The organism is Variovorax rhizosphaerae (genome assembly GCF_037889975.1).
Classification (GTDB): Bacteria; Pseudomonadota; Gammaproteobacteria; order Burkholderiales; family Burkholderiaceae_C; genus Variovorax; species Variovorax rhizosphaerae.
Map to the genome: position 1 here is coordinate 1 of NZ_JBBKZT010000019.1, position 57,357 is coordinate 57,357.

At 66.1% G+C, this 57,357-nt stretch carries 54 protein-coding genes and 1 other RNA gene (1 of these 55 only partly in view); 27 read left to right on the plus strand and 28 right to left on the minus strand.

Annotated features, from left to right (window positions below; translation table 11 throughout):
- The 21 genes from WKW82_RS30485 to WKW82_RS30585 form a co-directional block, all read right to left on the minus strand.
- A partial coding sequence (locus tag WKW82_RS30485; RefSeq protein ID WP_340346512.1) for a transposase occupies positions 1–320 on the minus strand: 320 nt, incomplete at its 3' end.
- A gap of 107 nt (positions 321–427) precedes the next feature.
- Positions 428–2,383: an acyl CoA:acetate/3-ketoacid CoA transferase gene (locus WKW82_RS30490; protein ID WP_340346513.1), complete on the minus strand. Its 1,956-nt coding sequence runs from the start codon at positions 2,381–2,383 to the stop codon at positions 428–430.
- Positions 2,380–3,351, minus strand: a complete 972-nt coding sequence (locus tag WKW82_RS30495; RefSeq protein ID WP_340346515.1) for an alpha/beta fold hydrolase — start codon at positions 3,349–3,351, stop codon at positions 2,380–2,382. Before WKW82_RS30495 ends, WKW82_RS30490 begins: the two co-directional genes overlap by 4 nt.
- Before the next feature lie 3 nt (positions 3,352–3,354).
- The gene (gene phaC / locus WKW82_RS30500) at positions 3,355–4,461 is read right to left on the minus strand and encodes a class III poly(R)-hydroxyalkanoic acid synthase subunit PhaC (RefSeq protein WP_340346516.1); all 1,107 of its coding nucleotides are present in this window, start codon (positions 4,459–4,461) and stop codon (positions 3,355–3,357) included.
- Between the two features lie 8 nt (positions 4,462–4,469).
- A complete protein-coding gene (locus tag WKW82_RS30505) occupies positions 4,470–5,405 on the minus strand; it encodes a poly(R)-hydroxyalkanoic acid synthase subunit PhaE (RefSeq protein WP_340346517.1) in 936 nt (311 codons plus the stop codon).
- A complete protein-coding gene (locus WKW82_RS30510) occupies positions 5,405–6,532 on the minus strand; it encodes a zinc-dependent alcohol dehydrogenase family protein (RefSeq protein ID WP_340346518.1) in 1,128 nt (375 codons plus the stop codon). Before WKW82_RS30510 ends, WKW82_RS30505 begins: the two co-directional genes overlap by 1 nt.
- A complete protein-coding gene (locus tag WKW82_RS30515; protein ID WP_340346519.1) occupies positions 6,529–8,196 on the minus strand; it encodes an acetolactate synthase large subunit in 1,668 nt (555 codons plus the stop codon). Before WKW82_RS30515 ends, WKW82_RS30510 begins: the two co-directional genes overlap by 4 nt.
- Before the next feature lie 116 nt (positions 8,197–8,312).
- Positions 8,313–9,632, minus strand: a complete 1,320-nt coding sequence (locus tag WKW82_RS30520) for an MFS transporter (protein WP_340346520.1) — start codon at positions 9,630–9,632, stop codon at positions 8,313–8,315.
- A gap of 45 nt (positions 9,633–9,677) precedes the next feature.
- Complete coding sequence (locus WKW82_RS30525) at positions 9,678–10,682, minus strand: NAD(P)-dependent oxidoreductase (RefSeq protein ID WP_340346521.1); 1,005 nt, start codon at positions 10,680–10,682, stop codon at positions 9,678–9,680.
- Positions 10,683–11,050: 368 nt separating this feature from the next.
- On the minus strand, positions 11,051–11,749 hold the full coding sequence (locus tag WKW82_RS30530) for a biliverdin-producing heme oxygenase (RefSeq protein WP_340346522.1): 699 nt from the start codon (positions 11,747–11,749) through the stop codon (positions 11,051–11,053).
- 82 nt (positions 11,750–11,831) lie between these two features.
- Positions 11,832–13,232, minus strand: coding sequence for a photosynthetic reaction center cytochrome PufC (gene pufC, locus WKW82_RS30535; protein WP_340346523.1), 1,401 nt, complete (start codon positions 13,230–13,232; stop codon positions 11,832–11,834).
- On the minus strand, positions 13,229–14,209 hold the full coding sequence (gene pufM / locus WKW82_RS30540; RefSeq protein WP_340346524.1) for a photosynthetic reaction center subunit M: 981 nt from the start codon (positions 14,207–14,209) through the stop codon (positions 13,229–13,231). Before pufM ends, pufC begins: the two co-directional genes overlap by 4 nt.
- Before the next feature lie 29 nt (positions 14,210–14,238).
- A complete protein-coding gene (gene pufL / locus WKW82_RS30545; protein ID WP_340346525.1) occupies positions 14,239–15,063 on the minus strand; it encodes a photosynthetic reaction center subunit L in 825 nt (274 codons plus the stop codon).
- A 116-nt stretch (positions 15,064–15,179) separates the two neighbouring features.
- Positions 15,180–15,383, minus strand: coding sequence for a light-harvesting antenna LH1, alpha subunit (gene pufA, locus WKW82_RS30550; RefSeq protein ID WP_340346526.1), 204 nt, complete (start codon positions 15,381–15,383; stop codon positions 15,180–15,182).
- Between the two features lie 12 nt (positions 15,384–15,395).
- Positions 15,396–15,602, minus strand: a complete 207-nt coding sequence (pufB, locus tag WKW82_RS30555; protein ID WP_340346527.1) for a light-harvesting antenna LH1, beta subunit — start codon at positions 15,600–15,602, stop codon at positions 15,396–15,398.
- Positions 15,603–15,758: 156 nt separating this feature from the next.
- Entirely contained in the window at positions 15,759–17,240 is a 1,482-nt protein-coding gene (bchZ, locus tag WKW82_RS30560) for a chlorophyllide a reductase subunit Z (protein ID WP_340346528.1), read from the minus strand.
- A gap of 166 nt (positions 17,241–17,406) precedes the next feature.
- Complete coding sequence (gene bchY, locus WKW82_RS30565) at positions 17,407–18,930, minus strand: chlorophyllide a reductase subunit Y (RefSeq protein ID WP_340346530.1); 1,524 nt, start codon at positions 18,928–18,930, stop codon at positions 17,407–17,409.
- 134 nt (positions 18,931–19,064) lie between these two features.
- Positions 19,065–20,084 carry a chlorophyllide a reductase iron protein subunit X gene (locus tag WKW82_RS30570; RefSeq protein ID WP_340346532.1) on the minus strand — a complete coding sequence of 340 codons (1,020 nt, stop codon included), beginning with the start codon at positions 20,082–20,084 and terminating at the stop codon, positions 19,065–19,067.
- Positions 20,081–21,019 carry a chlorophyll synthesis pathway protein BchC gene (gene bchC, locus WKW82_RS30575; RefSeq protein WP_340346534.1) on the minus strand — a complete coding sequence of 313 codons (939 nt, stop codon included), beginning with the start codon at positions 21,017–21,019 and terminating at the stop codon, positions 20,081–20,083. The genes WKW82_RS30570 and bchC overlap by 4 nt, the downstream gene beginning before the upstream one ends.
- Positions 21,020–21,123: 104 nt before the next feature.
- Positions 21,124–22,254 (minus strand): methyltransferase, encoded by a 1,131-nt coding sequence (locus WKW82_RS30580; RefSeq protein ID WP_340346535.1) that lies wholly within the window; start codon positions 22,252–22,254, stop codon positions 21,124–21,126.
- Positions 22,255–22,348: 94 nt separating this feature from the next.
- A complete protein-coding gene (locus WKW82_RS30585) occupies positions 22,349–23,233 on the minus strand; it encodes a polyprenyl synthetase family protein (RefSeq protein WP_340346536.1) in 885 nt (294 codons plus the stop codon).
- A gap of 65 nt (positions 23,234–23,298) precedes the next feature.
- On the opposite strand from WKW82_RS30585, the gene crtD reads away from it, so the two are divergent.
- Complete coding sequence (gene crtD / locus WKW82_RS30590; RefSeq protein WP_340346537.1) at positions 23,299–24,858, plus strand: 1-hydroxycarotenoid 3,4-desaturase CrtD; 1,560 nt, start codon at positions 23,299–23,301, stop codon at positions 24,856–24,858.
- On the plus strand, positions 24,816–25,739 hold the full coding sequence (locus tag WKW82_RS30595) for a carotenoid 1,2-hydratase (protein WP_340346538.1): 924 nt from the start codon (positions 24,816–24,818) through the stop codon (positions 25,737–25,739). The genes crtD and WKW82_RS30595 overlap by 43 nt, the downstream gene beginning before the upstream one ends.
- Positions 25,740–25,959: 220 nt before the next feature.
- On the opposite strand, the gene WKW82_RS30600 is transcribed toward WKW82_RS30595, so the two are convergent.
- The 3 genes from WKW82_RS30600 to WKW82_RS30610 are packed head-to-tail and all read right to left on the minus strand — an operon-like array spanning position 25,960 to position 28,718.
- A complete protein-coding gene (locus tag WKW82_RS30600) occupies positions 25,960–26,082 on the minus strand; it encodes a hypothetical protein (protein WP_340346540.1) in 123 nt (40 codons plus the stop codon).
- A 13-nt stretch (positions 26,083–26,095) separates the two neighbouring features.
- Positions 26,096–27,187, minus strand: a complete 1,092-nt coding sequence (locus WKW82_RS30605) for a phytoene/squalene synthase family protein (protein WP_340346542.1) — start codon at positions 27,185–27,187, stop codon at positions 26,096–26,098.
- The gene (locus WKW82_RS30610; protein ID WP_340346544.1) at positions 27,153–28,718 is read right to left on the minus strand and encodes a phytoene desaturase; all 1,566 of its coding nucleotides are present in this window, start codon (positions 28,716–28,718) and stop codon (positions 27,153–27,155) included. The genes WKW82_RS30605 and WKW82_RS30610 overlap by 35 nt, the downstream gene beginning before the upstream one ends.
- 37 nt (positions 28,719–28,755) lie before the next feature.
- On the opposite strand from WKW82_RS30610, the gene ccmA reads away from it, so the two are divergent.
- From ccmA to ccmI, 9 genes are all read left to right on the plus strand, one after another.
- On the plus strand, positions 28,756–29,388 hold the full coding sequence (gene ccmA / locus WKW82_RS30615; RefSeq protein ID WP_340346545.1) for a cytochrome c biogenesis heme-transporting ATPase CcmA: 633 nt from the start codon (positions 28,756–28,758) through the stop codon (positions 29,386–29,388).
- A gap of 86 nt (positions 29,389–29,474) precedes the next feature.
- Complete coding sequence (gene ccmB / locus WKW82_RS30620) at positions 29,475–30,143, plus strand: heme exporter protein CcmB (protein WP_479694183.1); 669 nt, start codon at positions 29,475–29,477, stop codon at positions 30,141–30,143.
- 16 nt (positions 30,144–30,159) lie between these two features.
- Entirely contained in the window at positions 30,160–30,936 is a 777-nt protein-coding gene (gene ccmC / locus WKW82_RS30625) for a heme ABC transporter permease CcmC (protein WP_340346547.1), read from the plus strand.
- On the plus strand, positions 30,933–31,082 hold the full coding sequence (gene ccmD, locus WKW82_RS30630) for a heme exporter protein CcmD (protein ID WP_340346548.1): 150 nt from the start codon (positions 30,933–30,935) through the stop codon (positions 31,080–31,082). Before ccmC ends, ccmD begins: the two co-directional genes overlap by 4 nt.
- Positions 31,079–31,528 (plus strand): cytochrome c maturation protein CcmE, encoded by a 450-nt coding sequence (gene ccmE, locus WKW82_RS30635; protein WP_340346549.1) that lies wholly within the window; start codon positions 31,079–31,081, stop codon positions 31,526–31,528. The genes ccmD and ccmE overlap by 4 nt, the downstream gene beginning before the upstream one ends.
- Positions 31,525–33,552 (plus strand): heme lyase CcmF/NrfE family subunit, encoded by a 2,028-nt coding sequence (locus WKW82_RS30640; protein WP_340346550.1) that lies wholly within the window; start codon positions 31,525–31,527, stop codon positions 33,550–33,552. The genes ccmE and WKW82_RS30640 overlap by 4 nt, the downstream gene beginning before the upstream one ends.
- Entirely contained in the window at positions 33,549–34,073 is a 525-nt protein-coding gene (locus WKW82_RS30645) for a DsbE family thiol:disulfide interchange protein (protein WP_340346551.1), read from the plus strand. The genes WKW82_RS30640 and WKW82_RS30645 overlap by 4 nt, the downstream gene beginning before the upstream one ends.
- Positions 34,066–34,617 carry a cytochrome c-type biogenesis protein gene (locus WKW82_RS30650; protein WP_340346552.1) on the plus strand — a complete coding sequence of 184 codons (552 nt, stop codon included), beginning with the start codon at positions 34,066–34,068 and terminating at the stop codon, positions 34,615–34,617. The genes WKW82_RS30645 and WKW82_RS30650 overlap by 8 nt, the downstream gene beginning before the upstream one ends.
- Positions 34,614–35,606, plus strand: a complete 993-nt coding sequence (ccmI, locus tag WKW82_RS30655; RefSeq protein ID WP_340346553.1) for a c-type cytochrome biogenesis protein CcmI — start codon at positions 34,614–34,616, stop codon at positions 35,604–35,606. Before WKW82_RS30650 ends, ccmI begins: the two co-directional genes overlap by 4 nt.
- 280 nt (positions 35,607–35,886) lie before the next feature.
- Here the strand turns inward: ccmI and ssrA are convergent.
- The 4 genes from ssrA to ompA form a co-directional block, all read right to left on the minus strand.
- Positions 35,887–36,273: a transfer-messenger RNA gene (gene ssrA / locus WKW82_RS30660) on the minus strand.
- A gap of 12 nt (positions 36,274–36,285) precedes the next feature.
- Complete coding sequence (locus tag WKW82_RS30665; protein ID WP_340346554.1) at positions 36,286–36,954, minus strand: HAD-IA family hydrolase; 669 nt, start codon at positions 36,952–36,954, stop codon at positions 36,286–36,288.
- Positions 36,954–37,673 (minus strand): bifunctional 2-polyprenyl-6-hydroxyphenol methylase/3-demethylubiquinol 3-O-methyltransferase UbiG, encoded by a 720-nt coding sequence (ubiG, locus tag WKW82_RS30670; RefSeq protein ID WP_340346555.1) that lies wholly within the window; start codon positions 37,671–37,673, stop codon positions 36,954–36,956. The genes WKW82_RS30665 and ubiG overlap by 1 nt, the downstream gene beginning before the upstream one ends.
- A gap of 69 nt (positions 37,674–37,742) precedes the next feature.
- A complete protein-coding gene (gene ompA, locus WKW82_RS30675) occupies positions 37,743–38,390 on the minus strand; it encodes an outer membrane protein OmpA (RefSeq protein ID WP_340346556.1) in 648 nt (215 codons plus the stop codon).
- A 224-nt stretch (positions 38,391–38,614) separates the two neighbouring features.
- On the opposite strand from ompA, the gene gyrA reads away from it, so the two are divergent.
- From gyrA to WKW82_RS30755, 16 genes are all read left to right on the plus strand, one after another.
- Complete coding sequence (gene gyrA, locus WKW82_RS30680; protein WP_340346557.1) at positions 38,615–41,245, plus strand: DNA gyrase subunit A; 2,631 nt, start codon at positions 38,615–38,617, stop codon at positions 41,243–41,245.
- A gap of 14 nt (positions 41,246–41,259) precedes the next feature.
- Positions 41,260–41,835 (plus strand): DUF2059 domain-containing protein, encoded by a 576-nt coding sequence (locus tag WKW82_RS30685; protein ID WP_340346558.1) that lies wholly within the window; start codon positions 41,260–41,262, stop codon positions 41,833–41,835.
- On the plus strand, positions 41,835–42,953 hold the full coding sequence (gene serC, locus WKW82_RS30690) for a 3-phosphoserine/phosphohydroxythreonine transaminase (RefSeq protein WP_340346666.1): 1,119 nt from the start codon (positions 41,835–41,837) through the stop codon (positions 42,951–42,953). The genes WKW82_RS30685 and serC overlap by 1 nt, the downstream gene beginning before the upstream one ends.
- Positions 42,946–44,070, plus strand: a complete 1,125-nt coding sequence (pheA, locus tag WKW82_RS30695) for a prephenate dehydratase (protein ID WP_340346559.1) — start codon at positions 42,946–42,948, stop codon at positions 44,068–44,070. The genes serC and pheA overlap by 8 nt, the downstream gene beginning before the upstream one ends.
- 13 nt (positions 44,071–44,083) lie before the next feature.
- Positions 44,084–44,962, plus strand: a complete 879-nt coding sequence (locus tag WKW82_RS30700) for a prephenate dehydrogenase (protein WP_340346560.1) — start codon at positions 44,084–44,086, stop codon at positions 44,960–44,962.
- Between the two features lie 2 nt (positions 44,963–44,964).
- A complete protein-coding gene (locus tag WKW82_RS30705; RefSeq protein ID WP_340346561.1) occupies positions 44,965–46,974 on the plus strand; it encodes a bifunctional 3-phosphoshikimate 1-carboxyvinyltransferase/cytidylate kinase in 2,010 nt (669 codons plus the stop codon).
- 189 nt (positions 46,975–47,163) lie between these two features.
- Positions 47,164–48,852: a 30S ribosomal protein S1 gene (rpsA, locus tag WKW82_RS30710; RefSeq protein WP_340346562.1), complete on the plus strand. Its 1,689-nt coding sequence runs from the start codon at positions 47,164–47,166 to the stop codon at positions 48,850–48,852.
- A gap of 214 nt (positions 48,853–49,066) precedes the next feature.
- Positions 49,067–49,387, plus strand: a complete 321-nt coding sequence (locus tag WKW82_RS30715) for an integration host factor subunit beta (RefSeq protein WP_340346563.1) — start codon at positions 49,067–49,069, stop codon at positions 49,385–49,387.
- A 50-nt stretch (positions 49,388–49,437) separates the two neighbouring features.
- Complete coding sequence (locus tag WKW82_RS30720) at positions 49,438–49,782, plus strand: LapA family protein (protein WP_340346564.1); 345 nt, start codon at positions 49,438–49,440, stop codon at positions 49,780–49,782.
- Entirely contained in the window at positions 49,772–50,950 is a 1,179-nt protein-coding gene (gene lapB, locus WKW82_RS30725) for a lipopolysaccharide assembly protein LapB (protein ID WP_340346565.1), read from the plus strand. Before WKW82_RS30720 ends, lapB begins: the two co-directional genes overlap by 11 nt.
- 114 nt (positions 50,951–51,064) lie before the next feature.
- A complete protein-coding gene (locus WKW82_RS30730; protein WP_340346566.1) occupies positions 51,065–51,580 on the plus strand; it encodes a ComEA family DNA-binding protein in 516 nt (171 codons plus the stop codon).
- A gap of 176 nt (positions 51,581–51,756) precedes the next feature.
- The gene (locus WKW82_RS30735) at positions 51,757–52,725 is read left to right on the plus strand and encodes a TRAP transporter substrate-binding protein (RefSeq protein WP_340346567.1); all 969 of its coding nucleotides are present in this window, start codon (positions 51,757–51,759) and stop codon (positions 52,723–52,725) included.
- 86 nt (positions 52,726–52,811) lie between these two features.
- Entirely contained in the window at positions 52,812–53,345 is a 534-nt protein-coding gene (locus WKW82_RS30740) for a TRAP transporter small permease (protein WP_340346568.1), read from the plus strand.
- A 10-nt stretch (positions 53,346–53,355) separates the two neighbouring features.
- Positions 53,356–54,669 carry a TRAP transporter large permease gene (locus WKW82_RS30745; protein WP_340346569.1) on the plus strand — a complete coding sequence of 438 codons (1,314 nt, stop codon included), beginning with the start codon at positions 53,356–53,358 and terminating at the stop codon, positions 54,667–54,669.
- A gap of 9 nt (positions 54,670–54,678) precedes the next feature.
- Positions 54,679–55,056, plus strand: a complete 378-nt coding sequence (gene crcB / locus WKW82_RS30750; RefSeq protein WP_340346570.1) for a fluoride efflux transporter CrcB — start codon at positions 54,679–54,681, stop codon at positions 55,054–55,056.
- Positions 55,057–55,112: 56 nt separating this feature from the next.
- Positions 55,113–57,357, plus strand: partial view of a monovalent cation/H+ antiporter subunit A gene (locus WKW82_RS30755; RefSeq protein ID WP_340346571.1) — the 5' portion only. It continues 713 nt past the right edge of the window; 2,245 of the gene's 2,958 nt are visible here — the first part of the coding sequence; the start codon lies at positions 55,113–55,115; the stop codon falls past the right edge of the window.

Genomic DNA, 57,357 nt, shown 5'->3' on the forward strand with positions numbered 1-57,357 from the left:
TTCCACACCGCATCCTCTATGGCCAAGCCGACGAACCAGCGAAACAGCAGGTTGTAGGTGATCTGCTCCACGAGCTGCCGCTCGCTGCGCACGCTGTAGAGCACTTGCAGCAGCATGGCGCGCATGAGCTTCTCCGGCGCGATGCTCGGGCGGCCGCCCTTGATGTCGGCCTCATACATCGCGGAGAACTTGTCGTCCATCTTCGACAGCGCATCGTTGACCCAATCTCGAATCGGTCGCAACGGGTGATTGGCGGGAACGAAGGACTCAAGCCTCACCGTAGTGAACAGGCTCTCGCTATAGCTGTCGGCTCCTCGCATCGGCGCTTCCCTCTTCATCGATCTGATGAGCTCGATCTTGGCTCAAGGCAATCGGTATTTCAACGGCCTGCTAAGCCTTCGCGATCCCGGTTGCGCGCCCTCCGGGATCAGGCCGTCACGCCGACAGCGTGCGGGCTTCGGTTCAGGAATTCCTTGGCCTCCGCCTGGGTCTCGGAGACTCGCGCTGACAAGTTCCGCCGGGGCAGTGCCGCACCCAGCTTTGCACGCATGAAGGCACTGGTCGTGTAGCGCCGGCCCGTGCTGTAGTACTTCGCCCGCAAGGCAGCCACCATCTCCTCGTAGGCCTCGGCCACCCTGTCGTCGAGCTTGAAGCCGTCGTAGTTCACGATCACGTTCAGCTTGCGCCCGATCTGGCTGCACAGTGCCTCGAACACGCGGCGCACGCTCTCGATGTCTTCCATGCTGTGGATGGCCATGCCCTCGAAGTTGACGAAGAGCGTGTTGCGCTCGCTGTCGTAGCTCAGGCGATCGGAGAGCTGCAGGTCTTGCAGCACGGCGGCCAGGCCCATCGATTTGGGCCGGTAGATGCGCGCATCCATCGTGGCGATGGTGTCCATCAGCGGCCGGAAGGCCATGTGCGCCAGGATGTCGCGCTCGACATCGATGCCGGGTGCGATTTCGATCAGTTGCAGCCCTTGCGGTTGCAGCCTGAAGACGCAGCGCTCGGTCACGTAGTGCACGGACTGGCCCTTGGCCGCGGCCTGCGCGCCACTGAAGGTGATCTGCTCGACCGCGTTCACGAACTTGCGTGTCTTGCCTTCGACATCGATGCGCACCTTGCCGTCCTGGATCGAGACTTCCAGTCCTCCAGCCGTGAAGGTGCCAGCGAACACCAGGCGGCGCGCGTTCTGGCTGATGTTGATGAAGCCGCCCGCCCCCGCCAGCCGCGGCCCGAAGCGGCTCACGTTGACGTTGCCGACCTGGTCGATCTCGGCCATGCCCAGGCACGCGAGATCCAGCCCACCGCCGTCGTAGAAATCGAACTGCTGGTTCTGGTGCAACAAGGCCTGCACGTTGACCGCCGCACCGAAGTCCAGCCCACCTTGCGGCATGCCACCGATCACGCCGGGCTCGGCCGTGAGCGTCAGGTCGTCCAGCACGCGCTCCTCTGCTGCAACGGCGGCGACCACTTCCGGCACGCCGATGCCCAGGTTGATCACGCCACCTAGCGGCAATTCGAAAGCGCAGCGCCGGGCAATCAGCTTTCGTTCGTCCAGGGGTGCAGGCACGATCTTGTCGGTCTGTACCCGGATCTCGCCGGAGAAGGCCGCGCTGTAGTCGGTGCCGTAGGTCTGCACGTGCGAGCCCTGGGGCGCGACCACCACGCAGTCGACCAGCACACCAGGGACGATGACGCTGCGCGCGTCCAGCGACCCGGTCGCGGCGATTCGCTCGACCTGCGCGATGACCAGCCCGTTGGCATTGCGCGCCGCCATCGCTGCGGCCTGCGCGTCCAGCACCAGCGCCTCGCGTTCCATCGTGACATTGCCGGAGGCATCCGCGGTGGTGCCGCGAATCAGCGCCACGTTGATCGGAAAGGTCTTGTAGAAAAGCCATTCCTCGCCGTCGATGTCCATCACCCGCACTAGGTCCTCGGTGGTCCTCGTGTTGATCTTGCCGCCGCCGTTGCGCGGGTCGACGAAGGTGCCCATGCCGACCTTGCTCACGCTGCCCGCACGGTGCGCCGCGATGTCGCGGTACAGGTGCGAGACGACGCCCAGCGGCAGGTTGTAGGCCTCGATGAGGTTGTCGGTGGCCAGCTTCGCGAGCTTGGGTACGAGCGACCAGTGCCCGCCGATGGCGCGCTTGACCAGGCCCGCGTGCGCCAGCCGATTGAGGCCGCGTTCCTTGGCATCGCCCGGCGCCGCCGCAAAGACCAGCGTGAGATCGCGCGGACCCTGCGTGTCGACGAAGCGCCGCTCCAGCGCTTCGATCAGCGCTTCCGGCGTGCCGATGCCGACGAAGCCCGAACAGCTCACCGAATCCCCATCGCGGATCAATGCGACAGCCGCCTCGGCCGTGACGATCTTGTCTTGCTTCATGGTGTGCTCGCAGAGGTGGAACGGCCCGCCCGTGATGCCGCGGCGGACGATCGCGCCCGGCCACCGACACGAGGCTTGCCCGGAAACAGAAAGTCCTGGATGGTCGCGATCTGGCTCGCTTCCATCAGCGCCGGCGCATGCCCGCATTCCGGCACTTCGACGACGCTCACCTGGCCCGCCTTGGCTGCAGGGCCGCGATCGAGCATCGCTTGCGTCGTGGCTTCACTCAGCAGATCGGAGTCCTCGCCGCGCAGGATCAGCACCGGGCATTCGATCCTGTCCCACAGCTGCCACAGCACGACGTCCAGGTAGATCGGGATGCCGAAGCGCATGCCGATGGCCGGATCGAAATGGAAGCGGACGCCCCCGTCCGAATCCGGCGCAGCGCTGTACTGCGCCATGTGACGCCATTGCGCGTCGGTGAGGTTGCCGAAGGGCTCGTGGATCTCGCGCAGATGCGCCTCGAGGTCCTCCACGGATGCAAATCGCCAACGCTTGCCCAGGTAGGCCCCGATGCGCCGCAGCGCCGAGGCGGACACGCGCGCACCGAAGTCGTTGAGCACGAGCTTGCGGATCGGCGACTGATGTTCGGAGGCCATCAGCATGCCGATGTGGCCGCCGAGGGACGTGCCGATCCAGTCCACCGACTCCACGTCAAGGCGTGCGATGAGCGTGGACAACGCGCCCGTGTAGGCCCGGTCCGTGTAGTGCGCCGGCTTGGCCAGCCACTCGCTGCGTCCGCGTCCGGGGAGGTCCGGCGCGACGACCCTGACGCCTTCTGCGGCCAGTGCGGACGCCAGCACGTCGAAGTCCCTGCCCGTGCGCGACACGCCGTGCACGCACAGCACGGTGCGCTCAGCCTTCTCCGGGCCCCATTCGGCATACGCGAGCCTGCGGAACCCGCCGTGACCGATGACCGAGACCTCCTTCAGCCGAGGTTCCGTCGTATTGCCTTGACGCCTGGCCACCGGCTACCGATCGCGCTTCTGGAGCCAGTCGAAGATGCCCTTGCCAAGCACCCCTTGCGACTTGCCGCTGACGAACACGCCGACGTGGCCGCCATCGAGGCCAATCTCCGAATAGTCCCTACTGCCGACGGCCCCGCGCAGGGCCTGCGTGGTCTTCGGCGGAATGATGTGATCGTCCTTCGCAAAGACATTGAGCACCGGCACGCGGATGTCGGCCAGGTCGACCTTGCGCCCGCCCAGTTCGAACTCGCCGCGGATCAGCTCGTTGTTCTTGTAGAGGTTGATGAGCAACTGTTTGGCCGCTTCGCCCGGATGGTGCGGGCGATCGGCCAGCCACTTCTCCATGCGCAGGAAGTTCAGCAGCTTCTTCTCGTCATCGAAGGTATCGAGCAGGCCCACGTTGTATTTGGAGAGCGTCGCGGCCGGCGTCATCTGCGAGAAGACATGGCTCATCAACTCACCCGGCAGGTTGCCGTTGGCCTCGATGAGCGCATCGACATCTTCGGCGCTCAGGCCGCGCGCCCACATGTTCAGCAGGCCGTGGTTGATGCGGCCCTCGGCCTGGTCCTGGTGGAAGTCGACCGGGGTGATCGTGAGGATCAGGTTCTTGATTCGGTCCGGGTACAAGGCCGCATAGCACAGCGAGAACACACCGCCCTCGCAGATGCCCAGCAGATTGATCGCTGGGATGCCGTGCTCGCGGCAGATGAACTCGATGCAGTCGTTCAGGTAGACGTCGACGTAGTCCTCGAAGCTGAGCCAGCGGTCGCTGCGCGTGGGGCTGCCCCAGTCGACGGCGTAGACATCGACGCCGAGCGCCAGCAGGTTGCGCAGCATCGAGCGGTCTTCCTGCAGGTCGGTCATGGTGTAGCGGCCGACCTGTCCGTAGGCCACCAGCACCGGGATGCCCAGCGTGCGTTTGGCCGTCGGCTTGTAACGGTAGAGGGTGGTCTTGTCTTCGCGGAAGACCACTTCCTTGTCCGCGGTGGCGATCTCGACGTGCTCGTCCTTGATCTTGCCGAGCAGCATCTGGCCGCGCGCCATCTTGAGATTGAAGTCGCTGAACTCCGCGAGCGCTGCGGCGGCGGGGGATTTCTTGAGGGTTGGCATGGCGTTCCTCAGGCTTGGGCTGATCGGCGCGGCTTCTTGGCGGCGGCAGTGCGGCGAGTGTTGGTGACGGCGGCGGTGCGACCTTGGGGCTCTGGTTTGCTCAACTTGCGCGGCGCCGGGGTCTTCTTCGTGGCGAGCGCTGGCGTCTTCGAGGCGCGCGCAGGTGCCTTCGTGGCGAGCGACGGTGCTGTCGTCAGAGCGGCCAACTGGCGCCGCTGAAGGCGCAGTTCGCGTCGCAGTTCCGTCACCACACGCTGCATCTCATCCATCTCGGTGCGCGTGGGGATATGGCTCGCCGCGCACCATGCTTCGGCCAGATGGCGCTCTTGCAAGCGGTATTCCGATGCGGCGCGCAGCATGCGGCTCTGGGCTTGCACGAACTCGTCCGTGCGGTGCGCCTCGATGAGCGTGTCGTTGGCGATGGCAAGCCAGCGGTCGGTCAGCCCGCGCCACGTCGATGGCACGCTGCCTTGGGCGGCGAAGGATGCGGCGAAGCGTTCGAAAGCCTTGTTCCACGCCTGCTGCTCGATGGCCTGATACGCCCGCACCGCCTTGTCGCGCTCGGCCGCACGCTGCTGCAACTGGAGCAGTTCGCGGTCCATGTTCCACAGCGTGGCGTACTTCGGCCCTTCCAGCACCGCGCGCAGGCCGGTGTCGAAGGCGTCCGCACCGGGCCCGCTCCAGCGCGCCGGTGAAAAGAGCGCCAACAGGGCCTCGGGCGTCAAGGCATCGGGCCGCGTGCCCTCCTTCGCCAGCGCAGCCCACTTCTCGATGGATTCCTTCCACGTGGCATGCAGTGCCGCGAACTGCTCCTCCATGGCCGACTTGGCGGTCTCGCCAGCGGGCGCATCGGACGTTGCGGGAATCATCGCCTTCATGAAGGACGGCATGCTGTCCGCCCACGTATTCATCCACGACGGGATGGCATCGCTCGGCCCGCTCATCACGAGAACTCCACCACCTGCCGGATCGCCTTGCCCTCATGCAGCAGGTCGAAGCCGTGGTTGATGTCGTCGAGCTTCAGGCGGCCGGTGAGCAGCTTGTCCACCGGCAGGCGGCCCTGCTGGTAGAGCGCGATGTAGCGCGGAATGTCGCGCGAGGGCACGCAGGTGCCGATGTAGCTGCCCTTGAGCGTGCGCTCCTCGGCCACGAGATTCACCGCAGGAACAGGGAACAGCGCGGCAGCCGGTGGCAGGCCGGCGGTCACCGTCATGCCGCCGCGCCGCGTGATCTTGTAGGCCAACTCAAGGGCACGCACCGAGCCTGCGAACTCGAACGCGAACTCGACACCACCGCAACTCAGCGCGCGGATCTGCTCCAGCGCATCGGCTTGCCCGGCATTGACCGTGTGCGTGGCGCCGAGCGCGCGCGCCTGTTCCAGCTTGTCGTCGGCCAGGTCGATCGCGATGATCTGGCGCGCCCCGGCCGCATGCGCGCCGATGAGTGCCGCCAGGCCCACGCCCCCCAGCCCGATGACCGCCACGGAAGCGCCCACCTGCACCTTCGCCGTGTTGACCACCGCACCTACGCCAGTCAGCACCGCGCAACCGAACAGCGCCGCCTCATGCAATGGCACGCTCGGATCGATCTTCACCAGCGAGCGTCGCGACACCGTGGCGTACTCGGCGAACACGGAGCAGCCGAGTTGATGGTTCAGCGGTTCGCCACCATGACTCAAGCGCCGCGCGCCCGACAGCAAAGTACCCGCCCCATTGGCCGCAGCCCCGGGCTCACATAGCGCAGGCCGGCCTTCCGCACAAGGCGCACAGTGGCCGCAACTCGGCACGAACACCACGACGACGTGGTCACCGACGGCAAGGTCCGTCACGCCATCGCCCACTTCCTCGACGATGCCGGCGGCCTCATGCCCCAGCGCCATCGGCATCGGCCGCGGCCGGTCGCCGTTGATGACGGACAGATCGGAATGGCACAGCCCCGCGACCACGATCTTGATCATCACTTCATCCGGCCCCGGCGAGGCCAGATCGACCTCTTCGATGCGCAATGGCTTGGACATCGCGTAAGGTGGCTTCGAGTCCATCGAGTACAGGACGGCAGCACGGGTCTTCACAGCGCCTCCTCAACAACACGGTTCCTGAGTTCCTCTACCAGGACCCGGCTGTTTTCCGCGTAGTCGACGGGCACGGTGACCAGTTGCACACCCCCTTCACGGAACGCCGCCTCAAGCGTGGGCACCAACGCATCGGCCGACCCGACGCGCCGCCCTTTCGCGCCATAGGCTTCCGCGTACTTCACGAAGTCCGGGTTGCCGAAGGTCAATCCCCAATCGGCGAAGTCGTCGACAGCCTGCTTCCAGCGGATCATCCCGTAGGCATCGTCCTGGATGATGAGCACCACCAGGTTCAGCTTCAGCCGCACGGCGGTTTCGAGTTCCTGCGAATTCATCATGAAACCGCCGTCGCCGCACACCGCCATGACACGTCGCTCCGGGTACAGCAACGCAGCCATCATGGCCGACGGAAGACCTGCACCCATCGTGGCCAAGGCGTTGTCCAGCAACAGCGCATTCGCGCTGCGCGTGCGATAGCAACGGGCGAACCAGATCTTGTACATGCCGTTGTCGAGCGCCACTACGCCATCGGCCGGCATCACTTCGCGGACGTCATGGACGATGCGTTGCGGCGTCAGCGGAAAGCGCGATTCCGTGGCGCGGTCCAGCGTGCGGCGCAGGATGCCCTCACGCAGCGGCACCAGCGCGGCCGCATTCGGCAGCTTGCCCTCGACCCTGTCCGCCAGGCGCGTGAGGCTCGTGCCCACGTCGCCCACCACTTCGGCATTCGGGAAGAACACCTGCTCCACGATGGCTGGCGTGTAGCCCACGTGGATCACCTTCGGGCCGTTCGTGCCCATGATGAAGGGCGGCTTCTCGACCGTGTCATGACCGATGGCAAGGATCAGGTCCGCCTTGTCGATGGCTTCATGAACGTAGTCGCGTTCCGTCAACGCGGCCGTTCCCATCCACAGCTCGGTGCCTCCATCGGCGCTGCCAATGCCTGCCACGGTGCCCTTCCCCATCTGCGTGTTGAAGAAGGGAATGCGCGTGCGACGCACGAAGTCGGTCAGTTCCCCTTCGAGTCGCGGCCGGTTGGTGGCGGCGCCGAACATGACCAGCGGTCGCTTCGCCGCCATCAGGAGCTCCGCGGCGCGGTCGAGGGAGGCGTCCTGGGCCGTCGGGAGCTCGACCGGATGCACCTCGATGACGGTGATGTGGTCAGGCACCATTTCGGCCGCGACGTCCTCCGGCAACTCGAGGTGGACCGGGCCGGGCCGCTCTTCCGCTGCCAGCCGGAAGGCCTCGCGTACCACCGTCGGAATGCTCGCTGCACTCACGATCTGCCGCGACGCCTTGGTCAGCGGCTTCATGGTCGCGACGATGTCGACGATCTGGAAGCGCGCCTGGCGCGCCGTCATGATCGCCTTCTGCCCGGTGATGAGGATCATCGGCATCGCGCCGAGATGCGCGTAGGCGGCACCCGTCACCAGGTTCAGCGCGCCGGGGCCGAGCGTGGCCATGCACACGCCGGGCTTGCCCGTCAGTCGGCCGTGGGTCGCCGCCATGAAGGCTGCGGATTGCTCATGCCGTGTGAGGATGAGCTGGATGCTCGAGCCGCGAAGCGACTCGACGACGTCGAGGTTTTCTTCGCCGGGGACCGCAAAGATGCGATCCACGCCCTCGTTCTCCAGGGCCTTGACGAACAGGTCGGATGCTTTCATGGAAATTCCTTGAGTTGGTGATTCAGTTGTGGGGCTTCGTTGCGCGCTTGGGGCCATCGCGCCCAGTACAGACGGGCCGGGTTGTCGACCAGGATCGGCCTCTTGATTGCTCCGCTTCAGGCCGCACTGGCCGCGGCCGACACGCCGACGTGGGACTGGCGCGTCATCCACAGCACGCTGAGCGCACCTGCAAAGGTCAGCAGCACCAGGGGCAACAGCGCAAGGGCGAAGCTGCCGGTCGATTCCTTGACGAGGCCGACCAGGGAGATCGCCCCACCGCCGACCAGGTTCGCGATGGCGTTGATGCCGGCGAGCCCTGCAGCCGCTGCCTTCGGCGACATCCACGTAGAGGACAAGGCCCAGAACGGTCCCTTGAACGAGTAGGCGCCGATCAGTGCACAACTCAGCAGCATCACGGTGGGCGCCAGCATGCCCTTGGTCATCGACAGCGCGCCGAGGCCGCATGCGATCAGCAGGAGGGCCGCGGCGGTGTGCCAGCGGCGTTCACCGGTCCGATCCGAATGGCGACCCCACAACACCATCAGGACCGACGCAATGCCGTAGGGCACCGAGTTCAGGAAGCCCGTCTCCAGGTTGCTGAGGCCGAAGCCCTTGAGGATCTGCGGCTGCCAGATCGACAAGGCGGTGCCGGTGGCCGAAGCGCCCGCACACACCATCGCCATCACGAGGAAGTTCTTGTTGCGGAACAGCTGCCAGATCGACATGTGGCCGATGGCCGCCTTCTTGCCGCCGTCGGTTTCGATCCGGTTCTTGAGCCAGGCGCGTTGTTCGTCGGAGAGCCACTTCGCGTCTGACGGACGGTCCGTGAGAATCCGCAGGCATGCCAGGCCCAGCAGCACGGTGGGAATGGCTTCCATCAGGAACAGCCATTGCCAACCCTTCAGTCCGAGGACGCCGTTGAGTTCCAGCAGGAGCGCGGAGACGGGCGAGCCGATGAAGCTGGCGACCGGAATGGACACCATGAAAATCGCGATGATCCGTGCGCGGTAGGCGGCCGGGAACCAGTAGGTGAGATACAGCAGGACGCCGGGAAAGAATCCGGCTTCGGCCGCACCCAGCAGCAGGCGCATGCCATAGAACGAATACGGCCCGACCACGAAGGCCATGCCGGCCGAAATGATGCCCCAGGTGATCATGATGCGGGCGATCCAGCGCCGCGCGCCGAACTTCTCCAGCGCCAGGTTGCTGGGCACTTCGACGAGGAAGTACGCCACGAAGAACAGGCTGCTGCCGAGCCCGAAGACCGCAGCCGACAGGCCGAGATCATGGTTCATCTGCAATGCGGCAAAACCGACATTCACGCGGTCCAGCAGCGCGAAAAAATAGCAGAGCATCAGGAAGGGCACGAGGCGCAGCGTGACGCGCCGCATCGTTGCCTTTTCCAGTGCCGCCTCGGGGGAGTGATCGACTTGCATGGGTTGTCTCCAGTGTTTTGGTTTGATTGAGGAGGGGTTTGGGTCTCAGGCGGCGACGGCGTGTTGCGCGATCACTGCCAGTGCGTTCTTCGCGGCGGCGACGCCCATGTTCACGTAGGCATCGCTCGTCACGCCGCCGATGTGCGGACTCAGCGTCAGATGGGCTGCGCCCTGGAAGGGATGGCCCGGGCTCATCGGTTCGACCTGGAAGCTGTCCAGGCCGGCACTGGCGACCTGGCCCGATTGCAATGCGGCCAGCAGGTCGGCTTCGTTGACCAGTCCGCCACGTGCAGTGTTGACGATGACCACGCCCGGCTTGCACGAAGCCAGGGTGCTTGCGTTGACCAGGTTGCGGTTGTCGTCCGTCATCGGGCAGTGCAGCGAAACGACGTCGGATTCGCGCCAGATGGTTTCGAGGTCCACCGATTGGATGTAGACGGGCAGGTCTTTCGCGCAGGGATCGAAACCGATCACGCGCATCCCCATCGCATCGACCATCTTCGCGAAGCGTTGACCGATGGCGCCCAGGCCGATCAGGCCGATGGTGCGTCCACCGAGTTCCAGGCTCTTGTGGGTTGCCTTGTCCCAGTGGCCTGAATGCATCCGCGCATCGAGCGCCGTCACGGACTTGGCGCATGCCAGCAGCAGCGCCAGTGCCTGCTCCGCCACGGCCGCGGCATTGGCGCCGGCAGCGGCAACCACTTCGATGCCGCGGGCACGGGCCGCGACCTTGTCGATGGTGTCCGTGCCGCTGCCGTGCTTGGACACGACCTTGAGCGAAGGGGCTGCGGCCATGGCCCGCTCACCGACCTTGCTGTAGCGAACGATGATGGCGACCGGATCGTGCTGCGCGCAAAGCGCAACGATGTCATCTTCGGTCGGCGTCTTGCCGGCGAAGACCACGTCGCAGTCGCTGAGCAGGCGCATCGCGGGTGCGGCGAGGTCTGCGCCGGTGACGAGAACCACAGGCTTTGGGGTGGTCGCAGCGCAGTCGGTGGCGGTGCGTTCGATCTCGCGGATTGCGTCTGGCAATGCGGCGGCTTGACTCATGAAAAGTCTCCTTCTGGGTGCCGGCCGTGCCGGCGGGATGGATGGGGAAAGTGAGGCGCTCAGCAGACGACGTGCAAGGCGTCGGCCAGGTCCCTCGGTTCGTCAGCGAGTGACGTCGGCAAGGACAGGTGCTGTGGAATGGGGGATCGGCTTCAAGGTTGTCTCCTGGTCAGCGGGTGGTCCACTCATGAGGCCGACTCTGCTTCTTCTGTCGGCGACCTGTGGTTCTTGGGCTCGAGTATTGAGCGCGCGATACCTGCAGTCCAATCGATTGTTTTTTGAAATCCATAGATCTGGCTTTGCCTATGGACCCCGGAGGCCAGGGATGTGCTCCGTCTACAGCGAACTCCGGGCTCGGAGTGATCAGATCAAGGTCTGCTCGGTGCGATGCCCAATGGGCCCCCGCCAAGTGCCAGGGCAGGCTGCAGGTAGGCCTGCGCCAGTTCGTCGAACAGTGCGCAATGAAGCTCGAACGCGAGCCTTGCTTCGTCGACGATCGCGCGCCGCGTTGCGTCATCCGGCCGCAGCACCGCAAGGCCTGCGCGATAGGCCTTCCTCAGATGCGCCGTCGCCGCTGCATCACCGAACGCATAGAACGCAGTGCCCTCCCCCGCTGGCAACCCCATGCTCTCGCGCACGATGCGCGCGAGGATCTGGCCGCCGCTGAGGTCGCCCAGGTAGCGCACGTAGCTGTGGGCCGCGAGCAGGCCGGGTCGGGCTTCCTCGATGGCCTGCAAGCGCGCCACATAGCGCTGCGCCGCCGGCTCCAGTGCGTAAGCACGGTGCCAAGCATTGCCGAACAACGCGTCGAGGTCATGCCGCAGGGCAGCCTCGCGCGGCAGGCCTGGCAGCACCAAGGGGGCAAGCAGCGGGTCGTGCGCATGGCGCGCCAGCACGGACTCCATCGCCGCGTAGATCGCATGCAGGTTGCGCAGCATGGCCCCGTAAGCCGTGCGGTCCATCTTTCCGCGCAACAAGACTTGCATGAAGGCGCTGCGTTCGGCCTGCGTGTGCAGGTCGCGCGTCTCGTTCTTCAAGGATTCGGACAGCGGGCTGGTGGGCGTCAAACGGCACTCCGTCGATCGGGCGGGGAAAGACGCCCTGGCGCCCCCATCATAGGGAGCGCCGCCCGACGCGTGTTGCCTGCGGCTATTTCATGACGGCCACTTCGACGCGCCGCGCGCGCGCATCCTCGCCGGCCACGTTGGCTTCCGCCGACTGGGGCTTCTCGAGCACGATGCGGTCCTCCGCGATGCCCGCGGCCTTGAGTGCATCGCGCACCGCGAACGCGCGCTGCTTGGCCAGCTCTTCGTTGGTGGCCAGGTCGCCCGAGGCGGAATGGAAGCCCGACAGCGTCACCTTGGCTGCGGCATCGGCCTTGAGCGTCTCGATCACCGGCGCGAGCGCGGTGTTGGCTTCGGCCGACATCGATGGCGAGCCAACGGCGAAGAGCACGTCGACCGCAGCCCCTGCGGGCGGCGCTGCCGCAGCCGCCTTCGTGGCCGCCGCGGCCTCCGCTGCCGGCGCCGAGGCCGTCGACACCACCGCCCTCACCTTCGCCAACTCCGGATGGTTGGGCAGCATGCTCGCCCCGTAGAGCGGCTTGAAGGCACCCTGGTGGCAGGTCGCGCAGTTGATCTTCGGCGAATCGCCCGCTTGCCCGAGACGCGCTGCCGGGAAGCTCGGCGCGAGCGGATCGAGGTATGCCATGTTGAGGTCGCGTGCCATGCGGATGCCGTACCACGCGACCGCACGCGGCGGCGCGCTGGTCTCCCAATCGGCGAAGGAACGCGTGTTGTGGCAATAGGTGCAATTGACGCCGAGCGACTGCGACATGTGCATCATCAGCCCGTAGGTCCATTCGGTCTGCTTGATGGAGACGCGGTTGCCGGTCTGCAGCGGCGTGCCGCCGACCACGCGGATGTTCGCGCCCTGGTCGAGGAATGGCGTGAACGGATCGTTGGGCAGCGCCGCCATCGCCACGGTCGCGGCCGGCGCGTTCTGCCCGGCCTTGTTGCCGGCATAGGCCGGCTTCGGCGTGGGGGCCGTCGTCCAGGTGTTGACCGGCACCGGATTGCCGCGGTGGCAGGTGTAGCAGGTGACGCCGGTGTCGGCGACGTGGTTCTTCCAGTCGGCATTGATGTGCTGCGTCATCTGCAGCATGCGGCGCGCGACGACCTTGGTGTAGAGCGAGTCCGAAGCCATGTCGGTGGCGGCATGGCAGTAGGTGCAGCCCTGCTGCGGCGAAACCCAGGCGGTGATCGACACCATGAGCCGGGTGAACTCGCCAACGCTGAGGTCGTTCAGCACCTTGACGTTCTGGAACACCTGGCCGGCCTTGGGCCCATCAGGCGATGCGGGCGGCGTGTCGGCTGGCACGGCGTTGAGCGGGGCATTCGAGGCGAGCAGGCGCGGGTTGTAGACCTGCTCCATGCCCGTGCCCCGAAAACCGCGCTGCACCGAGTCGACGGGCGGACGCTCGCAGCCCGCCAGCAGCACCAGCGCGGCCAGCGCACCGAACCCGAACACGCGTCGCAAGGCATTCGTCATGGCCGTACTCCCGGCAGTGTGGACGGGTCGATCACCGGTGCAAAGACTGCTGGATAGATGGGCGCCACATGGTGCTTCACCGCCCACAGGTACCAGTTGTCGACGACCGTGCCGGTCAGCAGGATGCCGATGCCGCCCACCAGCGGACACAGCACCGCGAACCACCAGGCCCAGCGATGGATCGATTCCATCGTCGCGTTGAAGCCCATGCACCAGCGCCAGAACAAGGCGGCACGTTCGGATGCCGTGCCGCGGTCCACGATCTGCTCGATCTCGCGCTCGCCGCCGAAGCGGCTCACCGCCAGGATCGTCGCGCCGTGCATCGCGAAGAGCAGCGTCGAGCCGTAGAGGAAGGCGATCGACAGCATGTGGAAGGGGTTGTAGAACAGGTTGCCGTAGCGGATCGAGAAGGCCGCCGTCCAGTCCAGGTGCGGGAAGATGCCGAAGGGCACCGCCTCGCCCCAGCTGCCCATGAGGATCGGCCGGATGAAGCCCAGCACCAGCATCAGCCAGATCGCCGAGGCAAAGGCCCACGCCACGTGCGTGCCCATGCGCAGCGCCCGTGCGCGGCGGTACATGCGCACCCACCAGAGCAGCACCGACGCGGTCATGAAGAAGCCGGCCATCAGCCACCAACCGCCTTCATTGAGCGGTGGAAAGAGCTTCAACCCCATCGACGGCGGCGGCGGCTCCAGCGCCAGCCAGGGCAGTTGCCGCACGAGCTGGATCGGGCTCCAGTTGACCGAGGCCAGCATGTTGAGACCGACGATCTCGAAGGCGATGAAAAAGCACATCGCCGAGGCCAGGCCATACCAGCCGAGGTAGATCGGTCCGATCTGCGCGTCGCCCAGCTTGCCGAGCAAGTGACTGTGCACCGGCGGGCCTTCCCGCTCCTTGTTGCCGCGTTCCAGCGGAATGCCGGCGTACGAAGGTCCGACGACCTGCACGCGGGTGAAGATGTTCTGGTATTCGGCCATCGCGGGTCTCCTCGATGTTCTTCTCTGGTTCAACCCCAGATCGGCAGGTTCAGCCACCAGCTCCACCACTCGGGCCAGCCGCGTGTCCAGAACGGTCCGCTGATGACGATGCACACGGCGCTCCAGAAGGCCGCCGACAGCGCCAGGAACAGGCCCAGGCGGTGGATGCCCAGCGTGCCGATCGAGTAGCCGATGGTGTCGCGGAAGAAGGTGTTCTCATGCTCGGCCGTCTTCACCGTCTCGCCCTCGCCGGGGTTGGTCGCCGACAGGATCAGCGCGCCATGCAGCGACAGCGCCAGCACCGTCGTGAAGAAGAAGCTCACGGCCAGCATGTGGGCCGGGTTGTAGTGGAAGTGCAGGTACTGGTAGCCCGTGTTCGACACCCAGTCGAGGTGGCTCATGATTCCGTAGGGGAAGGCATGGCCCCAGGCGCCCATGAGCACGGGGCGAATCACCACCAGCGTCACGTAGGCCAGAATCGCGAACGAGAAGGCGAAGGGCACGTGGTAGCCCATGCCCAGCTTGCGACAGATCTCCACCTGTCGCAGCGCCCATGACACGAAGGCGCCGATCGCGCACACCGTGATGAGTTGCCACAGCCCGCCCTCCATGAGCGGCGCCATGCGCAAGCCGTATTTGATGTCGGGTGGCGCGATGTTGATCTGCCACAGGTTCCAGGTCGGTCCCTGCGATGCGCCCCACACGATGAGCAAGGTGCCCAGCGTGGCAAAGAAGATCGTCGTCACTCCGAAGAAGCCGACGTAGAACGGGCCGACCCAGAAGTCGAACAGGTCGCCCCCGGTCAGCGTGCCGCCGCGGACCCGGTACTTACGCTCGAAGCTCAGCATGGCCATGATCAATCCCCAAGTCAGGACACGACCGCGGGCGGCCGCTCCTTGCCGATCTGTTCATGGCAGCGGGGGCCGGGCCACCGGCCCGAACCCCGACTGCGTGTGGACAACCAGGCCAGCTATTTGCCGGTCGGTGCCGTCGCGGGCGCTGGCATCGGTGCCATCTGCGCTGCGACCGGAACGCTCTTGCGTGGACCTTCGAGCCAGTTGAACCGGTCCGTGCTCAGCAGGATGAAGTGAATCACCAGCGCCAAGACGAACAGGAACGTGAACAGGGCGATCAACGTCCTGCGTGGATCGAACAGCATCCAGATTCGCCACATGTCTTCTCTCCTCTAGGCGTTGAAGCCGATGGACAGCGCCGCCAGCACGACGTCTTTCGCGTCGTTGACGATCGCCGTGTATCCGCCCGCACCCGGCAGCCACGGCCGCCATTGCCACGCCAGGAAATGGGCGACAACCGCGATCAGCGTGAAGATGATGAAGCTCGTCATGAAGATGCCGTGAAACTCCTTGGCTTCCTGCTCGGTCAGACCGGACAAGGAGCCCTCTCTATCTCTAGGGACCATGTTTTCTCTCCAGAATGGCCTCGCGGCCAGGCACCGCGCACTTCCCCCGCGGCAGGGATTGCAACGGCCGAAGCCGCGACAACTTCTTCGGTGGGCCGCGTGGCCCGCCAGGTTCTTGTTGGATGTTCTTCATGCCGGGGCTCCTTGCCTCAGCGCATCGCGTGCGTGCTCGACGCGGCTGGCGGTGATGCGTGATTCGCCGGCGCGGCGTGCATCGCTTTCGGCGCGATCGCGCAGGCGCTTGGCGGCGGAGATCTGCACCAGCACTGGCTCGGTCTCGACGAAGTCGTTGAGCAACTGTTGCGCGTCGTCGTCCCACGGGCTGTTGCTCGCCTGCGCATCGAGTCGCGCCGGTGTCGGGTCGACGCGGTCCAGGTCGGTGCCAAGCGGCAGGATGTGGAACAGCGCATCGAACAGCGCGTTGCAGAACTCCTGCACGATGTACGTGGCCCCGGCATAGCCCATGAACGGCGTTCCCGTGTGGCGCCGGATGATCGGCAGCGGGAACGACGCGGGGATGAAGGTCGCCTTCATCATCCCGCCGCCACCGGACTCGGCCAGGTACATGCGCTCGTTGTAGCTGCCGTACATGACGAGCGGCGGCTTCTCGTGCACGAGGCGCCGCGTCTCTGCGTTGTCGGTCTTGGCGCCGGCAACGCGCGAGACGGCGAAGTTGCACGGCAGGCCCATCTCGTCCTCGAGGAAGTGGCGGATGCCGCGCGTGTAGGTCTCGTTGGCCACCACGGCGAAGTTGGCGGTGCCGAAGAAGTCCTGCGTCACCGAGCGCCACAGGTCCCAGATGGGCTTGATGGTGCTGTGCTTCTCGCGCTCGATGAAGGGCTCGGGGTCGAGGTGCAGCAACTCGCCGAGGGAGCGCAAGAACTTGGTCGTGCTGTGAAGGCCGATGGGCGCTTGCAGATACGGACGCTCCAGCGCCTCGCACAGCATGCGGCCGAACTCGCGGTACATGCAGATGTTGGCATCCGCCTCCACGAGCCGCGACACGTCCGCCAGGTGGCTGCCGAGCGGGAACACCATGTTGACCTCGGCACCGATGCCTTGCACCAGCCTGCGGATCTCGGCCAGGTCGCTGGGCCCGTTGAACATGCCGTAGCTCGGTCCGATGATGTTGACGCGCGGCTTCTCGCCCGGCGATCGTTCCGCGTAGGGCTTGCGCGCGGGCACGTGCTTGGTGCCGTACTCGGACCAGAGCCAGTACATCGCGCGATTGGCGCATTGCCACTGGTCCTCGTCGATGGTGCGCGGCAGGAAGCGCTGGATGGTGGTGCCCGATGGCGTGACGCCGCCGCCGATCATCTCGGCGATGGAGCCTGTGACCACGACGGAAGGCAGGTCCGGGTCCAGCGCTGCATGGGCGCGGCGCATCGAGGCTTCGGTGCCTTCGCGGCCGAGCTGTTCTTCGGCAAGGCCGGTGACGACGATCGGCAGTTCATGCGGCGGCAAGGCGTCGGTGTAGTGCAGCACCGAAGTCACCGGCAGGTTCTCGCAACCCACCGGCCCGTCGATGACGACCTGCAAGCCCTTGATGGCCGTGAAGACGTACACGGCACCCCAGTAGCCGCCGGCGCGATCGTGGTCGAGGACCAGCATCAGCGGCTCCCCCGGATATGTCTCCCTCCCCCACTGGGGGAGGGTTGGGGTGGGGGCACGCAGCGGTCGATATTCAAGCGGCGTCTGCCCCCATCCCAACCTTCCCCCAGAGGGGGAAGGAGCGAGAGCGCACCACGCACCGAAGCAAAGGAGGAGTCGGCGCAGTTCATATCATCTCCTCGGCCTTGCGCTTCTTCGCTGCCTTGATGGCCTGGCGCCGTGTGTCGGCCTTGAAGTCGGGGCGGTCCTGCGGCACGCCGCTTGCGCCTTCCCATACGCCAGAGGAATGCCCCGAACCGGCATCACCGAAGAAGGCCTTCATCTGCTCGAAGCGGGCCTTGTTGCCGATCGCGGCATTGATCACCGTCGCCAGCGAGCCGGCACCGGCCGGGCCCATCAACGGGCGCGCTGAAATCAGGTTGGTGAAGTACAGCGCCGGCGTGCACAGTTCCTTCGCCGCCTGCACGACCGGCGTCGTGCCGATGGCAACGTCGGGCTTCCATTCGTGCATCGCCGCCAGGTCCTGTTCGAGCGAAGCACGGAACTGCACATGCACGCCCTTGGCCTCGAGCCATTCGCGGTCCGCATCGCTCCAGACGGTGCGTGGGCATGCGGTACCGACGTAGCGCAGGTCCGCACCGCTCTCGACCAGCAGGCGGCCGACCAACAGCTCCGATCCTTCGTAGCCGCTCAGCGTGATGCGACCCTTGATCGGCATCCTCGCCAGTGCGCCCTTGATGGCGGGCAGCATCATGTTCTTGACTGCATCGATGCTCGCCTGCGGCACATTCGCCGCTGCGCCGATGGCTTGCAACCAGGCTTCCGTGCCGTCATGCCCGACAGGCGCAGAGCCGACGATCGCGCGTCCCGCCGCATCGAACTCCCGAAGGCTCGCTGTGTAGAACGGATGAACCGCAGCCACCGCCACGCAGTCCAGCGCCGCATACAACTCGCGCCACTCGCGCGTCGGCACCACAGGGCCGGCGGCCAGGCCCATCGGCTCCAGCATGCGGCCGATGATCACCGGGTCCGCCGGGAACATCTCGCCGAGCAGCGTGATGGTGGGCTTGTCGGTCTTGCCGTTGCGCGGCGCCTGCACCGGGCCGGCCATGACCTCGGCGCGTGCGTACTTCAGCATCGCACCGGCCAGCACGTCCTTGGCTTCCGCATGCGTCGGCACGCCGAAGCCCGGCACGTCGATGCCGATGATGCGCACGCCGTTGATCTCCTTCGGCAGGATCTGCAAGGGCACGCCGCTGGCCGTCGGCACGCAGAGGTTGATGATGACGATGGCGTCGTAGTTCGCAGGGTCGGCCTGCTTGTAGACGGCCTCGCGGATGTCTTCGAAGAGCTTGCCGGTGACGAGCGTTTCGGAGTTGAAGGGGACGTAGCCGACGCTGCGCTTGGCGCCGTAGAAATGCGAGGTGAAGGTCAGGCCGTAGACGCAGCAGGCGGAGCCCGACAGGATGGTCGAGGTGCGGCGCATGCGCAGGCCGACGCGCAGGGCGCCGAAGGCGGGACACATGCTTTGGGGCTGGTCGTGCGGACCGGCCTTTTCGTCGCGCGGATAGTCCTTGGCGTACTGGTCCAGCATGGCGGACTTGCCGGCCGCCTTGGCTGCGGCCAGCATCGCGTCGCCGCCCGAATGACAGCCCATGCCGTCGCCTTCGAGCGCAGTCGGATTGCGCACCGGAACGATCGGTATCACTCCCTCGCCCCTCTGGGGAGAGGGTTGGGGTGAGGGGCGAGCAACGCCAACGATCGCGTCAGTCATGACCGCCTGCCCTCACCCCAACCCTCTCCCAAAGGGAGAGGGAGTAAGACTCAAGCCTCGTCATAGACCACCTCGAGCGTTTCCTTCACCACTTCCCGCTTGCCACACATGTCGAACTGCGTGGCCGGCTCCAGCACCACGTTGCGGCCCACCGTGTCGGCTGCGAACAAGCCCAGCAACTGGTCCTGCGTCATCGGCTTCGGCCGCACCGGCAACGAGGTGCCGACGTTCTCCGCCAGCTCCGCGAACATCGGCCCCCAAGCGCCGCCCGGCACGCCGATGATTTCGTAGCTCGCGCTCTTGCGGCGGATGTCGTCATTGGCCGGAATGGTCGAGAGCACCGGGATGCCGACCTTCTCAGCGAACGAGGCCGCCTCGCCCGTGCCGTCGTCGCGGTTGATCACCATGCCCGCCACGCCGACATTGCCGCCCAGCTTGCGGAAGTACTCGACCGCCGAGCAGACGTTGTTGGCCACGTAGAGCGACTGCAGGTCATTGCTCGCGACCACGATCACCTTCTGGCACATGTCGCGCGCAATCGGCAAACCGAAACCGCCGCACACCACGTCGCCGAGGAAGTCGAGCAGAACGTAGTCGAAGCCCCATTCGTGGAAGCCCAGCTTCTCCAGCAGTTCGAAGCCGTGGATGATCCCGCGCCCGCCGCAACCGCGTCCGACTTCGGGACCACCGAGTTCCATCGCATAGACGCCGTCGCGCTTGAAGCAGACATCGCCGATGGCCACCGCCTCCCCGGCGAGCTTCTTCTTCGACGAGGTCTCGATGATGGTCGGGCAGGCCCTGCCGCCGAACAGCAGCGAGGTGGTGTCGCTCTTCGGATCGCAGCCGATGAGCAGCACCTTCTTGCCCTGCTGCGCCATCATGTAGGAGAGGTTGGCCAGCGTGAAGCTCTTGCCGATGCCGCCCTTGCCGTAGATCGCGATGATCTGCGTCTCCTTGGTGGGCGGCGCCGTCGCCACAGCATCGGGTTCGATCGCGGCTTCCGCACGCAGCGCGGTCTGCTGCATGAACCGCACCGGCGTTCCCTCGGCGATCACATGGTTCGTCGTCATCTGCAGCCTCTCCAGTCCAGGACCATCTTCAGGCAGGCGGGATCGCCGAATGCGGTGCGATAGGCGCTGTCGGCGTCGACCGCGTCCGCGCGATGGGTGATCAATCCGTCCAGCGACAAGCGGCCGGATTCGATGAGTTCCTTCACCGCCACCAGGTCTTGCGGTTGCCATTGCGCGGCGACCCGCAGTCGCGCCTCGCGCATGAAGGCGGGCGGGAAGTTGAAGGACAAGCGCGCGTCGTAGAAGCCCGCCAACACGATCTCTCCGCCGGGCGCCAGGCGGCTGATCAGCGTGTCGAGCAGCGAGGCATCGCCGCTGACGTCGCAGATGGACCGGTAGTCGCGGCGTGAATCTTCCGCGGGGTCGAACACCTCGTAGCCTTGCGCGCCGTTGCGGCGAGGCGCGCTGGTCTCCCAGACGAGCGGCGACGCTCCGGCGGCCACCGCGATGCGTGCCACCATGCGCCCGAGCACGCCATGGCCGACGATCAGGTCGGGCTGCTGGCCACCCGCGGACGCGCTCACGTGATAAGCCGTGGCGGCCAGCGCCAGCAACACACCCTGCTCGCGGAAACTGGCATCGAAGGCCAGCGTGCGCGCACCCGGCAGCACCACCGTGGACGCCGCGCCGCCGAACAACCCGCGCACATCCCCAAAGCACTTGGCGCCCGGCACGAACACGCAGTCCCCCACCTTCGCACCCGAGTGCTTACCCGCGCTGCGGATGCGGCCGACCGACTCGTAGCCCGGCACCAGCGGATAGCCCATGCCCGGAAACTGCGGCATGCGGCCCGACCACAGCAGCCGTTCGGTCCCGGTGCTGATGCCGCTCCAGTCGATGTCGACGACCACGTCTTCGTCACCGGCCTCCGTCAGCGGCAGGTGGCTCAAGGTGAGCTGACGGGGCTGCTGGAGCACCACCGCGAGGGTGTTCATGCTGGGGACCTCCGGGCCGCTGCGGAACGGTCCTTCGGGTGAGACGCCATTGCCTGTTTCTTGGATGTCATTTTTCTTTGACTACTGATAGTGTCCATTTTTGATTACACACCCTTAGCGGCAGCTGACGCAATACCCACGTGCGCAATCAACAGGCCTGTTTGCAACGGCATGCGTGTCTTTACCTGGCGCACCCTGTCGAACCCGGCGGCCAGCAGCATCGAACGCAGCGCCGCGGCGCTTCTCGGGCGACCGCGGCCCATTGCCAACAGGTAGAAGCCGAAGTACGCGTCGCCCATCGCCTCGGCCCCTGGCGTGCCGGCCATGGGCTCGGCCAGCAGCAACGTGCCGCCGGCGGGCAGTGCACGACGCACGGCACGCAGGATGTGCAGGGCCGTCGCGTCGTCGTGGTCGTGGATCACGCGCACCAGCGAGGCGACATCGGCACCTTCGGGCAACCGGTCCGTGAGAAAGCTCCCGCCGAAGAGCTGCATGCGGTGCGTCAGGCCGGCTGCATCGCGCCGCGCACGCGCGCGCTCGACGACCGCCGGCAGGTCGAACAGCATGAGTTGCAAGGCAGGCGCGCGCAGCGCCGCGCTGGCAAGGAAGCCACCTTCGCCACCACCCACATCGAGCAGGCACCGGTGTCCGTCGAGCGGGTAAGCGTCCAGGATCTCGTCGGCCACCAGCGGCTGCGACGCGGACATGAGCGCCGAATACCCGGCGACGCTCGCGACCGATAGTTCACCGGGCGACGCTTCATCCGCGTAGGGCCAGTAGCGCGCCAGCGAAGACGCGGCGCGCTGTCCGCGCAGCAATGCGACCGGATCGGCCAGGTCGGCATACAACGCCGCGTGATGCTCGACCATCGCCGCAATTGCCGTGTTGCCGACCATCGGCGCACCCAGCGACCCCAGCCCGAAGCGCCCGTCGCCGCGTCGCTCGACCAATCGCAAGGCGACGGCTGCGGCCATCAGTCGCTCGGTGGATTCGCCCGGCAACGCCAGCCGCCCTGAAAGCGCCTCCAGCGTCTGCGGCCCTTCCGCGAGCGCATCGAACAGACGCAACTGCACGCACGCCAGCAACACCTGCGAATAGACGAAGCCAGCCACCAGGTCGAAGAGTTCGCCCGCCCGCTTGTGTGCAATGGGGGCCGTCGGCGCAAAGGCTGCGGCACGTCGCTGGAAGCTGCGGCTCGCCAGCAGACGATCGCGCAAGGCAAGCCAGCGGTCCACCAGGATGCCAGGCCATGGGCGCGAGGGGCGCCTCAGGGGATCGGCTGTCGCCGGCATGGCCTGCACGCTTCGCACCTCGTTGAAGGGAGTCGGCTCAAACCGCCGCCGTTCGCAGGAATTCCGCGGTGCTGGCCTTGGGCACCAGCCGTTCGGACTGGTCGCGGATCAAGGTACGCAGTGCCTCGGCACCGCTGCACTCCGGCACCGCCTCGATAGCCCGGCTCACCAACTGGTCGAAGTACGCCACCGCGCCTTCCAGGCCCAGTTCGGTCGCGGCGCTCGGCCGCACCAGCGCCACGTCGCGGCCCACCGGCTTGCCCAGCACGCGCGGGTCGCCGACCACGTCGCGGATGTCGTCCGCGGCCTGGTACGCCTCGCCCAGCCAGTCGCCGAAGTCGCGCCACGGCGTGGGGTCGACCCCGGCCGCCTGCGCGCCGCCCATGGTGGCCGCCGCGAACAGCGCGCCGGTCTTGGCCCGCTGGTAGTCGCGCAGGTTGATGCGCGGCTCGCACTCCCAGGCCTGGCCCGCCACGGCGCCATAGGGCATGCCGACGCTGCTCGCGACCATGGCCAGCAGTGCGGGCAGACGCTGCGGGGAATGGGTCGCGGCGACCGCCAGCGTCTGGAAGGCCAGGATGATCAGCGCATCGCCCGCGAGCAGTGCGAGGCTTTCTCCATAGGCGAAGTGGACCGACGCGCGACCCCGGCGGGTCGCCGCGTTGTCGAAGCACGGCATGTCGTCATGGACCAGCGAAGCGCAGTGCAGCAACTCGATCGCGCAGGCGGTCGCATTGGAGAGCTCGGGGTCGTCATCCCCGCAAGCCGCAGCCACGGCCAGGCACAACTGCGGCCGCACGCGCGCGCCGCCTGGAAACACCGCGTGGCGCACCGCGCCCATCAGCTTCGGCGGGCAACCCGGTGCCTCGCCCTGCGAAATGGCCTCGGCCAGGAAATGTTCGATGCGTGTCAACGGCTTCATGGCATGGCACCTCTCGTTTGTGTAATTTTTGTTTGTCTATTAATAGTGTCAGATAGAATAGACACATGACGGTGCAACGTCAACAATCAGATGCCCGGGTGGTCGTGGTCGGCGCGGGTGTCGGAGGCCTTGCCGCGGCGCTGGACCTGGCGGCGCGCGGTGTCGACGTGCTGGTGCTCGAGCGTGCGCTGCAGCCCGGCGGGAAGATGCGCGAGGTCGAGGTCGGCGGCGCGCGCATGGACGCGGGACCGACCGTGTTCACCATGCGCTGGGTCCTTGACGAACTCCTGGCGCACGCCGGCACGCAGCTGGACGATCACCTGCGGCTCACGCGTGCCGAAGTGCTGGCCCGCCACGCCTGGGACGCTTCATCACCGCTCGACATGTTTTCCGACATCGAACGCAGCGCGGAAGCCATCGGCACCTTCGCAGGGCCGGGAGAGGCACGAGGCTACCGAGCCTTCTGCGCGCGCGCCCGGGAGATCTACGGCACGCTGGAAGCGTCCTTCCTGCGCGGGACGCGGCCCACGCCGCTGTCGCTCGTCGCACGCGCGGGTTTGCGCGGCCTTCCAGCCCTGGCGCGGATTTCGCCCTTCGCCACGCTGTGGACGGAACTCGGCGGCTACTTTCGCGACGCGCGCCTGCAACAGCTCTTCGGACGCTACGCCACCTACTGCGGATCGTCGCCCTGGCTCGCGCCGGCCACGCTGATGCTGGTCGCGCATGTCGAGCAGGATGGCGTCTGGCTGGTCGAGGGCGGCATGCACCGCATCGCGCAGATGCTCGCGCAACTCGCGACCGCGCGTGGCGCCCGTTTCCGCTACGGAGCGCACGTGGACGAAATCGTGGTCGAGTCGGGCCGCGCGATCGGCGTGCGACTGGCCGGCGGCGAAGTCATCGAAGCCGATGCCGTGGTGTTCAACGGCGACGTCGAGGCGCTCGGCCGCGGGCTGCTCGGCCCGGACGCCGCTGCGGCACAGAAGCCCAAGGCCGACAAGGCGCGTTCGCTCTCGGCATTGACCTTCAACCTGCTGGCCGAGGCGCGCGGCTTCCCCTTGCTGCGGCACACCGTGTTCTTCTCGAACGACTATGCCGCCGAGTTCAACGACATCCTCCGCCACGATCGCCTGCCGACCGACCCCACGGTGTACGTCTGCGCCCAGGACCGCGCAGCCCATGACGATGTGCCGCCGCCCGGTGCCGAGCGCTTGCTGTGCATCGTCAACGCGCCGCCTTCGGGCGATACCCGCCCGCTCACACGCAAGGAGATCGACCGATGCCAAGCGCGAACCTTCGACCGCCTGGAACGCTGCGGCCTGCAGCTGGGTTGCCCGCCCGACCAGCAGCAGGTGACGACGCCCGAACAGTTCAACACGCTATTCCCGGGGACGGGCGGCGCGCTGTATGGCCCGGCTTCGCACGGCTGGGCTGCATCCTTCAGCCGACCGGGCTCGCGCAGCCGGCTGCCGGGGCTCTACCTGGCGGGGGGCAGCACGCACCCGGGCCCGGGCGTGCCGATGGCTGCACTGTCGGGGCGCCTGGCAGCGCAGAGCGTGATGGCCGACCGCGCTTCGACGCACCGGTGGCACCCGGTGGCTATGCCTGGTGGTATGTCGACGCCCTGAGCGATGACGGCCGGCACGGCCTCACGATCATCGGCTTCGTCGGCAGCGTGTTCTCGCCCTACTACGCGCGCGCCAGGCGCCGTGCGGCCGGCGGCGCGGCGGACCCGCTGGACCATTGCGCGCTCAACGTCGCGCTCTATGGCGATGCGCGCAGCGACAACCGCTGGGCCATGACGGAGCGGGGGCGACGCAGCGTGCAGCGAGATGCCACGACGCTGCGCATCGGGCCGAGCATCATGCGGTGGGACGGCGATGTGCTGGTGTTCGACATCGATGAGGTGACGGTGCCGATTCCGTCGCGGCTGCGGGGACAGGTGCGCGTGCATCCGGCTGCGATCGTCGCCCGATCATTCGCACTGGATGACACAGCCCATCATCACTGGCGCCCGATCGCACCTTGCGCGAGGGTCGAGGTCGCGCTGAGCCATCCGTCACTGAAGTGGCGCGGCACGGGCTACCTGGATTCCAACACCGGTACACGTCCGCTCGAACAGGACTTCCCGGCATGGGAATGGTCGCGCGGCACGCTGAGGGACGGGCGCACTGTGGTGCTCTATGACGTTACCCGACGCGATGCGGAACCCCTTTCGCTGGCCGTGGCCTTCGATCCGTCGGGTGGCATCGAGGCCTTCGAACCACCGGGCCGTGCCGCACTTCCGCGCACCGGATGGCGCATGGACCGGTCGACGCGCAGCACCGCCGGCCATGCACCCAAAGTGCTCCAGACCTTCGAGGACGCCCCCTTCTATTCCCGCAGCCTGATTGAATCGCACCTGCTCGGCGAACGCGTGACGGCGGTTCACGAAAGCCTCTCGCTCGAACGCTTCGCAGCGCCCTGGTGCCAGTGGATGTTGCCTTTCAGGATGCCGCGCAACGCTTGAAATGGATCGTGCGCCCTTCATACGCCTGAAGCCGGGAACTTGGGTCTTGCGGCGGGCTCACGCACGTTCCACGTGCCGAGGGTGCTGGGTGTCTCCCGCAGCGAAATAAAGGAGGAGCCGAAGGCGGGGGACATTCGCGGAGGGAGATACCCAGTGGCCTCGGCACGGGCCCGAGACTCATGAACCCGTCGGGTCTCATGCGATGCGGCTAACGTCACGCTCATTCGCGTTCACGGTCTTTCATGCGATCGCGCCGCAAGGCATAGAGCTCCCAACCTGCGAGCCCGATCAGCACACCCAGCACACCCAGTACCTCCAGCGTGATGATCCAGCCGGAACTCATGTCGACTCGGTCATCAGGCGCTCGCGGTCGGCTGCAGCCCCTTACCCCGCTCCTGCCGCTCCAGTCGATCGAACAGGTCGATGACCCACACGACGCGCTCACCGACACCACGCCTGTGCGCGAATCGCGTCACAGGCGGCGACGCCATCACCGCATCGACCAGGAAGGCATTGGCAGGCAACACAGGCATGTCCTGCACCGATCGCACCGGCACGACCGCCAGCAATGCGCGCAGCAACGACCAGGCCTTGCGCGACCGCGGCACGACGGCCCGGCGGCTCACCGAATCGAAGCCGCCCTGCCGGACCTGCCAACCGATGTCCGCGTACAGGAATCGCGCGGCGTTGATGCCCGGACGGCAACCCAGCGGCAGTTGCGCGACACCGGCACCAACGCGCCGGTACAGCGCATCGGCGGCCAGCAAGACCCTCTGCACCACCGAGCCCAGCGCGGGCGTGAATGCAGGTCGGGCCAGCCAGGCGTCGGGATCGATGCCGGCCTCGCGCATCCACCGCCTCGGCAGGTACAGGCGGCCCATGGCAGCGTCTTCGCCAACGTCGCGCGCGATGTTCGACAACTGCATGGCGACGCCGAGGTCGCACGCGCGTGCCAGCGCGTCAGGCGAGCGCGTCTGCATCAGCAGCGCCATCATCGCGCCGACCGATCCGGCCACGCGGGCGGCGTAGTCGTGCAGTTCCTCCAGCGTCTCGTAGCTGCGTCCTTGCGCGTCCCACTCGAAGCCTTCGATGAGCGCTTCCGGCAGCGCGCGCGGGATGCCATAGCGCGCTGCCACCGCGGCGAGCGCGCGATCGGTCGAGGTCGGCAGCGACGCAACCGGCAACGACGGGTCGTACGCGCGCGCCAGCCGCTCTCGCAACATCTCGACGGCGCCGGCATTGCTCGCTCCCTCGTCCACCGCATCGTCAGCCATGCGGCAGAACGCATAGAGCGCGCACGCCGCCTCGCGCACCTCACGCGGCAGCAGCAAGGAAGCCGCGAGAAAGGTCCGAGAGCCCTGCCGCAGCGATGCGCGACATGCAGCAATGTCCCTGCTGTCGATCGCGCCGCGCTCAGGCTGCGCGGCGAGTGGCGAGGGAGTCTGCATGGGGCACCAGGGAATCGAGGATGCGGGCCGATGACAGCACGCCGGGCAGCCCGGCGCCAGGATGCGTGCCGGCGCCCACGAGGTACAGGCGGTCCAGTTCCTCGCTGCGGTTGTGCGGACGGAACCATGCGCTCTGGCTCAGCACCGGCTCCATGCCGAAGGCCGCGCCGCGGAACGACGACAGCCGGTCCTGGAAGTCCTGCGGCGTCATCAGGCGCGAGGTCACGATCTGGTTTTCCAGGTCGGGCAGCAGCGTCGCCTGCAGCCGCTGCTGGATCGCGAGCCGGTACGGTTCGGCTTCGGTTCGCCAGTCGGTGCCGCTTTGCAGGTGCGGCACCGGCGACAGCACATAGAAGGCATCGCAACCCGGTGGCGCCAGCGAGGGATCGGTGGCGGTGGGCCGGTGCAGGTAGAGGCTGAAATCCTCCGCCAGGTGTTTGCGAAGGAAGATGTCGGCCAGCAGTTTTTCGTAGCGCGGGCCCATGGCGATGGTGTGGTGCGCCACGTCCGGATACTGGCGCCGCGTGCCGAAGTGCCAGACGAAGAGGCTCATCGAATAGCTGGCGCGCTCGATGCGGCGATCGGTCCAGTGCTCGCGATGGTGGGCCGCGACGAGGTTGCGGTAGGTGGTGGCCGAGTCGGCGTTGGAGACCACGACGTCGGCGCTCAGCGTGTCGCCGTTGGCCAGCCGCACGCCGGTCGCGGTGCGGTCTTCCACCAGGATCTGCGTCACCGCCTGGTTGCACAGCACGCGCCCACCCTGCTCTTCGATCAGGCCGACAAGTCCCTTCACCAGGCTGCCGGTGCCGCCCATCGCGAAGTGGACGCCCCAGCGCCGTTCCAGGAAGGCGATCAGGCAATAGACCGAGGTCGTGGAGAACGGATTGCCGCCGACCAGCAGCGACTGGAAGGTCAGCACCATGCGCAGCCGCGTATCGCGCACGTGCTTGCTCGCCAGCGAGTAGACGGTGCGGTAGCCCTCCAGTTTCATCAACTGCGGCAGCGCGCGCGCCATGTCGGTCCATGCGCTGAAGGGAACGTGCCCCAACTCCTCGAATCCGACCTTGTAGATGGCTTCGCTCGCCGCCAGGAAGCGCTCGTAGCCTTCAACGTCGTCGGGCGCCAGGCGCCGGACCTCCGCGCGCATCGCATCGGCATCGCCGCTGTAGTCGAAGGTGCTGCCGTCGTCGAAGCGGATCCGGTAGAACGGCGACACAGGCCGCAGGTCCACGTCGTCGGCCATGCGCTTGCCGCACATGGCCCACAGTTCCTCGAACAGGAAGGGCGCGGTGATGACGGTGGGCCCCGCATCGAAAGTGAAGCCGTCTTGCCGGTAGACGTAGGCCCTCCCGCCTGGCGCGTCGAGCTTCTCCAGCACGGTGACGCGGTAGCCCCGCGCACCGAGCCGTACGGCGGCTGCCAGCCCGCCGAAGCCGCTGCCGATCACGATGGCCTGGGGCCGGAGGTGGGTTTCCCCGGCTGCGGATTCCACCGGAATGAGCGGGTTGGCAATGGATCTGAGTGTCAACATCTTGCGCATAATATTAGTGTCAGGTTAAATTGACAATATGGCCACGCCGGCACTTGAACTCCGCGACCTCGGCTGCGTGCGCAGCGGCCGCGCCTTGTTCAGCCACCTGAACCTTTCGGTGCCGGCCGGCCGCCTGCTCCGCGTGACCGGCGCCAACGGGGCCGGCAAGACCAGCCTGCTGCGGATGGTGTGCGGGCTGTTGAGCCCTGCCTGCGGCGAGGTGCTGTGGCGCGGCGGGCGCATTGCGACGCTGCGCGAGGAATTCCATCGACAACTCGTCTACCTTGGGCATGCCGCGGCATTGAAGGACGACCTGAGCGCGACCGAGAACCTGCTGACGGCAGCGCGGCTGGCCGGTGGCAGCCCCAGTGAGCAAGAGGCCGCGGCGGCATTGAATGCCGCAGGCCTGCGCGGGCATGAACGCTCCCCGGTGCGCACCCTTTCGCAGGGCCAGCGCCGCCGCGTCGCGCTGGCGCGGCTGGTGCTGGGGAGCGCCGTCCCGCTGTGGGTGCTGGACGAGCCATTCAACGCGCTGGACGCCACGGCCGCAGCCTGGCTCGTGGGCCTGGTCAGCGCGCATGTTGCGAGCGGCGGCGTCGTGCTGCTGACCAGCCACCAAGCCGACCTCGCGCTCCAGCCGACCACGCCGCAGCAGGAGTTGGTGCTGTGACGACCCTCACCCTGCCGCCTGTAGCACCGCAACCGGCGCTTGCGGACCCGATCGCGCTGCCCGCGCCTTCGCCCGCCGACGCTGGCGTGCTGCAAGGCATGGCCACCATCGTCGCGCGCGACCTGCGCCTGGCCTTGCGCCGCCGCACCGACACGCTGGCCGCGCTGTTCTTCTTCGTGATCGTAGTGAGCCTGTTCCCCCTGGCCATCGGCCCGGAGCCTGAACTGCTGCGCCGCATGGCGCCGGGCGTGGTCTGGGTGGCTGCGCTGCTGGCATCGATGCTTTCGCTGGCGCGCCTGTTCGCGGACGACCTGCAGGACGGCACGCTGGAACAGCAACTGTTGTCCGCCACGCCGCTCGCCTTGCTGGTGCTGGGCAAGGCAACGGCCCATTGGCTTTGCGCGGGCCTGCCGCTGGCGTTGGTCTCGCCGCTGCTGGCGTTGCAATTCGGCCTGTCGACCGATGCCATGGGCGTGCTGGTCGCTTCGCTGCTGCTGGGCACGCCGGTGCTGAGCCTGGTCGGCGCCATCGGCGCGGCCCTCACCGTGGGCGTGCGTGGCGCTGGCGTGCTGCTGTCACTGCTGGTGCTGCCGCTCGTGATCCCCGTGCTGATCTTCGGGGCGGCGGCCGTCGATGCGGGCAGCACGGGTGCGGGCGTTACCGCGCACTTCTCGCTGCTCGCCGCCCTGCTGGTGCTCGCGCTGGCCGGGGCACCGCCCGCCGCTGCCGCCGCGCTGCGCATCGCGCTCGAATGAGAAGGAAGGACTCGCCATGGCCCTGGTCTCCAGTTCCGCGCCGTTGCATCGCGCCACGTCGATCCACTGGTTCGCCTACGCTGCACCGCAGCGCTTCTACCCGCTCGCCGGCAAGTTGATGGTGATCTCCGCATGGCTCGCCGCCGTGCTGGGTATTGCGGGCCTGGTCATCGGCCTCGGCATTGCGCCCACCGACGCGCAGCAGGGCGATGCCTACCGCATCATCTTCGTGCACGTTCCGACTGCATGGATGTCGATGGTCATCTATGTGGCGATGGCCTTCTGGGCGGGCATCGGGCTGGTTTTCAATGCGCGGCTCGCATCGATGTTCGCGCGCGCACTGGCGCCGACCGGTGCGCTCATGACCTTCCTCGCGTTGTGGACCGGCGCGCTGTGGGGCAAGCCGACGTGGGGCGCCTGGTGGGTGTGGGACGCGCGGATCACGTCGGAGCTGATCCTGCTGTTCCTCTACATCGGCTTCCTGTCGCTGCACGGGGCGATCGACGACCTGCGGCGCGCCGACCGCTCGGCCGCGGTGCTGGCACTCGTGGGCGTGGTCAACGTGCCGATCATCTACTTCTCGGTGAAGTGGTGGAACACATTGCACCAGGGCGCTTCTGTCAGCTTGTCGAAGGCGCCGAGCATGGCGACGCCGATGCTCACCGGCATGCTCGTGATGGTGCTCGCGCTGTGGGCCTACTGCATCGCCGTCACGCTGATGCGCTTGCGCAGCCTGATGCTGGAACGGGAGCGCGATGCCGCGTGGGCGCGTCGCGTGCTGGAGGCGTCATGAACTGGCAGAGCGTTGGCGACTTCGTGGCAATGGGCGGCTATGGCCTGTATGTGTGGGGCTCGTTTGGCATGGCCGCGCTGGCCCTTGCATTCGAGGTGGCACAGGTGCGCGCGCGCCGCCGCCACCTGCGCGGGGGGGCGGCGTGAAAGCCAGAAGCCGCCGCGGCCTGGCGATCCTTGCCGGCCTGTCGGCGTTGGGCATTGCGAGTGCGTTGGTGCTCAACGCATTCCAGAGCAACCTGGTCTTCTTCTTCAGCCCGTCGCAGGTCGCTGCGAAGGAAGCGCCCTTGGGGCGCGGCTTCCGGATCGGCGGCCTTGTCGAAGAAGGCAGCATCCAGCGGCCCGCGCAAGGCTTGACGGTGCACTTCGTGGTGACCGATCTCGCAAAGAGGGTGCCCGTCGTCTACACCGGCCTCCTGCCGGACCTGTTCCGCGAGGGCAAGGGTGTGGTCGCGCAGGGCCGGCTGGGCATGGACGGCGTGTTCCATGCCGACCAGGTGCTGGCCAAGCATGACGAAAACTACATGCCGCCAGAAGCCGCCGATGCGTTGCGCAAGGCTCGCCCCGTGGCACAGAACCCACCCGAGCCGTGATCCCCGAACTCGGCCACTTCGCGCTCGTGCTGGCACTCGTCATGGCGCTGGTGCAGGCCATCGTGCCGCTGGTGGGGGCCGCACGCGGTGACGCAGGCTGGATGGCATTGGCGCGACCCGCGACCTGCGCGCAGTTCGTGTTCATCGTCATCGCCTACGCGGCGCTGACGGATGCCTTCGTCGGCAATGACTTCTCGGTGCTCTATGTGGCGCAGCATTCCAACTCGATGCTGCCCACGGTGTACCGCGTGACAGCCGTTTGGGGCGGGCACGAAGGCTCGATCCTGCTGTGGACCCTGATCCTTGCGGGCTGGTCACTCGCGGTCGCGATGCGCTCGCGCCAGCTCGACGCACCCACCGTCGCACGCATCCTCGGCGTGATGGGCCTGGTCAGCTGCGGCTTCCTGTTGTTCACGCTGTTCACGTCAAACCCGTTCGAGCGCCTGCTGCCACCGGCGGTCGAAGGCCAGGACCTGACACCGCTGCTGCAAGACCCGGGGATGGTGATCCATCCGCCGATGCTCTACATGGGCTACGTCGGCTTCGTGGTGGCCTTTGCCTTCGCGGTGGCGGCCTTGATCTCCGGCCGGCTCGATGCGTCATGGGCGCGCTGGTCGCGGCCGTGGACGACGGTGGCCTGGTGCTTTCTCACTTGCGGCATCGCGCTCGGCAGCTTCTGGGCGTACTACGAACTCGGCTGGGGCGGCTGGTGGTTCTGGGACCCGGTCGAGAACGCATCGCTGATGCCGTGGTTGGTGGGCACGGCCTTGATGCATTCGCTCGCCGTCACGGAGAAGCGCGGCGCCTTCCGGGCGTGGACCGCGTTGCTCGCCATCGTCACCTTTTCGCTGTCGCTGCTCGGCACCTTCCTCGTCCGCTCCGGGGTGCTGAGTTCGGTGCATGCGTTCGCAACGGACCCGACACGTGGCGTGTTCATCCTCGCCTTCCTTGCGCTGGTCACCTGCGGCTCGCTCGCATTGTTCGCATGGCGGGCGCCGACGGTTCGCGAGTCGGGCGATTTCGCGGTGATGTCGCGCGAATCGATGCTATTGGCCAACAACGTGCTGCTGCTCGTCGCATGCGCCGCCGTGATGCTGGGCACGCTGTATCCGCTGGTCATCGACGCGCTGGGGCTCGGCAAGCTCTCGGTCGGGCCGCCCTACTTCGAGGCCGTGTTCGTTCCCTTGGTGGCGCCGGCCCTGTTCCTGATGGGCGTGGGTCCGCTCGCGCGCTGGCGGCGTGCGGATGCCGTCGACCTCGCGAAGCGGCTGCGCTGGGCCCTCGGCGTGAGTGCGGCGAGCGCGGTGATCGCACCGCTCGCGCTGGGCCGCTGGACGCCGATGGTCGGCTTCGGGCTGATGCTCGCTGCGTGGATCGCGAGCACCTGCGTGCTGAACCTGGCCACACGCTTGCGCGCACATCCTGCCTCGTCGTGGGCATTGCGACTGGCCGCGCAACCGGGCAGCTACTACGGCATGCTGCTGGCCCATTTCGGCGTCGCCGTCTTCATCGTCGGCGTGACCATCGTGGGCGGCTACGCGGTCGAGCGGGATGTGCGCGTTGCGCCCGGCGAGACCGTCACGATGGGCGCCTACGTCTTCCAATTCCAGGGCGTCAGCGAGCAACGCGGCCCCAACTACATCGCGGCGCGGGCCACGCTCGTGGTGACCCGCAACGGCCAACCCCTCACCGTGATGTCGCCCGAACGGCGCCTCTACATCGCGAACCGCACGCCGATGACGGAGACGGCCATCCATCGGCACTTCACGCGCGACCTCTACGTCTCGCTCGGCGAACCGATGGGGCCGATGGGGCCGATGGCATGGAGCATGCGCATCCACTACAAGCCCTTCGTCGGGTGGATCTGGGGCGGGTGCCTGCTGATGGCGCTCGGTGGCTTGCTGGCCGTGTTCGACCGTCGCTATCGGACCGTGCAAGCGACGCGACAAGTCCATGCCACCCTTCCGACCCCATGGCGGCTGCATGTTCCCACGGCGTTGACTCGCAAAGCGAGACAACCATGAGACGCACCACCCTGCCCTTGCTATGTTTCGGCGTGCTCATCGCATTCATGGCCGCCGGCCTCACGCTGCATCCGAAGGAAGTGCCCTCCCCGCTGATCGGCAAGAGCGTGCCTGCCTTCAACCTGCCGGTGCTCGAATCGCAAGGCCGCACGATGTCCGCGCAGGACATGCGCGGCAAGGTCTGGCTGCTCAACGTCTGGGCCTCCTGGTGCGTGGCCTGCCGGCTCGAACATCCCCTGGTGCTGGAGGCCGCGAAGACCGGTGCCGTGCCGATCTACGGACTCAACTACAAGGACCAGCCTGCGGACGCAAGGCAATGGCTGGAGAAGTTCGGCAACCCTTACGTATCCTCGCTGTCGGACCGGGAAGGACTCGTCGGCATCGACTTCGGCGTGTACGGCGTGCCAGAGACTTTCGTCATCGACAAGCAGGGCGTGATCCGGCACAAGGTGATCGGCCCGCTGACGGCCGAGACGCTGCGCGACACCGTCATGCCGCTGGTGAGGAAGCTCGATGGGTAGCAATCCCTTGAACAAGTCCTCCGCGCAGAGAGGACGTGCGCCGTCAAGAGGATCTGCACGGCGCCTGCCCAGGTCATGGCTCGCCGCCCTGGCGCTGGCAATCGCATCACTCCCGGCCGGCACAGCGGTCGCCGGCGAGGCGCAGCCACTCGCAGCCGATCCGGCGATGGAAGCGCGCGTGAACGACATCGCCAGCGAACTGCGTTGCCTGGTCTGCCAGAACGAGACGCTGGCCGCCTCGCAATCATCGCTGGCCGAGGACTTGCGCAAGCAGATCGAGCACCAGCTTGCTCAAGGCCGGTCACCTCGCCAGATACGGGCGTACATGGTCGAACGGTACGGCGAGTTCGTGCTGTACCGCCCCGCCTTCAATGCCACGACGGCGTTGCTCTGGATCGGCCCGTTCGCCATGCTCGGCGCCGCCTTCGCCTATCTGCTGCGCACCCTGCGTCGTCGCAACGTCGACGGGGGTCCGGCGGAACTGGATGCGGTCGAGCGGAAACGCGTGCAGCAATTGCTCGAGGGCGGGGTGGGCGAATCATGATCGGCTTCTGGTGCGGGACGGTCGGGCTCACCTTGCTGGCTTGGGTGATGCTGTTCGGGCCTGGACTGGGTCGGCGTGGTCGATCGGATGGCGTCGATAACCCGAATCTGGAGACGCTGAAGCATCAACTCTCCACGCTGGACGCGGAGCTTGTCGCAGGCGTGATCGATGCCGGGGAGCATCGCACCGCGCGCAGCGAGACGCAACGACGCGTGTTGCAGGAGGCCTCTCCGCTTTCTCTCGACGTCCCTGCTGTCGCGCGAATCCCGGCGTTGCGCAGGCTTGCCATGTGGCTTGCCATCTGCATTCCTGTCGCTGCATTCGGCACGTATGGGTTCGTGGGCAGCCTGGATGGCGCCCGGCAAGGCCCCGCCCCCTCCACGCCACTGCCAGGCGCGCTGCCAACGGACGAGGTCGCGAGCATGCTGGACGACATGACAAGGCGCATGCAAGACCAGCCGCCCGGAACGGTCGATGCGAAGGGATGGGCCTTTGTTGCGCGTTCCTACGCGGCGATCCAGCGCTACGACAACGCCAGCCAAGCCTACGCACTCGCCCTCGCCCTTGCACCAGACGACACGAGCCTGCAGGCCGAACGCGCTCGGGTGGCGGCGTCGATCGCAGCGGATGGAAGTGCCTCCACACCGGGACACATCTCAGGCACGATCAAGCTTGCGCCCGAACTGGCCGCTCTGGTCGGCCCGACCGATACCGTTTTCGTGTTCGCCCGCGAAGCCGGTGCCACAGGCATGCCGCTCGCCGCCGCGCGCTTTCTTGCGCGCCACCTGCCGCTGGCCTACACGCTGGACGACAAGGCAGCCATGGGGGACGCGAACAAGCTCGCACGAGCGAAAAACCTGGTGGTCTACGCCCGCATCTCGCACAGCGGCGAGGCCATTGCCTCGGCGGGTGACTTGCACGGCGAATCCGCCGCCAACGGTGCATCGAGGGACGCTGTGGACGTGACGATCAGCAAGGTGGGGCGCTAACGCCCTCCACTCAGCGCTTCGCCGATTCAGCGCTTCGGGGATCGCATCCAGTCGAAGACAAGCCAGACCAAGGGGGCACCAATGATCCAGATGGGCAGAAGAGCTCTCATGTCGTACTCCTGGAGTGACTTGGAGAGGCTTGCGCCCTGTTGCCGTAAACGTAGTCGGTAGAAGCAGCCAGCAGGTGTAGGTCTGGACCCTTCTGGCGCGTGCTCCGCAGCGCGCCGCAATGCAACACTCGCGGAAAATCGGCCCAGACCAGGCCGTCTGTGACGGAAATTGGTGGAGCTGGGGGGATTTGAACCCCCGTCCGCAAGCCTTCTTCGCGCAGTTCTACATGTTTAGTGATCTGATTTGAGTCTCGCTTCCGGAGCCGCGCAGTCACACGCTGAACCGGACGCCAGCACCCTATTTTCTCGCCCCGACCCAAGGTACCCGGATCGGAGCCAGCCCATGTAATTATCTTTGCAGCCGGGAGGATTCAGATTGCTCTGTCACCCCCTTGCCCAGCCCATCGGCCTGCTGTTGCAAAGCTCACTGGCAATTAAGCAGCGAGTGCGAAACGTTCGTCGTTTGCAGTTAGTTTGTTTGAATCTGTTTTACGAGCGCATTCAGCTCGACATGCCCCGCTGCGATTCCGAACCCACGTCGAAACCAGTGCAGCCCCAAGCCCTCCATTCTAGGCCTGCTTGAGTACCTGCAAGAGATCCAGGGGTGAAGCGATGGCCGCATGCGCCTGCCAGAGGGTGGCGTCGGCCTCTTCGCCCAGGTAGCCGTAAGTCGCCGCGACCGTCTGCATTCCCGCTGCTCGCCCCGCCAGGATGTCGCGATAGTCGTCGCCCACATAGATGCACCGGGCCGGATCGATACCCAGCCGACGCGCCGCTTCAAACAAGGGCTCGGGATGCGGCTTTGCGAAAGGCGTGGTGTCGCCACTGATGATGGCGCCGGCACTTGCGAACAGCGGAATGGAGCGCGTCAGCGGCACGGTGAAGCGCTCCGACTTGTTGGTCACCACGCCCCAGCCGAGCCCGCGCGCGCACAGGGCCCCGACCAGCTCGGGCACGCCGTCGAAGATGAAGGTGTTCGCCAGCATGCGCGTCTCGTAGTTTACATAGAACTCCTCGCGCAACTCCTCGAACTCCGCCGCCTCGGGCGTGATGCCGAAGGCGATTCCCAACATGCCCCGGGCGCCCGCCCCGGCCATCGGCCGGTACAGCGACGAATCCAGCGAAGGCATGCCGCGATCGGTGCGCATCTTGTCAGCGGCCGCGCCCAGGTCGGGCGCGCTGTCGATCAGCGTGCCGTCGAGGTCGAACAGCACGGCTTGGACTTCTTGGAATGGCATCACGGGGTGGCAGGCGGTCGTTGGGTCGCAAACATGTAGTTGACGCTGGTGTCATCGTTGAGCCAGTACCGACGCGTGATCGGGTTGTGCTGCAGGCCCCGGGTTTCCCGCAGCACCAGACCGGCTGCGCGACAGTGCGCCGCGAGTTCGCTCGGACGGATCAGCTTCTGGTATTCGTGCGTGCCGCGCGGCAGCATGTTGAGCAGGTATTCAGCGCCGACGATGGCCAGCATGAACGCCTTGAGATTGCGGTTGATGGTCGAGAAGAACACCCAACCACCCGGCTTCACCAGCGTCGCGCAGGACCGCACGACCGAAGCCGGGTCCGGGACGTGCTCCAGCATCTCCATGCAAGTGACCACGTCGAACGCGCCCGGTGCCTCCGCCGCAATCGCCTCGGCGCTCACCTCACGGTACTTGACGTTGCGCGTGCCGGCTTCCAGCGCGTGCAGTTGCGCGACCTTGAGCGCCTTGGTGGCCAGGTCGATGCCGAGCACGTCGGCGCCCTTTCGCGCCATCGAATCGGCTAGGATACCGCCGCCACAACCGACGTCCAGCACGCGCTTGTCACCGATCGGGGAAATTCCGTCAATCCAGTCAAGCCGCAATGGATTGATTTCGTGAAGCGGCCGGAATTCGCTCTCCAGATCCCACCAGCGATGTGCCAGTTCCGAGAACTTGGCCAATTCGGCCGGATCGGCATTCAAACTATTAGTCATCTCGCGATTATGAATGGCGCATAAAAAAACCCCGCCGTGGCGGGGTTCCTCAAGATCCTTGCGGATTGCTTAGTTGGCGCGGGTACCGACGACTTCGATTTCCACGCGACGGTTCTTGGCGCGACCTTCCTTGGTGCGGTTGTCCGCAACAGGTTGCTTCTCGCCCTTGCCTTCGGTGTAGACGCGGTTGCGTTCGATGCCCTTCGAGACCAAGTAGGCCTTGACAGCTTCTGCGCGGCGGACCGACAGGCGTTGGTTGTAGGCGTCAGAGCCGATCGAGTCGGTGTGGCCGACGGCGATGATGACTTCGAGGTTCACGCCCTTGATCTTCGAGACCAGATCGTCCAGCTTGGCGCGGCCTTCCGGCTTCAGGACCGACTTGTCGAAGTCGAAGAACGCGTCAGCAGCGAAGGTGACCTTCGAAGCGACTGGCGGTGCCGGCGGCGGTGGGACGACCGCTGCAGCCGGCGGGGGTGCAGGAGGACGAGCGGGAACCAGAGCACCGTCGCAACCGACAGCAGCGGTGGCAGGCGTCCAGTTCGCATCGCGCCAGCACAGTTCGTTCGTGCCGTTCTTCCAGACCAGTTGTCCGGCGCTGTCTTGCCAGTTGTCGATCACAGGGCCGCCGTTTGCTGCGGTGACACGAGTCTGCGCGCCGGCGGCAGTGGCGAGCGCAGCGACTGCAAACATCATCGCCACTTTATTCAGTTTCTTCATGGTTCTCCTCTTGGGGAAAAAGCCGCAGCCGCGCTGCGAATCAAGGACGCTTTAAGTGACCACCACCCAAAACGTTGGGACGATTCTGCCACAGGGACCTTGGCAAACAGGCCGCCGCAGCCCCCGGAATCGCCGGACGGCGCCCGAATAGCCGCCTTGTGTTGCTGCGGTGCGACACCCGTCGGGGCGTAAAATTTCGCCTCCTTGCTGTCTGCGTGCCGCTCATGACCTCGTTCGCCAAAGAAACCTTACCTATTAGTCTCGAAGAGGAGATGCGTCGCAGTTACCTCGATTACGCGATGAGCGTGATCGTCGGCCGCGCCCTTCCGGATGCCCGGGATGGCCTCAAACCGGTGCATCGTCGCGTGCTCTACGCGATGCATGAGCTCAACAACGACTGGAACCGGCCCTACAAGAAGTCCGCCCGTATCGTCGGCGACGTGATCGGCAAGTACCACCCGCATGGCGACCAGTCGGTCTACGACACCATCGTGCGGATGGCGCAGAACTTCTCGATGCGCCACATGCTGGTGGACGGTCAGGGCAATTTCGGTTCTGTCGACGGCGACCAGGCCGCAGCGATGCGCTATACCGAAATCCGCCTCGCCAAAATTGCGCATGAAATGCTCGGCGATATCGACAAGGAAACGGTCGATTTTCAGGACAATTACGACGGCTCTGAAAAAGAGCCCGCGGTATTGCCGAGCAAGCTGCCAAATCTGCTGGTCAATGGCGCTGGAGGCATTGCGGTGGGCATGGCCACCAACATCCCGCCGCACAACCTGAACGAGGTCGTCGACGCCTGCCTGCACCTGCTGCGCCACCCCGACGCCAGCATCGACGACCTAATGGAGATCGTGCCCGCGCCCGACTTCCCCACGGCCGGCATCATCTACGGGATCAACGGCATCAAGGAAGGCTATCGCACCGGTCGCGGCAAGGTCGTGATGCGCGCGCGCTGCCACTTCGAGGATATCGATCGCGGCCAGCGGCAGGCCATCATCGTCGACGAGTTGCCCTACCAGGTGAACAAGAAGACGCTGCAGGAGCGCATGGCCGAGCTGGTGCACGAGAAGAAGATCGAAGGCATCAGCCACATCCAGGACGAGTCCGACAAGTCGGGCATGCGGCTGGTGATCGAACTGAAGCGCGGCGAGGTGCCGGAGGTCGTCCTCAACAACCTCTACAAGCAGACGCAGCTGCAAGACACCTTCGGCATGAACATGGTGGCGCTGGTCGACGGCCAGCCCAAGCTGTGCAACCTGAAGGACCTGATCCAGGTCTTCCTGCAGCACCGCCGCGAAGTCGTCACACGCCGCACCGTGTTCAACCTGCGCAAGGCCCGGGAACGCGGCCACGTGCTGGAAGGCCTGGCGGTCGCGCTGGCCAACATCGACGACTTCATCGCGATCATCCGCAATGCCCCGACCCCGCCGGTCGCGAAGGCCGAGCTGATGACGCGCCGCTGGGACAGCAAGCTGGTGCGCGAGATGCTCACGCGCACCCGCGCAGACGGCGGCGTGGTGAATGCGGACGACTACCGTCCCGATGGCCTCGAAGCCGAGTTCGGCATGGGCGGCGACGGCCTCTACCGCCTGTCGGAAACGCAAGCGCAGGAAATCCTGCAGATGCGCCTGCAACGCCTGACCGGTCTGGAGCAGGACAAGATTGTCGTCGAGTACAAGGAAGTGATGGCGGAGATCGAGGACCTGCTCGACATCCTGGCCAAGCCGGAGCGCGTCTCGATCATCATCGGCGACGAGTTGGGCACCATCCGGACCGAGTTCGGCCAGACCAAGCTGGGCGCCCGCCGCAGTCAGGTCGAGCACAGCGCCTTCGACCTCTCGACTGAAGACCTGATCACGCCGACCGACATGGTCGTCACGCTCTCGCACAGCGGCTACATCAAGAGCCAGCCATTGGGCGAATACCGCTCCCAGAAGCGCGGCGGCCGCGGCAAGCAGGCCACAGCCACCAAGGAAGACGACTGGATCGACCAGCTCTTCATCGCCAACACGCACGACTACCTCCTGTGCTTCTCCAACCGCGGCCGGCTCTACTGGCTCAAGGTGTGGGAAGTGCCGGCGGGTTCGCGCGGCTCGCGCGGGCGGCCGATTGTCAACATGTTCCCGCTGCAGGAAGGCGAGAAGATCAACGTCGTGCTGGCCTTGACCGGCGAGAAGCGCACCTTCCCGGCCAACCAATACGTGTTCATGGCCACCTCGATGGGCACGGTCAAGAAGACCACGCTCGACGAGTTCAGCAACCCGCGCAAGGCCGGCATCATCGCGGTCGACCTCGATCCGGGCGACTACCTGATCGGCGCCGCGCTGACGGACGGCGCACACGATGTGATGCTGTTCTCCGACGGCGGCAAGGCGGTGCGCTTCGACGAGAACGACGTGCGCCCGATGGGCCGCAATGCCCGCGGCGTGCGCGGCATGATGCTGGAAGACACACAGGGCGTGATCGCCATGCTGGTTGCCGAGGACGAGCAGCAGAGCGTGCTGACCGCCACGGAAAATGGTTACGGTAAACGTACAAGCATTACCGAATACACGCGTCATGGCCGGGGAACCAAAGGCATGATTGCGATTCAACAAAGCGAGCGCAATGGGAAGGTCGTCGCGGCGACGCTGGTTCATGCCGACGACGAGATCATGCTGATCACCGACAAGGGTGTTCTGGTGCGAACCCGGGTCGCGGAAATCCGCGAACTGGGCCGTGCCACGCAAGGCGTCACGCTGATCGGACTCGACGAAGGCGCAAAGCTCAGCGGGCTGCAGCGCATCGTGGAGAACGACGCCAACACCGACGCCGACTCCAATCCCGAAGAAACCAATCCAACATCCTGAACGGAAACTGCCGAATGAAAAAACTCAAGCTCGCCATCCTCGCCACCGCCATGGCCGCCACCAGCTCCATCGGCTGGGCACAAGACGGCAAGGCCGCCCTGGTCAAGCAATTCATCGACCTGCAACGTCCCGGCATCGAAGTGTTGGCACGCGTGCTCGTCGAAGACTCCAGCGCCCAGATCGCACAAGCCGGCTCGGGCTACCTGCAAACCCAGGTGCCGGCCGAGAAACGCGAGGCAGCAGCCAAGGCGGCCGACGCCGAGCTCAAGAAGTATTTCGACGACGCCTACCCCTACGTGCGTGACAAGGCCGTGGCATTGGCCCCTGGCGCGCTGGGCCCGGTCCTGAGCGAAACCTTCACTGAAGACGAACTCAAGCAACTGATCGCCTGGCTGCAATCGCCACTCAGCAAGAAGTACGAAGAAGTCAATCCCAAGCTTCGCGATGCCCTGACCAAACAGCTCGTGGCCGAAACCAAGCCGACCATCGAGCCGAAGATGCGCGCACTGGATGCCGCCGTGGCCAAGGCCCTCGGCGCACCCACCGGCCCGGCCCCGGCCGCGGCTGGCAAGGCGCCCGCCAAGAAGTGATGCCCGCAGCGGGCAAGCGTCCATACAACTTCTCCGCCGGCCCGGCTGCCATGCCGGAAGCCGTGCTGCGCCGCGCCGCCGACGAAATGCTCGACTGGCAGGGCAGCGGCATGGGCGTGATGGAGATGAGCCATCGCGGCAAGGAGTTCGGCATCATCCTGGCGCAGGCGGAAAGCGACCTGCGTGCCTTGCTGGCGATCCCCGAGCACTTCCACGTCCTGTTCATGCAGGGCGGTGGGCTCGGCGAGAACGCCATCGTGCCGCTCAATCTGTCGCGCGGCACCCAGGCCGACTTCGTGATCACCGGCAGCTGGAGCATCAAGTCGCACAAGGAAGCGCAGCGCTATTGCGACGCGCGCATCGCTGCGACCAATGCCGCTGACTGCCACACGGCGCTGCCTGATGCGGCCAGCTGGCAGCTCGGTGCCGATGCCTCGTATGTACACGTCTGCACCAACGAGACCATCAACGGCATCGAATTCCAGGAGTTGCCCGACCTGGCTGCGCTGGGCAGCAACGCGCCGCTGGCAATCGATTTCTCCTCGCACGTGGCTTCGCGCCCGGTCGACTGGAATCGCGTCGGGCTGGCCTTTGGCGGCGCGCAGAAGAACCTCGGCCCGGCCGGGCTCACGATCGTGGTCGTGCGCGACGACCTGCTCGGCCATGCGCTGAAGATCTGCCCGAGCGCCTTCAACTACAGGACGGTGGCCGACAACCAGTCCATGTACAACACCCCGCCGACCTGGGGCATCTACATGGCCGGACTCACCTTCCAGTGGCTGCGCGAGCAGACCGAAGGCGCGCTCACCGGCGTCGAGGCGATGGAGCAGCGCAACATCGCCAAGGCGAAGCTGCTCTATGACTTCATCGACGGCTCAAGCTTCTACCTGAACAAGGTGAGCCCGGATTGCCGCTCGCGCATGAACGTCCCCTTCTTCCTGGCCGACGAGAGCCGGAACGACGCCTTCCTGGCCAAGGCACGCGAGGCTGGCCTGTTGCAATTGAAGGGCCACAAATCGGTCGGTGGCATGCGGGCCAGCATCTACAACGCCATGCCGCTTTCGGGCGTGCAGGCGCTGGTCGACTGCATGCGAGAATTTGAGCAATCGCATGCCTGACAACGCCCCACCCCCTTCTCCCAATCCCGTCGACAACTCTGCCAGCCTGGCCGGGTTGCGCGTGCAGATCGACGCGCTCGACCAGAAGCTCCTCAGCCTGCTGAACGAGCGCGCCCATGTCGCCGAACTGGTCGGCGAGATCAAGAAGCGCGAGGGCACGCCCTACTTCCGGCCCGACCGTGTCGCGCAGGTCATCGACAAGATGGAGCGCAGCAATCCGGGGCCGCTGAAGGCTCCCCACGTGGCGGCCATCTGGCGCGAGATCATGTCGGCCTGCCTCGCGCTCGAGTCGCCGCAACGCGTGGCGGTGCTCGGACCCGAAGGCACCTTTTGCGAGCAGGCCGCCATCGAATTCTTCGGCGGCGCGGCCGACCTGGTCTATTGCGCCAACTTCGACGAAGTGTTCCATGCGACCGCCAGCGGCAGCGCGCAGTACGGCGTGGTGGGCGTGGAGAACTCGAACGAAGGCGTGGTCACGCGCTCGCTCGACATGTTCCTGCATACGCCGACGCACGTGGTCGGCGAAGTCAGCCTTCTGGTGCGTCACAACCTGATGCGCAAGGAAAACACGCTTGACGGCGTCGAGGCGGTGCTCGCCCATCCGCAAGCGCTGGCGCAGTGCCAGAGCTGGCTGTCCAAGCACCTGCCGGGTGTCGAACGACGCGCGGTGTCGAGCAACGCCGAGGGTGCGCGGCTTGCCGCAGAGAATCCGGCCTGGGCAGCACTGGCGAGCGAGCGCGCCGCGACCCGCTTCGGCCTGCACATCGTGGCCCATGCGATTCAGGACGACGCCTACAACCGCACCCGCTTCGCCATCATCTGCCTGCCGCAGACGTTGGCCATGCCGCCGGCCTCCGGGCGTGACTGCACCAGCCTCATCGTCTCGGTGCCAAACCGTCCGGGCGCGGTGCATGACCTGCTGGTGCCGCTGAAGACCAATGGCGTGTCGATGACGCGCTTCGAGTCGCGTCCGGCGCGCACGGGGCAGTGGGAGTACTACTTCTACATCGATCTCGACGGTCATCCGTCGCAACCGCACGTCGCGGCCGCACTGGCCGAGTTGCGAACCCTCTGCGCCTTCTACAAGGTGCTGGGCGCCTACCCCGTGACCGCCTGAAACCCATCTCCTCATGGTCGAGCAACTTGGACTGATCGGCTGCGGCCTGATAGGTGGCTCCTTCTCGCTGGCGCTGAAGAAAGCCAAGCTGGTCAAGCGGGTGGTCGGCTACAGCAAGTCGCCTTCGACCACCGAACGCGCGAAGCAACTCGGCGCCATCGACGTGGCGGCACCCTCGGCCCTGCTGGCCGTGTCGGGCGCCGACCTGGTGCTGATCGCAGTGCCGGTCTCCGCCTCCGAGGCCACCTTCAAGGCCATCCGCCACGGCATCTCGGACGGCACGCTCGTCATGGACGTGGGCTCGACCAAGGGCGACGTGATCGAGGCGGCGCGGCGCGGCTTGCAAGAGCAATTCGGCTGCTTCGTGCCGGCGCACCCGATCGCCGGCAAGGAGGTCTCGGGCATCGAGCATGCGGAAGCAGGCCTGTTCAAGGGCCGGCAGGTGGTGCTGACGCCGGTCAAGGCCACGCGCCGCTCGCTGGTGCAGACCGCGACACGCACTTGGACGGCTGTCGGCGCGGACGTCGTGCAGATGTCGCACGAAGACCATGACAGCGCATTTGCCGCCGTCAGCCACCTGCCTCATCTGCTGGCCTTCGCCTTCATCAACGGCATCGCGGGACAGGAGAACGGCGAGCGCTTCCTGCGTCTGGCAGGGCCGGGCTTTCGCGATTTCTCGCGTATCGCGGCCAGCGACCCGGCCGTCTGGCGCGACATCCTGCTGGCCAACCGCGAACAAGTGCTGGCCCAGGCCCGCAGCTTCCGCGAGGCGCTCGAAAGCCTTGAACTCATGGTGGCCACCGGCGACGCGACAGGCCTTGAGAACGCCATCGAATCGGCCCGGCGTGTGCGCACCCAATGGCAATCCGGCGGCGCCACGACTGCCGACTGAACATGTTCTCCACTGAATTTCTCGACATTCCGCCGTTGACGGAGGCGGCCGGTACGGTTCGCCTGCCGGGTTCCAAGAGTATTTCCAACCGCGTGCTGCTGCTGGCCGCGCTGGCCAGCGGCACGACCACGGTGCACGACCTGCTCGACTCCGACGACACCCGCGTGATGCTCACCGCGCTGGCGCAACTGGGCTGCACCATCGAGCAGGGCGATGGCTCGCTGCGGATCACCGGACTCGGCGGCAAGCTGTCGACGCCGCAAGCCAAGCTGTTCATGGGCAACGCGGGCACCGCGATGCGACCGCTGACGGCGGCGCTGTCCTTGCTGGGCGGCGATTTCGAACTCAGCGGCGTGCCGCGCATGCACGAGCGGCCGATCGGCGACCTGGTCGACGCGCTGACCCAACTCGGCTGCCACATCGACTACCTGGGCAACCCGGGCTATCCGCCGCTTCGTATCCATCCTGTAACGTTGCAGTCGCTGCAACTCGACATGCCGATCCGCGTGCGCGGCGACGTGTCTAGCCAGTTCCTCACCGCCTTGCTGATGGCGCTGCCGCTGGCGAGCCACCACGACATCAAGATCGACGTGGTCGGCGAGCTGATCTCCAAGCCATACATCGAGATCACGCTCAACCTGCTGGCGCGCTTCGGTATCCATGTGCGGCGCGAAGGCTGGCAACGGTTCACGATTCCGGCGGGGAGCCGGTACCAGTCCCCGGGCGAAATCCATGTCGAGGCCGACGCATCGTCCGCGAGCTACTTCATTGCGCTCGGCGCAATCGCCAGTGAAGGCTTGCGGATCGAGGGCGTGGGCGCCGAGTCGATCCAGGGCGACATCCGCTTCGTCGAGGCCGCCGCGCAGATGGGCGCGCAGATCCAGAGCGGACCGAACTGGCTGCAGGTTTCTCGGGGCGCGTGGCCCTTGAAGGCGATCACGCTGGACTGCAACCACATCCCGGACGCCGCCATGACGCTGGCCGTGATGGCGCTGTATGCCGACGGGCCTACCACGCTGACCAACATCGCGAGCTGGCGCGTCAAGGAAACCGATCGCATCGACGCGATGGCCAACGAATTAGCCAAGCTCGGCGCGAAGGTCGAGGCGGGGCCGGACTTCATCCGCGTGTTTCCGCTCGCGGCCAAGGGCTGGCGCGCGGCGAGCATCAAGACTTACGACGACCATCGGGTGGCCATGTGCTTCTCGCTCGCGGCCTTCAATCCGGCGTCGATCCCGGTCCGGATCCTCGACCCGCATTGCGTGGCCAAGACCTTTCCCGATTACTTCGAGACGCTGTTCTCAGTGGTCAGGCCGCTCAGCGTGCCGGTGATCTGCATCGACGGCCCGACCGCCTCCGGCAAGGGCACGCTGGCCGTGGAAGTCGCGCATGACCTGGGCTACCACTACCTGGATTCCGGCGCGCTGTACCGAGTCACCGGCCTGGCCATGCGCCGCGCCGGGCTGGAGGCCGACCCTGCGCACGAAACGCAGATCGCCGATCTGGCCCGCACCCTTCCGCTGCGCTTCGACGCCGGCAAGGCGATGCTCGCCGGCGAGGATGTGACCGACGAGATCCGCTCGGAAGCCGCCGGCATGGACGCTTCCCGCGTTTCCGCCCTGCCCGCCGTGCGCTCGGCCCTGAAAGACCTTCAGATCAGCTTCCGCAAGCTGCCGGGTCTGGTCGCCGACGGCCGCGACATGGGCACGGTGATCTTCCCGGACGCGCCACTCAAGGTTTTCCTGACGGCCAGCGCCGCCCAGCGCGCCGAGCGACGGCATAAGCAGTTGATTTCAAAGGGAATTCAGACTACACTCGACAGTCTTCGCTCCGATTTGGAAGCACGAGACCTGCGCGATTCATCCCGCAGCGTCGCGCCCCTCAAGCCGGCAGAAGATGCCCGCCGCCTGGACAACTCCAATCTGTCGATCGAGCAATCGGTCGACCAGGTCTTGAACTGGTGGCAGCAAGCACAACCTTTCCAGGCGGCCCCGACAAAGGCCAGCCCCTGAAAAGGTAGTCAGTACAGCCCACCGGTCCGCCGGAGGGTATTTCGGTCCAGCAGGTCCCCGCCGCGCGACAGCGCATCGGCTTGCTGGTTTTTGCAACTCAACCGGGCCCCAAGCCCACAACCGCCGTCTACAGATCCAAGCCAGTGGCAATGGTGCTGCTGCAAACCCTGCCTGACGGAAGGAACATACATGTCTGAATCTTTTGCCGACCTATTCGAAGAATCCCTGAAGCGTTCCGAAATGCGCACCGGCGAGGTCATCACCGCCGAAGTCGTGCGTGTCGAACACAACCACGTCGTGGTCAACGCAGGCCTCAAGTCCGAAGCCTACGTGCCGATCGAAGAGTTCAAGAACGACAAGGGTGAACTCGAAGTCCAGGCCGGCGATTTCGTTTCCGTTGCGATCGGCAGCGTTGAAAACGGCTACGGCGACACCATCCTCTCGCGCGACACCGCCAAGCGTCTGGCTTCGTGGCTCGCCCTGGAGAAGGCACTCGAATCGGGCGACTTCGTCACCGGCACGACCAGCGGCAAGGTCAAGGGCGGCCTCACGGTCCTCGTCAACGGCATCCGCGCGTTCCTGCCGGGCTCGCTGATCGACACGCGTCCGATCAAGGACCTGACCCCGTACGAAAACAAGACCCTCGAGTTCAAGGTCATCAAGCTCGACCGCAAGCGCAACAACGTCGTGTTGTCGCGTCGTGCCGTGGTCGAAGCCAGCATGGGCGAAGAACGCGCCAAGCTGATGGAAACCCTGAAGGAAGGCGCTGTTGTCCGCGGCGTGGTCAAGAACATCACCGAATACGGTGCGTTCGTGGACCTCGGCGGCATCGACGGCCTGCTGCACATCACCGACATGGCATGGCGCCGTGTCCGCCACCCGAGCGAAGTGGTGCAAGCCGGTCAGGAAATCACCGCCAAGATCCTCAAGTTCGACACGGAAAAGAACCGCGTCTCGCTGGGTCTCAAGCAAATGGGCGACGACCCGTGGATGGGCGTTTCGCGCCGCTACCCGCAATCGACCCGCCTGTTCGGCAAGGTCACGAACATTGCCGACTACGGCGCGTTCGTCGAACTCGAACCCGGCATCGAAGGCCTGGTGCACGTCTCCGAAATGGACTGGACCAACAAGAACATCGCTCCGAACAAGATCGTCTCGCTGGGCGATGAAGTCGAAGTCATGGTCCTGGAAATCGACGAAGACAAGCGCCGCATCAGCCTGGGCATGAAGCAGTGCAAAGCCAACCCGTGGCAAGAGTTCGCGCAAAACACCAAGCGCGGCGACCGCGTCAAGGGCCCGATCAAGTCGATCACCGACTTCGGCGTGTTCGTGGGTCTGGCTGCCGGCATCGACGGCCTGGTTCACCTGTCCGACCTCTCGTGGAACGAAGCCGGCGAAACCGCCGTTCGCAACTACAAGAAGGGCCAGGAAGTCGAAGCGCTCGTGTTGGCAGTCGACGTGGACCGCGAACGCATCAGCCTCGGCATCAAGCAACTCGACAGCGACCCCTTCACGACGTTCACCACCGTGAACGACAAGGGCCAAGTCGTGACCGGCAAGGTTAAGACCGTGGACGCTCGCGGCGCTGAAATCGACCTCGGCGACGACATCATCGGCTACCTGCGCGCCAGCGAAATCTCCCGCGACCGCGTGGAAGATGCACGCAACGTGCTGAAGGAAGGCGACGAAGTCACGGCCGTGGTGGTGAACGTGGATCGCAAGACCCGCAACATCCAGCTGTCGATCAAGCAGAAGGACATGGCCGACGAACAAGGCGCCATGGCCACGCTGAGCCAACAGTCGTCGCGTGAAAACGCCGGCACCACCAGCCTGGGCGCCCTGCTGCGCGCCAAGCTGGACAACAACGACAACAAGTAATTTCGAATCCGGATCGGCCGTGCAAGCGGCAGGTCCGGAGAAGAAATCAATTGCCGTCGGACGGGACAGACTGGTGGGCGTTAAGCTCGCCGCTCTGTCCCTTTTTTTGCCTCCCAGTTTCCTGCCGTCATGACCCCCACGCTCATCACTTCGTGTATCGCTGCCCCCCGGGGGGGCCCAGTGCCCTTCGGGCGGCCGGGCGGGCACTGAATCCATGACCCGCTCCGACCTCGTCGAAGAACTCGCCGCCCGCTTTGCGCAACTGACGCACCGCGACGCCGAGTACGCCGTCAAGACCATCCTCGATGCCATGGGCGATGCCCTGGTGCGCGGACACCGGATCGAGATCCGTGGCTTCGGCAGCTTCTCGGTGAGCCGCCGGCCACCGCGCATCGGACGCAACCCGCGCTCAGGTGAAAGCGTTCAGGTGCCCGAGAAGCGCGTGCCGCACTTCAAACCCGGCAAGGCCTTGCGCGAAGCCGTGGACGCCCGCACCGCCGAGCTCGACGCGCAAGCGCAACGCACCAAGCCCTGACGCCGGCAGGCAGGCACCAAACTAGAATCGGGCCGCCAACGGGGAACCCGATGAAATACATCCTGTGGCTGCTCAAGGCAGCCATTTTTTTTACCCTCTTCGCGTTTGCGCTGAACAACCAGCACGATGCGACGGTGAACTTTTTCTTCGGCACCTACTGGCGCGCGCCACTGGTGCTGGTGGTGCTCGTGGCCTTTGCAGGCGGGCTGGTGGTGGGCGCGCTCGGGATGCTGCCGGGCTGGTGGAAGCACCGCAGCGGCGCCGCGAACCAGCGACTTGCTGAATCCTCCGCCACGCCGACCACCATGGCTGCGCCGACGCCTTCCGCGTCCGGCGACGCTGTAGCCGCGGCACCCACCGCCGACCTCCCCATCGTGCGCCAACATGGACTTTGACTACACATGGCTGCTCGCGGGCCTGCCGCTGGCGTTCGTCCTCGGCTGGCTGGCTTCGCGCTTCGACTTGCGGCAGTTGAAGATGGAGAACCGCCAAGCGCCCAAGGCCTACTTCCGTGGGCTCAATTTCTTGCTGAACGAGCAGCAGGACAAGGCCATCGACGCCTTCATCGAGGCGGTGCAGAACGACCCCGATACGCAGGAACTGCACTTTGCGCTCGGCAATCTGTTCCGGCGTCGTGGCGAATACCAGCGCGCGGTACGCGTACATGAACACCTGCTGGGTCGTGGTGACCTGAGTCGGGACGACCGCGATCGAGCGCAGCATGCCCTGGCACAGGACTTCCTCCGCGCCGGCCTGCTCGACCGGGCCGAGGCAGCCTTGCAGAAACTGGAAGGCACGCGCTACGAGACCGAGGCGCGGCTGGCCCTGCTGGCCATCTACGAACGCTCGCGCGAATGGGCACAGGCCGCGATGGTGGCGCAGAGGCTCGACGAATCGGACCAGGCCAGCTATGCCACGCGCCGCGCGCACCACCTGTGCGAGCAGGCGGCGGAACGGACTGCAGCAGGCGACCTCGATGCGGCCGGCGAGCTGTTGCGGCAGGCGGTGGAACTGGCGCCGCAGGCGCCGCGGCCTGCCATCGACACGGCCAATCTACAGTTGCGCAACGGCGAGGCTGCCGCGTTCGATACGCTGGCCAACCTCTGCGAGGTTGCGCCGCTGGCCTTGCCCCTCTTTGCGGCTGCCTTGCAGCAGTCCGCCGTCGCCTCGCAACGCACCGGTGAAGCGATCGCGCTGCTGCAGCGGCGCTATGCCGCGTCACCTTCGATCGACGTGCTGGAAGCGATCATCGCGATGGGCGGGAACCCGAAGGTGCCCGACCAGGACCAGCCCGCGGATGCGCCGCCTGAGCCTCGCGACGGCTACATCGCGCACCTGGCGCACCACCCTTCACTGGTGGCCGCTTCGCGCTGGCTCTCCGGCGAGCACTTCACGCGCGAGCAGTTCCACCCGCAGGTGCAACGCGCACTCGACCAGGCGACGCGTCCGCTGATGCGCTATCGCTGCGCGGCTTGCGGCTTCGAGGCCCACCAGTATTTCTGGCACTGCCCGGGCTGCCAGGCGTGGGACAGCTATCCGCCGCGTCGCGTCGAGGAACTGTAGTCCTGCCGTCGCCGAGGCTGGTCAACGAATCGGCTACCGACTCCGTTGAAAACAGGCTGTCGCGCGCCTTGGCGCCCGACAGCTTCACATCAAACAAATCAGGGAGTGTTTCCAATGTTCAAGAAAATTGCGACCGCGTTTGTCGGCGCGCTGCTTGCCGTTTCGTCGTTCGCTGCAGTCGAGGCCAACAAGGGCACCGCCGCCGAACTCGATAGCCTGAAGGGCGTCGGCCCCGCCATGTCCAAGCGCATCGTCGATGCGCGCGCGCAAGGCGAGTTCAAGGACTGGGCCGACTTCATGCACCGCGTCAAGGGTGTGAAGGACAAGTCGGCGGCAAAGCTGTCGAGTGAAGGCCTCACGATCAACGGTCAGGCCTTCACGCCGGCGTCCAAGGACGAGGGCAAGAAGAAGAGCGGCAAGAGCGCCGCAAGCGAGCCGGCCGCTACCTCGGCGGCAACGGCTTCTGCGCCTCCTGCAACCACGCCTGCCGCTACACCTGCTGCATCCCCAGCCGCCAGCGGCCCGGCGATGAAGGCCGCCGTGACCCCCGTCGTGGTCCAGGCAGCCCCGGCCGTTGCCGGTGCGGCGACTGCGGCAGCCCCGGCCGCAAAGGCCGCATCGGGCAAATAAGCCGCGCACCCGCTGACCGCATCGAGCCGCCTTCGGGCGGCTTTTTCGCATCCGTCAGCGATGCAATCCAATGTGAGTTGGCCCTCGCGTGGCAGGGAAACACCTCAACAGTGGCCCGATATTTGCACGTAATCTCGGCGACGCATGTCCATTTCATACCCGTTTCTGGAGAGTCCATGATTCGCAAGTTCAGCATCGCCTTTGCCGGCCTCACCCTTGCTGCCACGTCGATGGCGCAGGTCAAGTGGGACCTCCCGACGGCATACCCGGCGACCAACTACCACACCGAGAACATTGCGCAGTTTGCGAAGGACGTGGATGCGGCCACCGGCGGCAAGGTGAAGGTTGCAGTGCATGCCAACGCTTCGCTGTTCAAGGCGCCCGAGATCAAGCGCGCCGTGCAGAGCGGCCAGGCACAGGCCGGCGAGATCCTGCTGGCCAACTTCGCCAACGAGAACCCCATCTACGCACTCGACGGCGTGCCCTTCGTCGCGACGACCTATCCCGAGGCGAAGAAGCTCTACGCCGCATCCAAGCCCGCCATTGAAAAACTGCTGGCAGCGCAGGGCATCAAGCTGCTGTTCGTGGTGCCATGGGCGCCACAAGGCATCTACTCCAAGAAGGAGATCGGTTCGGTGGCGGATTTGCGCGGCATCAAGTGGCGCGCCTACAGCCCGGCCACGGCCAAGATCGCGGAACTGGTCGGCGCGCAGCCCGTGCAAATCCAGCAGGCCGAACTCAGCGCCGCCATGGCCACGGGCGTGATCGAAAGCTACATGAGCTCGGGCTCGACCGGCTACGACACCAAGACCTATGAAAGCCTCAAGAACTTCTACGACACGCAGGCCTGGATCCCCAAGAACGCGGTGCTGGTGAACGCCAAGTCCTTCGACGCACTCGACGCCTCGGCCAAGGCCGGCGTGCTCAAGGCAGCGGCCGACGCAGAGGCGCGAGGCTGGAAAGTGGCCGAAGAGAAGAACACCGAATACAAGCGCCTGCTGACCGAGCGGGGCATGAAGATCCACAAGCCCTCGCCCAAGCTCGACGCCGACATGCGCCAGGTAGGCGGCATCATGCAGGCCGACTGGCTGAAGGCTGCCGGCGCGGATGGCGCTGCGATCATCGACGCTTACAAGAAGCCATGATGAAGCGCCCGCCCACCCTGCTTCGCGTATCGCTGAAGACCGAGGGGGCACTGGCCCCTTGGACAGCCCGGACGGAGACCTGAACCATGCGCCGCCTGCTGGACCGCCTCTACGACGGGGCGGGCGCGGTTGCCGCGTTCTGCGTTTTTCTCATCTTCGTGCTGATGATCGTGGCCGGCGTCGGCCGGCAGGTGAACTGGCATGTGAGCGGGCTCAATGACGTGGTGGCCTGGCTGTGCGCCTCGGCCGCCTTCTTCGCGATGGCCCATGCGTTCCGGCACGGGGACTTCGTGCGGGTGACGCTGGTGCTCGACAAGCTCAGCCCGAAGATGCGACGCGCGCTCGATGTCACCTGCCTGCTGATCGCCTCCGTGGCCGTGGCCTACCTCACTTATTCGGCGACCAGCTTCACGTGGGAGAGCTACGAGTTCGCCGAGATGGCCACCGGGCTGGTGGTGATCCCGATCTGGATTCCGCAATCGGCGTTCGTGGTGGGCTGCTGGCTGCTGCTGATCGCGATGGTCGACGAACTAGTCGGTGTGGTGCTGGGCCACAAGCCCAGCTACCAGCGCGCCATCGAAGAGCGCCATGCCGCGGGCGACTTCTCCTCCGACGTGTAGGCCACCTACCATGACCGAAACCTTGTGGATGGGCGGGCTGCTGCTCGTCATCATGCTGGTGCTGCTGGCGGGCGGCGTGTGGATCGCCATGACGCTGGCGATCGTCGGCTGGGTCGGACAGGCCTTCTTCACCAGCACCTTGCCGGCGAAGAACCTGTTCTCGTCCTTCTGGGAAAGCAACGCGAGCTGGGAACTGGCGGCGCTGCCGCTCTTCATCTGGATGGGTGAAATCCTGTTCCGTACCAAGCTCAGCGAAGAGATGTTCGACGGACTGCGGCCCTGGCTCAACCGCGTGCCGGGCCGGTTGATGCACACGACCATCCTTGGCTGCGGGGTGTTCGGCTCGGTGTCTGGATCCTCGGCGGCCACCTGCGCGACCATCGCAAAGGTGGCACTGCCGGAACTCAAGCGCCGCGGCTATGACGAGCAGATGGCGATCGGCTCGCTCGCCACGGCCGGCACGCTGGGCATCCTGATCCCGCCGTCGATCACGATGGTGGTGTATGCCGTCGCGGCCGACGCGTCGATCATCCGCATCTTCCTCGCGGGCTTCCTGCCAGGCTTCCTGCTGATGCTGCTGTTCTCTGGCTACATCGCCTGGTGGAGCCTGCGCCATCCCGACAAGGTGCCGCCCCCGGACGCGCCGACCACGTTCATGGAGAAGATCCGCCTATCGGGCAACCTGATTCCCTGCGCGCTGCTCATCGTCTTCATCGTGTGGGTGCTGATCGCGGGCTGGGCCACCGCGACGGAATGCGCGGCATTCGGCGTGCTGGGTTCATTGGCGATCGCCGCCTGGGGCAAGAGCCTGAACTGGCAGAACTTCAAGGACGCGCTGATGGGCGCGACACGCACGAGTTGCATGATCATGTTCATCCTCGCGGGCGCGGCCTTCCTGACCAAGACCATGGCCTTCACCGGCATCCCGCGCGAGCTGGCCGAATGGGTCGACAGCATGCACTTGTCGCCCTATGCGCTGATCGGCGCGCTGGTGGTGGTCTACCTCGTGCTGGGCACGGCGCTCGACGGCATCTCGATGATCGTGCTGACCAGCGCGGTGGTGCTGCCGATGATCCAGAAGGCCGGCTTCGACCTGATCTGGTTCGGCATCTTCGTCGTCCTGCTGGTGGAGATCGCCGAAGTGACGCCGCCGGTGGGCTTCAATCTCTTCGTGCTTCAGAACATGACGGGGAAGGACAGCAACCTCATTGCCAAGGCGGCGATTCCGTTCTTCTTCTGCCTGGTGGTGTGCATCGCGCTCATCACGCTGTTCCCCGGCATCGTGACGGCCCTGCCTGACATGGTGATGGGCGCGGAGAAGTAAAGTCGCGGCATGCTGCTTCCGGTTGTTGCGATCTGCGTGGGCGCCTCGCTGGGCGCCCTTTCCCGATGGGGGTTGGCGCTCTGGCTTGGCGTTGGCGGCTTCATGCCCTGGGGCACGCTTGCGGCCAACCTGATCGGTGGCTACCTCATCGGCGTGATGGTCGCGATCTTCAGCGCCATGCCCGGCATCGACCCCGTGTGGCGACTGGCGATCGTCACCGGTTTTCTGGGCGGACTCACGACGTTCTCGACCTTCTCGGCAGAAGTGACGACGATGCTGATGGATGGCCGCGCAGGGACGGCGCTGATCACCGCGGGCAGCCATCTGATCGGGTCGCTGGTGCTGACCTGGCTGGGGATTCGCACCGTCCAACTCATCACTGCCTAGCCAAGCGCCGGTTTCTCAGCAGCATCGCGCGAGCGCGCAACCCATAATCCACCGCGATGCCCCTGGTCCTTCTTGTTGCACTCCCCTTCATCGCCAGCGCGCTGGCGGCAGCCATGCCGTCGGACGCGCGCAACCGGGAATCGACGCTGGCGGGTCTGGTCGCGCTGGGATGCGCGGCGCAGGTGGCCTGGCTGTTTCCCCGCATCGCCAGCGGAGAGGTGATCCGCGAGCGCTACGAATGGCTGCCCTCGCTCGGGCTCGACCTGGCCTTCCGGCTCGATGGCTTCGCGTGGCTGTTCTGCATGCTGGTGCTCGGCATTGGTGCGCTGGTGGTGCTCTATGCGCGCTACTACATGTCGCCGTCGGACCCGGTGCCGCGCTTCTTCTCGTTCTTCCTGGCCTTCATGGGCGCCATGATGGGCGTGGTGCTGTCGGGCAACCTGGTACAGATGGTGGTGTTCTGGGAACTGACCAGCCTGTTTTCCTTCCTCTTGATCGGCTACTGGCACCACCGCCGGGACGCAAGGCGCGGTGCGCGCATGGCGCTCACCGTGACCGGCGCGGGCGGGCTGTGCCTGCTGGCCGGGGTGCTGGTGCTGGGACGCATCGTCGGCAGCTACGACCTGGACGCGGTGCTGGCGTCCGGCGAGCGGATCCGCGCGCATGCGCTGTATGCGCCGATGCTGGTGCTGGTGCTGCTGGGCGCCTTCACCAAGAGCGCGCAGTTTCCGTTCCACTTCTGGCTGCCGCGCGCCATGGCCGCGCCGACGCCCGTTTCCGCCTACCTGCATTCGGCCACGATGGTGAAGCTGGGCGTGTTCCTGCTCGCGCGGCTGTGGCCCGTGTTGTCGGGCACGGAGCAATGGTTCTGGCTGGTCGGCGGGGCCGGCGCCATCACGCTGCTGCTGGGCGGCTTTGCCGCGATGTTCCAGCGCGACCTGAAGGCGCTGCTGGCCTATTCGACGATCTCGCACCTGGGGCTGATCGTGCTGCTGCTGGGGCTCAACTCCACGCTGGCTGCCGTGGCCGCGGTGTTCCACGTGATGAACCACGCGACCTTCAAGGCCTCGCTGTTCATGGCGGCCGGCATCATCGACCACGAGAGCGGCACACGCGACATCCGCAAGCTCAGCGGCCTGCTCAAGCTGATGCCGATCACCGGCGCGCTGGCGATCATCGCGAGCGCCGCGATGGCGGGCGTGCCGCTGCTCAACGGCTTCCTGTCGAAGGAAATGTTCTTCGCCGAGTCGGTGCTGGTCGACGCCACGCCCTGGGTCCAATGGACGCTGCCGGTCGTTGCCACGCTGGGCGGGATCTTCAGCGTCACCTACTCGTCCCGCTTCGTGTTCGACGTCTTCTTCGGTCCGCCCTGCGGTCCCGAGGTGCCGAAGACGCCGCACGAACCACCGCACTGGATGCGCGTGCCGGTCGAGTTGCTGGTGCTGCTGTGCCTGGTGGTGGGCGTGGCGCCGGCCTGGGCCATCGGCCCGCTGCTGGCCGCAGCTGCCCGGCCGGTGGTGGGCGGCGATCTGCCTGAATACAGTTTGGCGGTGTGGCACGGCTTCAACCTGCCGCTGCTGATGAGCTTCATCGCGCTGGCGGGCGGCGTCGCCTTGTTCCTGCTGCAGCGGCGACGGCGCGAACAAGGCGGGCTGGAGCGCACACCCTTCCTGCATCACTTCGACGGCCAGTGCATCTTCGAGAACATGATCGCGCGGATGAGCGAGGCTGGGCGACGCGCCCGGCGGCTGCTGAGCACGCGTCGACTGCAGCCGCAGTTGCTGCTGCTGGTCCTGGTTGCGATGGCGTTGGCAGGCCTGGCGCTCTGGTTGACGCCAGCATCGCGCGGCACGCGTGAACTGCTGCCCTTCTCGACGTTGTTCGCAATGACCTGGCTGATCGGCTGCACCTGCGCCGTGGCGGCGGCGTGGCAGGCCAAGTTCCACCGGCTTGCTTCGCTGATGCTCGCGGCGGGCGCGGGCCTGACCTGCTGCATCACCTACATCTGGTTCTCCGCGCCCGACCTGGCGCTGACGCAACTGGTGGTCGAGACCGTGACCACGGTGCTGATCCTGCTCGGCCTGCGCTGGCTGCCACTGCGCAAGGCGATGCCGCAACCGATGCGGACGCGCCTGCGGCTCTGGCGTCGGCGCGGCCGGGACCTGGTGGTGGCGAGTTGCGCCGGCGGCGGCATGGCGCTGCTCGCCTGGTGGATGATGACGCGGCCGTTTCCGCTCAGCATCTCGCCCTTCTTCCTCGACCGCGCGATGACCGAGGGCGGGGGCGCGAACGTGGTCAACG

Bases quoted from the DNA above. Each gene is read 5' to 3' on its own strand.
- ccmD (WP_340346548.1), top strand. From the start codon at position 30,933: ATGAACTGGCAGAGCGTTGGCGACTTCGTGGCAATGGGCGGCTATGGC.
- ccmI (WP_340346553.1), top strand. From the start codon at position 34,614: ATGATCGGCTTCTGGTGCGGGACGGTCGGGCTCACCTTGCTGGCTTGG.
- pufM (WP_340346524.1), bottom strand. From the start codon at position 14,209: ATGGCCGAATACCAGAACATCTTCACCCGCGTGCAGGTCGTCGGACCT.
- ccmA (WP_340346545.1), top strand. From the start codon at position 28,756: ATGGCCACGCCGGCACTTGAACTCCGCGACCTCGGCTGCGTGCGCAGC.
- WKW82_RS30645 (WP_340346551.1), top strand. From the start codon at position 33,549: ATGAGACGCACCACCCTGCCCTTGCTATGTTTCGGCGTGCTCATCGCA.
- WKW82_RS30740 (WP_340346568.1), top strand. From the start codon at position 52,812: ATGCGCCGCCTGCTGGACCGCCTCTACGACGGGGCGGGCGCGGTTGCC.
- WKW82_RS30570 (WP_340346532.1), bottom strand. From the start codon at position 20,084: ATGACGACGAACCATGTGATCGCCGAGGGAACGCCGGTGCGGTTCATG.
- crtD (WP_340346537.1), top strand. From the start codon at position 23,299: ATGACGGTGCAACGTCAACAATCAGATGCCCGGGTGGTCGTGGTCGGC.
- WKW82_RS30610 (WP_340346544.1), bottom strand. From the start codon at position 28,718: ATGTTGACACTCAGATCCATTGCCAACCCGCTCATTCCGGTGGAATCC.
- pufC (WP_340346523.1), bottom strand. From the start codon at position 13,232: ATGACGAATGCCTTGCGACGCGTGTTCGGGTTCGGTGCGCTGGCCGCG.
- WKW82_RS30585 (WP_340346536.1), bottom strand. From the start codon at position 23,233: ATGAAGCCGTTGACACGCATCGAACATTTCCTGGCCGAGGCCATTTCG.
- WKW82_RS30490 (WP_340346513.1), bottom strand. From the start codon at position 2,383: ATGAAGCAAGACAAGATCGTCACGGCCGAGGCGGCTGTCGCATTGATC.
- WKW82_RS30715 (WP_340346563.1), top strand. From the start codon at position 49,067: ATGACCCGCTCCGACCTCGTCGAAGAACTCGCCGCCCGCTTTGCGCAA.
- WKW82_RS30650 (WP_340346552.1), top strand. From the start codon at position 34,066: ATGGGTAGCAATCCCTTGAACAAGTCCTCCGCGCAGAGAGGACGTGCG.
- phaC (WP_340346516.1), bottom strand. From the start codon at position 4,461: ATGCCAACCCTCAAGAAATCCCCCGCCGCCGCAGCGCTCGCGGAGTTC.
- pufA (WP_340346526.1), bottom strand. From the start codon at position 15,383: ATGTGGCGAATCTGGATGCTGTTCGATCCACGCAGGACGTTGATCGCC.
- WKW82_RS30705 (WP_340346561.1), top strand. From the start codon at position 44,965: ATGTTCTCCACTGAATTTCTCGACATTCCGCCGTTGACGGAGGCGGCC.
- gyrA (WP_340346557.1), top strand. From the start codon at position 38,615: ATGACCTCGTTCGCCAAAGAAACCTTACCTATTAGTCTCGAAGAGGAG.
- WKW82_RS30525 (WP_340346521.1), bottom strand. From the start codon at position 10,682: ATGAGTCAAGCCGCCGCATTGCCAGACGCAATCCGCGAGATCGAACGC.
- WKW82_RS30665 (WP_340346554.1), bottom strand. From the start codon at position 36,954: ATGCCATTCCAAGAAGTCCAAGCCGTGCTGTTCGACCTCGACGGCACG.
- bchZ (WP_340346528.1), bottom strand. From the start codon at position 17,240: ATGCTGGTCCTCGACCACGATCGCGCCGGCGGCTACTGGGGTGCCGTG.
- WKW82_RS30605 (WP_340346542.1), bottom strand. From the start codon at position 27,187: ATGCAGACTCCCTCGCCACTCGCCGCGCAGCCTGAGCGCGGCGCGATC.
- serC (WP_340346666.1), top strand. From the start codon at position 41,835: ATGCCCGCAGCGGGCAAGCGTCCATACAACTTCTCCGCCGGCCCGGCT.
- pheA (WP_340346559.1), top strand. From the start codon at position 42,946: ATGCCTGACAACGCCCCACCCCCTTCTCCCAATCCCGTCGACAACTCT.
- WKW82_RS30600 (WP_340346540.1), bottom strand. From the start codon at position 26,082: ATGAGTTCCGGCTGGATCATCACGCTGGAGGTACTGGGTGTGCTGGGT.
- ubiG (WP_340346555.1), bottom strand. From the start codon at position 37,673: ATGACTAATAGTTTGAATGCCGATCCGGCCGAATTGGCCAAGTTCTCG.
- WKW82_RS30745 (WP_340346569.1), top strand. From the start codon at position 53,356: ATGACCGAAACCTTGTGGATGGGCGGGCTGCTGCTCGTCATCATGCTG.
- crcB (WP_340346570.1), top strand. From the start codon at position 54,679: ATGCTGCTTCCGGTTGTTGCGATCTGCGTGGGCGCCTCGCTGGGCGCC.
- WKW82_RS30735 (WP_340346567.1), top strand. From the start codon at position 51,757: ATGATTCGCAAGTTCAGCATCGCCTTTGCCGGCCTCACCCTTGCTGCC.
- ccmC (WP_340346547.1), top strand. From the start codon at position 30,160: ATGGCCCTGGTCTCCAGTTCCGCGCCGTTGCATCGCGCCACGTCGATC.
- WKW82_RS30515 (WP_340346519.1), bottom strand. From the start codon at position 8,196: ATGAAAGCATCCGACCTGTTCGTCAAGGCCCTGGAGAACGAGGGCGTG.
- WKW82_RS30730 (WP_340346566.1), top strand. From the start codon at position 51,065: ATGTTCAAGAAAATTGCGACCGCGTTTGTCGGCGCGCTGCTTGCCGTT.
- WKW82_RS30505 (WP_340346517.1), bottom strand. From the start codon at position 5,405: ATGAGCGGGCCGAGCGATGCCATCCCGTCGTGGATGAATACGTGGGCG.
- bchC (WP_340346534.1), bottom strand. From the start codon at position 21,019: ATGAACACCCTCGCGGTGGTGCTCCAGCAGCCCCGTCAGCTCACCTTG.
- WKW82_RS30520 (WP_340346520.1), bottom strand. From the start codon at position 9,632: ATGCAAGTCGATCACTCCCCCGAGGCGGCACTGGAAAAGGCAACGATG.
- pufL (WP_340346525.1), bottom strand. From the start codon at position 15,063: ATGGCCATGCTGAGCTTCGAGCGTAAGTACCGGGTCCGCGGCGGCACG.
- lapB (WP_340346565.1), top strand. From the start codon at position 49,772: ATGGACTTTGACTACACATGGCTGCTCGCGGGCCTGCCGCTGGCGTTC.
- WKW82_RS30685 (WP_340346558.1), top strand. From the start codon at position 41,260: ATGAAAAAACTCAAGCTCGCCATCCTCGCCACCGCCATGGCCGCCACC.
- ompA (WP_340346556.1), bottom strand. From the start codon at position 38,390: ATGAAGAAACTGAATAAAGTGGCGATGATGTTTGCAGTCGCTGCGCTC.
- rpsA (WP_340346562.1), top strand. From the start codon at position 47,164: ATGTCTGAATCTTTTGCCGACCTATTCGAAGAATCCCTGAAGCGTTCC.
- WKW82_RS30720 (WP_340346564.1), top strand. From the start codon at position 49,438: ATGAAATACATCCTGTGGCTGCTCAAGGCAGCCATTTTTTTTACCCTC.
- WKW82_RS30700 (WP_340346560.1), top strand. From the start codon at position 44,084: ATGGTCGAGCAACTTGGACTGATCGGCTGCGGCCTGATAGGTGGCTCC.